The 50,095-nt window shown below is 42.1% G+C and carries 82 protein-coding genes, 2 tRNA genes and 1 pseudogene; 40 read left to right on the top strand and 45 right to left on the bottom strand.

Going from position 1 to position 50,095, the window contains the following annotated elements:
* From VZ94_RS01080 to VZ94_RS00925, 33 genes are all read right to left on the bottom strand, one after another.
* A partial coding sequence (locus VZ94_RS01080) for a hypothetical protein (protein ID WP_204368984.1) occupies positions 1 to 748 on the bottom strand: 748 nt, incomplete at its 3' end.
* A gap of 107 nt (positions 749 to 855) precedes the next feature.
* Positions 856 to 1,365, bottom strand: coding sequence for a hypothetical protein (locus VZ94_RS01075; RefSeq protein ID WP_045777800.1), 510 nt, complete (start codon positions 1,363 to 1,365; stop codon positions 856 to 858).
* Between the two features lie 195 nt (positions 1,366 to 1,560).
* Positions 1,561 to 2,499, bottom strand: coding sequence for a hypothetical protein (locus VZ94_RS01070; RefSeq protein ID WP_052700091.1), 939 nt, complete (start codon positions 2,497 to 2,499; stop codon positions 1,561 to 1,563).
* Entirely contained in the window at positions 2,499 to 2,717 is a 219-nt protein-coding gene (locus VZ94_RS01065; RefSeq protein WP_045777799.1) for a hypothetical protein, read from the bottom strand. Before VZ94_RS01065 ends, VZ94_RS01070 begins: the two co-directional genes overlap by 1 nt.
* Complete coding sequence (locus VZ94_RS30020; protein ID WP_275575091.1) at positions 2,705 to 2,833, bottom strand: hypothetical protein; 129 nt, start codon at positions 2,831 to 2,833, stop codon at positions 2,705 to 2,707. Before VZ94_RS30020 ends, VZ94_RS01065 begins: the two co-directional genes overlap by 13 nt.
* Positions 2,830 to 3,135: a DUF3310 domain-containing protein gene (locus VZ94_RS24070; protein WP_082081274.1), complete on the bottom strand. Its 306-nt coding sequence runs from the start codon at positions 3,133 to 3,135 to the stop codon at positions 2,830 to 2,832. Before VZ94_RS24070 ends, VZ94_RS30020 begins: the two co-directional genes overlap by 4 nt.
* Positions 3,136 to 3,987, bottom strand: a complete 852-nt coding sequence (locus VZ94_RS27605) for a Gp49 family protein (RefSeq protein WP_239649530.1) — start codon at positions 3,985 to 3,987, stop codon at positions 3,136 to 3,138. It abuts the gene before it with no gap.
* A gap of 53 nt (positions 3,988 to 4,040) precedes the next feature.
* Positions 4,041 to 4,772 (bottom strand): hypothetical protein, encoded by a 732-nt coding sequence (locus tag VZ94_RS01050; protein ID WP_045777798.1) that lies wholly within the window; start codon positions 4,770 to 4,772, stop codon positions 4,041 to 4,043.
* Complete coding sequence (locus VZ94_RS21950; RefSeq protein ID WP_052700090.1) at positions 4,772 to 5,623, bottom strand: hypothetical protein; 852 nt, start codon at positions 5,621 to 5,623, stop codon at positions 4,772 to 4,774. Before VZ94_RS21950 ends, VZ94_RS01050 begins: the two co-directional genes overlap by 1 nt.
* Before the next feature lie 70 nt (positions 5,624 to 5,693).
* Positions 5,694 to 7,214 (bottom strand): hypothetical protein, encoded by a 1,521-nt coding sequence (locus VZ94_RS01040; protein ID WP_045777797.1) that lies wholly within the window; start codon positions 7,212 to 7,214, stop codon positions 5,694 to 5,696.
* A gap of 206 nt (positions 7,215 to 7,420) precedes the next feature.
* On the bottom strand, positions 7,421 to 7,642 hold the full coding sequence (locus VZ94_RS01035) for a hypothetical protein (RefSeq protein ID WP_045777796.1): 222 nt from the start codon (positions 7,640 to 7,642) through the stop codon (positions 7,421 to 7,423).
* On the bottom strand, positions 7,635 to 8,105 hold the full coding sequence (locus tag VZ94_RS01030) for a hypothetical protein (protein ID WP_052700089.1): 471 nt from the start codon (positions 8,103 to 8,105) through the stop codon (positions 7,635 to 7,637). The genes VZ94_RS01035 and VZ94_RS01030 overlap by 8 nt, the downstream gene beginning before the upstream one ends.
* Before the next feature lie 214 nt (positions 8,106 to 8,319).
* Positions 8,320 to 8,589, bottom strand: a complete 270-nt coding sequence (locus tag VZ94_RS01025; protein WP_045777795.1) for a hypothetical protein — start codon at positions 8,587 to 8,589, stop codon at positions 8,320 to 8,322.
* A complete protein-coding gene (locus tag VZ94_RS01020) occupies positions 8,582 to 9,205 on the bottom strand; it encodes a helix-turn-helix domain-containing protein (protein WP_045777794.1) in 624 nt (207 codons plus the stop codon). The genes VZ94_RS01025 and VZ94_RS01020 overlap by 8 nt, the downstream gene beginning before the upstream one ends.
* Positions 9,206 to 9,624: 419 nt before the next feature.
* The gene (gene ssb, locus VZ94_RS01015; RefSeq protein ID WP_045777793.1) at positions 9,625 to 10,068 is read right to left on the bottom strand and encodes a single-stranded DNA-binding protein; all 444 of its coding nucleotides are present in this window, start codon (positions 10,066 to 10,068) and stop codon (positions 9,625 to 9,627) included.
* A 3-nt stretch (positions 10,069 to 10,071) separates the two neighbouring features.
* Positions 10,072 to 10,461, bottom strand: coding sequence for a hypothetical protein (locus VZ94_RS01010; protein ID WP_045777792.1), 390 nt, complete (start codon positions 10,459 to 10,461; stop codon positions 10,072 to 10,074).
* A 136-nt stretch (positions 10,462 to 10,597) separates the two neighbouring features.
* Positions 10,598 to 11,413: a DNA N-6-adenine-methyltransferase gene (locus VZ94_RS21945; RefSeq protein ID WP_052700088.1), complete on the bottom strand. Its 816-nt coding sequence runs from the start codon at positions 11,411 to 11,413 to the stop codon at positions 10,598 to 10,600.
* Positions 11,413 to 11,697, bottom strand: a complete 285-nt coding sequence (locus VZ94_RS00995) for a DUF1364 domain-containing protein (protein ID WP_082081271.1) — start codon at positions 11,695 to 11,697, stop codon at positions 11,413 to 11,415. Before VZ94_RS00995 ends, VZ94_RS21945 begins: the two co-directional genes overlap by 1 nt.
* A gap of 33 nt (positions 11,698 to 11,730) precedes the next feature.
* Entirely contained in the window at positions 11,731 to 12,543 is an 813-nt protein-coding gene (locus VZ94_RS24970) for a phage antirepressor (RefSeq protein WP_052700087.1), read from the bottom strand.
* Positions 12,540 to 12,758 (bottom strand): hypothetical protein, encoded by a 219-nt coding sequence (locus tag VZ94_RS00985; protein WP_045777791.1) that lies wholly within the window; start codon positions 12,756 to 12,758, stop codon positions 12,540 to 12,542. The genes VZ94_RS24970 and VZ94_RS00985 overlap by 4 nt, the downstream gene beginning before the upstream one ends.
* Positions 12,758 to 13,456 (bottom strand): DNA cytosine methyltransferase, encoded by a 699-nt coding sequence (locus VZ94_RS00980; protein ID WP_045777790.1) that lies wholly within the window; start codon positions 13,454 to 13,456, stop codon positions 12,758 to 12,760. The genes VZ94_RS00985 and VZ94_RS00980 overlap by 1 nt, the downstream gene beginning before the upstream one ends.
* Positions 13,441 to 13,818: a DNA cytosine methyltransferase gene (locus tag VZ94_RS00975; RefSeq protein ID WP_239649529.1), complete on the bottom strand. Its 378-nt coding sequence runs from the start codon at positions 13,816 to 13,818 to the stop codon at positions 13,441 to 13,443. The genes VZ94_RS00980 and VZ94_RS00975 overlap by 16 nt, the downstream gene beginning before the upstream one ends.
* A gap of 38 nt (positions 13,819 to 13,856) precedes the next feature.
* The gene (locus tag VZ94_RS00970; protein WP_045777789.1) at positions 13,857 to 14,321 is read right to left on the bottom strand and encodes a DUF1367 family protein; all 465 of its coding nucleotides are present in this window, start codon (positions 14,319 to 14,321) and stop codon (positions 13,857 to 13,859) included.
* Positions 14,299 to 14,517 carry a hypothetical protein gene (locus VZ94_RS00965; RefSeq protein ID WP_045777788.1) on the bottom strand — a complete coding sequence of 73 codons (219 nt, stop codon included), beginning with the start codon at positions 14,515 to 14,517 and terminating at the stop codon, positions 14,299 to 14,301. The genes VZ94_RS00970 and VZ94_RS00965 overlap by 23 nt, the downstream gene beginning before the upstream one ends.
* Entirely contained in the window at positions 14,501 to 14,671 is a 171-nt protein-coding gene (locus tag VZ94_RS25710; RefSeq protein WP_157844824.1) for a hypothetical protein, read from the bottom strand. Before VZ94_RS25710 ends, VZ94_RS00965 begins: the two co-directional genes overlap by 17 nt.
* A 64-nt stretch (positions 14,672 to 14,735) precedes the next feature.
* Positions 14,736 to 15,002: a hypothetical protein gene (locus VZ94_RS00960; RefSeq protein ID WP_045777787.1), complete on the bottom strand. Its 267-nt coding sequence runs from the start codon at positions 15,000 to 15,002 to the stop codon at positions 14,736 to 14,738.
* A 52-nt stretch (positions 15,003 to 15,054) separates the two neighbouring features.
* Positions 15,055 to 15,594: a hypothetical protein gene (locus VZ94_RS00955; protein ID WP_131655437.1), complete on the bottom strand. Its 540-nt coding sequence runs from the start codon at positions 15,592 to 15,594 to the stop codon at positions 15,055 to 15,057.
* The gene (locus VZ94_RS21935) at positions 15,581 to 16,672 is read right to left on the bottom strand and encodes a DUF1376 domain-containing protein (RefSeq protein ID WP_052700085.1); all 1,092 of its coding nucleotides are present in this window, start codon (positions 16,670 to 16,672) and stop codon (positions 15,581 to 15,583) included. The genes VZ94_RS00955 and VZ94_RS21935 overlap by 14 nt, the downstream gene beginning before the upstream one ends.
* Positions 16,665 to 16,847, bottom strand: coding sequence for a hypothetical protein (locus VZ94_RS00945; RefSeq protein ID WP_045777785.1), 183 nt, complete (start codon positions 16,845 to 16,847; stop codon positions 16,665 to 16,667). The genes VZ94_RS21935 and VZ94_RS00945 overlap by 8 nt, the downstream gene beginning before the upstream one ends.
* 331 nt (positions 16,848 to 17,178) lie before the next feature.
* Entirely contained in the window at positions 17,179 to 17,427 is a 249-nt protein-coding gene (locus VZ94_RS00940; protein WP_045777784.1) for a hypothetical protein, read from the bottom strand.
* A 529-nt stretch (positions 17,428 to 17,956) separates the two neighbouring features.
* Positions 17,957 to 18,535, bottom strand: coding sequence for a hypothetical protein (locus VZ94_RS00935; RefSeq protein WP_045777783.1), 579 nt, complete (start codon positions 18,533 to 18,535; stop codon positions 17,957 to 17,959).
* A 269-nt stretch (positions 18,536 to 18,804) separates the two neighbouring features.
* A tRNA-Met gene (locus VZ94_RS00930) sits at positions 18,805 to 18,880 on the bottom strand.
* Positions 18,881 to 18,933: 53 nt separating this feature from the next.
* Positions 18,934 to 19,239, bottom strand: coding sequence for a hypothetical protein (locus tag VZ94_RS00925; protein ID WP_045777782.1), 306 nt, complete (start codon positions 19,237 to 19,239; stop codon positions 18,934 to 18,936).
* A 6-nt stretch (positions 19,240 to 19,245) separates the two neighbouring features.
* Between VZ94_RS00925 and VZ94_RS21930 the strand changes: the two genes are divergently transcribed.
* The 32 genes from VZ94_RS21930 to VZ94_RS25690 all read left to right on the top strand — a co-directional run bounded on the left by VZ94_RS21930 (position 19,246) and on the right by VZ94_RS25690 (position 33,876).
* On the top strand, positions 19,246 to 19,707 hold the full coding sequence (locus VZ94_RS21930) for a helix-turn-helix domain-containing protein (RefSeq protein WP_082081261.1): 462 nt from the start codon (positions 19,246 to 19,248) through the stop codon (positions 19,705 to 19,707).
* Positions 19,682 to 20,431 carry a HipA family kinase gene (locus tag VZ94_RS00915; RefSeq protein WP_045777781.1) on the top strand — a complete coding sequence of 250 codons (750 nt, stop codon included), beginning with the start codon at positions 19,682 to 19,684 and terminating at the stop codon, positions 20,429 to 20,431. The genes VZ94_RS21930 and VZ94_RS00915 overlap by 26 nt, the downstream gene beginning before the upstream one ends.
* On the top strand, positions 20,428 to 21,306 hold the full coding sequence (locus VZ94_RS00910) for a hypothetical protein (RefSeq protein WP_045777780.1): 879 nt from the start codon (positions 20,428 to 20,430) through the stop codon (positions 21,304 to 21,306). The genes VZ94_RS00915 and VZ94_RS00910 overlap by 4 nt, the downstream gene beginning before the upstream one ends.
* 7 nt (positions 21,307 to 21,313) lie before the next feature.
* Complete coding sequence (locus VZ94_RS00905) at positions 21,314 to 22,288, top strand: hypothetical protein (protein ID WP_045777779.1); 975 nt, start codon at positions 21,314 to 21,316, stop codon at positions 22,286 to 22,288.
* Positions 22,281 to 22,655 carry an STAS-like domain-containing protein gene (locus tag VZ94_RS00900; RefSeq protein WP_052700082.1) on the top strand — a complete coding sequence of 125 codons (375 nt, stop codon included), beginning with the start codon at positions 22,281 to 22,283 and terminating at the stop codon, positions 22,653 to 22,655. Before VZ94_RS00905 ends, VZ94_RS00900 begins: the two co-directional genes overlap by 8 nt.
* A 333-nt stretch (positions 22,656 to 22,988) precedes the next feature.
* Positions 22,989 to 23,168, top strand: coding sequence for a hypothetical protein (locus VZ94_RS00895; RefSeq protein ID WP_045777778.1), 180 nt, complete (start codon positions 22,989 to 22,991; stop codon positions 23,166 to 23,168).
* Between the two features lie 2 nt (positions 23,169 to 23,170).
* Positions 23,171 to 23,329: a hypothetical protein gene (locus VZ94_RS25705; protein WP_157844822.1), complete on the top strand. Its 159-nt coding sequence runs from the start codon at positions 23,171 to 23,173 to the stop codon at positions 23,327 to 23,329.
* A 7-nt stretch (positions 23,330 to 23,336) separates the two neighbouring features.
* The gene (locus VZ94_RS00890) at positions 23,337 to 24,209 is read left to right on the top strand and encodes a hypothetical protein (RefSeq protein ID WP_045777777.1); all 873 of its coding nucleotides are present in this window, start codon (positions 23,337 to 23,339) and stop codon (positions 24,207 to 24,209) included.
* 115 nt (positions 24,210 to 24,324) lie between these two features.
* Complete coding sequence (locus VZ94_RS25700) at positions 24,325 to 24,501, top strand: hypothetical protein (RefSeq protein WP_157844821.1); 177 nt, start codon at positions 24,325 to 24,327, stop codon at positions 24,499 to 24,501.
* Between the two features lie 14 nt (positions 24,502 to 24,515).
* On the top strand, positions 24,516 to 25,421 hold the full coding sequence (locus tag VZ94_RS00885) for a PD-(D/E)XK nuclease-like domain-containing protein (protein WP_045777776.1): 906 nt from the start codon (positions 24,516 to 24,518) through the stop codon (positions 25,419 to 25,421).
* Positions 25,414 to 26,295: a recombinase RecT gene (locus VZ94_RS21925; RefSeq protein ID WP_052700081.1), complete on the top strand. Its 882-nt coding sequence runs from the start codon at positions 25,414 to 25,416 to the stop codon at positions 26,293 to 26,295. The genes VZ94_RS00885 and VZ94_RS21925 overlap by 8 nt, the downstream gene beginning before the upstream one ends.
* The gene (locus VZ94_RS00875; protein WP_045777775.1) at positions 26,246 to 26,578 is read left to right on the top strand and encodes a hypothetical protein; all 333 of its coding nucleotides are present in this window, start codon (positions 26,246 to 26,248) and stop codon (positions 26,576 to 26,578) included. The genes VZ94_RS21925 and VZ94_RS00875 overlap by 50 nt, the downstream gene beginning before the upstream one ends.
* Position 26,579: 1 nt before the next feature.
* Positions 26,580 to 26,861 (top strand): hypothetical protein, encoded by a 282-nt coding sequence (locus VZ94_RS00870; RefSeq protein ID WP_045777774.1) that lies wholly within the window; start codon positions 26,580 to 26,582, stop codon positions 26,859 to 26,861.
* Positions 26,861 to 27,127, top strand: a complete 267-nt coding sequence (gene rdgC, locus VZ94_RS00865; protein ID WP_045777773.1) for a recombination-associated protein RdgC — start codon at positions 26,861 to 26,863, stop codon at positions 27,125 to 27,127. The genes VZ94_RS00870 and rdgC (VZ94_RS00865) overlap by 1 nt, the downstream gene beginning before the upstream one ends.
* Positions 27,024 to 27,749: a recombination-associated protein RdgC gene (gene rdgC / locus VZ94_RS00860; protein ID WP_082081259.1), complete on the top strand. Its 726-nt coding sequence runs from the start codon at positions 27,024 to 27,026 to the stop codon at positions 27,747 to 27,749. Before rdgC (VZ94_RS00865) ends, rdgC (VZ94_RS00860) begins: the two co-directional genes overlap by 104 nt.
* Positions 27,742 to 28,002, top strand: coding sequence for a helix-turn-helix domain-containing protein (locus tag VZ94_RS00855; protein ID WP_045777771.1), 261 nt, complete (start codon positions 27,742 to 27,744; stop codon positions 28,000 to 28,002). The genes rdgC (VZ94_RS00860) and VZ94_RS00855 overlap by 8 nt, the downstream gene beginning before the upstream one ends.
* Before the next feature lie 24 nt (positions 28,003 to 28,026).
* Positions 28,027 to 28,236, top strand: coding sequence for a hypothetical protein (locus VZ94_RS00850; RefSeq protein WP_045777770.1), 210 nt, complete (start codon positions 28,027 to 28,029; stop codon positions 28,234 to 28,236).
* Positions 28,233 to 28,532 carry a hypothetical protein gene (locus VZ94_RS00845; protein ID WP_045777769.1) on the top strand — a complete coding sequence of 100 codons (300 nt, stop codon included), beginning with the start codon at positions 28,233 to 28,235 and terminating at the stop codon, positions 28,530 to 28,532. The genes VZ94_RS00850 and VZ94_RS00845 overlap by 4 nt, the downstream gene beginning before the upstream one ends.
* A complete protein-coding gene (locus tag VZ94_RS00840) occupies positions 28,519 to 28,788 on the top strand; it encodes a hypothetical protein (RefSeq protein WP_131655435.1) in 270 nt (89 codons plus the stop codon). The genes VZ94_RS00845 and VZ94_RS00840 overlap by 14 nt, the downstream gene beginning before the upstream one ends.
* Positions 28,775 to 29,050, top strand: a complete 276-nt coding sequence (locus tag VZ94_RS00835) for a hypothetical protein (protein ID WP_045777767.1) — start codon at positions 28,775 to 28,777, stop codon at positions 29,048 to 29,050. The genes VZ94_RS00840 and VZ94_RS00835 overlap by 14 nt, the downstream gene beginning before the upstream one ends.
* Before the next feature lie 80 nt (positions 29,051 to 29,130).
* The gene (locus VZ94_RS00830; RefSeq protein ID WP_131655434.1) at positions 29,131 to 29,394 is read left to right on the top strand and encodes a hypothetical protein; all 264 of its coding nucleotides are present in this window, start codon (positions 29,131 to 29,133) and stop codon (positions 29,392 to 29,394) included.
* A complete protein-coding gene (locus VZ94_RS00825) occupies positions 29,395 to 29,721 on the top strand; it encodes a hypothetical protein (RefSeq protein WP_045777765.1) in 327 nt (108 codons plus the stop codon).
* Complete coding sequence (locus VZ94_RS00820; RefSeq protein WP_045777764.1) at positions 29,718 to 30,614, top strand: phage Gp37/Gp68 family protein; 897 nt, start codon at positions 29,718 to 29,720, stop codon at positions 30,612 to 30,614. Before VZ94_RS00825 ends, VZ94_RS00820 begins: the two co-directional genes overlap by 4 nt.
* Before the next feature lie 8 nt (positions 30,615 to 30,622).
* Positions 30,623 to 30,871, top strand: a complete 249-nt coding sequence (locus VZ94_RS00815) for a hypothetical protein (RefSeq protein WP_131655433.1) — start codon at positions 30,623 to 30,625, stop codon at positions 30,869 to 30,871.
* 7 nt (positions 30,872 to 30,878) lie between these two features.
* Positions 30,879 to 31,325, top strand: coding sequence for a hypothetical protein (locus VZ94_RS00810; protein WP_045777762.1), 447 nt, complete (start codon positions 30,879 to 30,881; stop codon positions 31,323 to 31,325).
* On the top strand, positions 31,303 to 31,692 hold the full coding sequence (locus VZ94_RS00805) for a hypothetical protein (protein WP_045777761.1): 390 nt from the start codon (positions 31,303 to 31,305) through the stop codon (positions 31,690 to 31,692). The genes VZ94_RS00810 and VZ94_RS00805 overlap by 23 nt, the downstream gene beginning before the upstream one ends.
* A 2-nt stretch (positions 31,693 to 31,694) precedes the next feature.
* Positions 31,695 to 31,976, top strand: coding sequence for a hypothetical protein (locus tag VZ94_RS21920; protein WP_052700080.1), 282 nt, complete (start codon positions 31,695 to 31,697; stop codon positions 31,974 to 31,976).
* A gap of 184 nt (positions 31,977 to 32,160) precedes the next feature.
* On the top strand, positions 32,161 to 32,409 hold the full coding sequence (locus VZ94_RS00790; protein ID WP_131655431.1) for a hypothetical protein: 249 nt from the start codon (positions 32,161 to 32,163) through the stop codon (positions 32,407 to 32,409).
* Complete coding sequence (locus tag VZ94_RS00785; RefSeq protein WP_045777758.1) at positions 32,402 to 32,743, top strand: beta barrel domain-containing protein; 342 nt, start codon at positions 32,402 to 32,404, stop codon at positions 32,741 to 32,743. Before VZ94_RS00790 ends, VZ94_RS00785 begins: the two co-directional genes overlap by 8 nt.
* Before the next feature lie 2 nt (positions 32,744 to 32,745).
* Complete coding sequence (locus tag VZ94_RS00780; protein WP_131655430.1) at positions 32,746 to 33,162, top strand: hypothetical protein; 417 nt, start codon at positions 32,746 to 32,748, stop codon at positions 33,160 to 33,162.
* Positions 33,159 to 33,557, top strand: coding sequence for a hypothetical protein (locus VZ94_RS00775; RefSeq protein ID WP_045777756.1), 399 nt, complete (start codon positions 33,159 to 33,161; stop codon positions 33,555 to 33,557). The genes VZ94_RS00780 and VZ94_RS00775 overlap by 4 nt, the downstream gene beginning before the upstream one ends.
* Positions 33,558 to 33,711: 154 nt before the next feature.
* The gene (locus VZ94_RS25690; protein WP_157844820.1) at positions 33,712 to 33,876 is read left to right on the top strand and encodes a hypothetical protein; all 165 of its coding nucleotides are present in this window, start codon (positions 33,712 to 33,714) and stop codon (positions 33,874 to 33,876) included.
* Between the two features lie 203 nt (positions 33,877 to 34,079).
* Here the strand turns inward: VZ94_RS25690 and VZ94_RS26660 are convergent, their stop codons facing one another.
* Positions 34,080 to 34,244: a hypothetical protein gene (locus VZ94_RS26660; protein ID WP_204368981.1), complete on the bottom strand. Its 165-nt coding sequence runs from the start codon at positions 34,242 to 34,244 to the stop codon at positions 34,080 to 34,082.
* Between the two features lie 197 nt (positions 34,245 to 34,441).
* Positions 34,442 to 34,846 (bottom strand): class I SAM-dependent methyltransferase, encoded by a 405-nt coding sequence (locus VZ94_RS26655; RefSeq protein ID WP_204368980.1) that lies wholly within the window; start codon positions 34,844 to 34,846, stop codon positions 34,442 to 34,444.
* A gap of 90 nt (positions 34,847 to 34,936) precedes the next feature.
* On the opposite strand from VZ94_RS26655, the gene VZ94_RS00765 reads away from it, so the two are divergent.
* Positions 34,937 to 35,704 carry a helix-turn-helix transcriptional regulator gene (locus tag VZ94_RS00765; protein WP_045777755.1) on the top strand — a complete coding sequence of 256 codons (768 nt, stop codon included), beginning with the start codon at positions 34,937 to 34,939 and terminating at the stop codon, positions 35,702 to 35,704.
* 74 nt (positions 35,705 to 35,778) lie between these two features.
* Here the strand turns inward: VZ94_RS00765 and VZ94_RS00760 are convergent, their stop codons facing one another.
* The 7 genes from VZ94_RS00760 to VZ94_RS00730 all read right to left on the bottom strand — a co-directional run bounded on the left by VZ94_RS00760 (position 35,779) and on the right by VZ94_RS00730 (position 40,023).
* Positions 35,779 to 36,030: a Rieske (2Fe-2S) protein gene (locus VZ94_RS00760; RefSeq protein WP_338040177.1), complete on the bottom strand. Its 252-nt coding sequence runs from the start codon at positions 36,028 to 36,030 to the stop codon at positions 35,779 to 35,781.
* A gap of 4 nt (positions 36,031 to 36,034) precedes the next feature.
* Positions 36,035 to 36,802 carry a class I SAM-dependent methyltransferase gene (locus VZ94_RS00755; protein WP_045777754.1) on the bottom strand — a complete coding sequence of 256 codons (768 nt, stop codon included), beginning with the start codon at positions 36,800 to 36,802 and terminating at the stop codon, positions 36,035 to 36,037.
* Entirely contained in the window at positions 36,802 to 37,254 is a 453-nt protein-coding gene (sufU, locus tag VZ94_RS00750) for a Fe-S cluster assembly sulfur transfer protein SufU (protein ID WP_045777753.1), read from the bottom strand. The genes VZ94_RS00755 and sufU overlap by 1 nt, the downstream gene beginning before the upstream one ends.
* Positions 37,255 to 37,271: 17 nt before the next feature.
* A complete protein-coding gene (locus VZ94_RS00745; protein ID WP_045777752.1) occupies positions 37,272 to 37,514 on the bottom strand; it encodes a type II toxin-antitoxin system HicA family toxin in 243 nt (80 codons plus the stop codon).
* Positions 37,502 to 37,762 (bottom strand): type II toxin-antitoxin system HicB family antitoxin, encoded by a 261-nt coding sequence (locus VZ94_RS00740; RefSeq protein ID WP_204368979.1) that lies wholly within the window; start codon positions 37,760 to 37,762, stop codon positions 37,502 to 37,504. The genes VZ94_RS00745 and VZ94_RS00740 overlap by 13 nt, the downstream gene beginning before the upstream one ends.
* Complete coding sequence (locus tag VZ94_RS00735) at positions 37,759 to 38,982, bottom strand: cysteine desulfurase (protein ID WP_192828582.1); 1,224 nt, start codon at positions 38,980 to 38,982, stop codon at positions 37,759 to 37,761. Before VZ94_RS00735 ends, VZ94_RS00740 begins: the two co-directional genes overlap by 4 nt.
* 102 nt (positions 38,983 to 39,084) lie before the next feature.
* Positions 39,085 to 40,023, bottom strand: coding sequence for a J domain-containing protein (locus tag VZ94_RS00730; RefSeq protein WP_052700078.1), 939 nt, complete (start codon positions 40,021 to 40,023; stop codon positions 39,085 to 39,087).
* Between the two features lie 535 nt (positions 40,024 to 40,558).
* On the opposite strand from VZ94_RS00730, the pseudogene mutS reads away from it, so the two are divergent.
* From mutS to lpxB, 4 genes and pseudogenes are all read left to right on the top strand, one after another.
* Positions 40,559 to 43,089: pseudogene (gene mutS, locus VZ94_RS00725) on the top strand (DNA mismatch repair protein MutS).
* Between the two features lie 99 nt (positions 43,090 to 43,188).
* A tRNA-Leu gene (locus VZ94_RS00720) sits at positions 43,189 to 43,275 on the top strand.
* 372 nt (positions 43,276 to 43,647) lie between these two features.
* A complete protein-coding gene (locus VZ94_RS00715) occupies positions 43,648 to 44,748 on the top strand; it encodes a DegT/DnrJ/EryC1/StrS family aminotransferase (RefSeq protein WP_045777750.1) in 1,101 nt (366 codons plus the stop codon).
* The gene (gene lpxB / locus VZ94_RS00710; protein ID WP_045777749.1) at positions 44,741 to 45,886 is read left to right on the top strand and encodes a lipid-A-disaccharide synthase; all 1,146 of its coding nucleotides are present in this window, start codon (positions 44,741 to 44,743) and stop codon (positions 45,884 to 45,886) included. The genes VZ94_RS00715 and lpxB overlap by 8 nt, the downstream gene beginning before the upstream one ends.
* 533 nt (positions 45,887 to 46,419) lie before the next feature.
* On the opposite strand, the gene VZ94_RS00705 is transcribed toward lpxB, so the two are convergent.
* From VZ94_RS00705 to VZ94_RS25685, 3 genes are all read right to left on the bottom strand, one after another.
* A complete protein-coding gene (locus VZ94_RS00705; RefSeq protein WP_275575090.1) occupies positions 46,420 to 46,854 on the bottom strand; it encodes a cysteine hydrolase family protein in 435 nt (144 codons plus the stop codon).
* Positions 46,827 to 47,093, bottom strand: coding sequence for a cysteine hydrolase family protein (locus tag VZ94_RS30015; protein WP_275575089.1), 267 nt, complete (start codon positions 47,091 to 47,093; stop codon positions 46,827 to 46,829). The genes VZ94_RS00705 and VZ94_RS30015 overlap by 28 nt, the downstream gene beginning before the upstream one ends.
* A gap of 569 nt (positions 47,094 to 47,662) precedes the next feature.
* Positions 47,663 to 47,836 carry a hypothetical protein gene (locus VZ94_RS25685; RefSeq protein ID WP_157844819.1) on the bottom strand — a complete coding sequence of 58 codons (174 nt, stop codon included), beginning with the start codon at positions 47,834 to 47,836 and terminating at the stop codon, positions 47,663 to 47,665.
* Between the two features lie 70 nt (positions 47,837 to 47,906).
* Here VZ94_RS25685 and VZ94_RS27600 point away from each other — a divergent pair, with 70 nt between their 5' ends.
* From VZ94_RS27600 to VZ94_RS00695, 3 genes are read left to right on the top strand one after another with little or no spacing between them, the layout of a single operon-like run.
* Positions 47,907 to 48,098 carry a hypothetical protein gene (locus VZ94_RS27600; RefSeq protein ID WP_239649528.1) on the top strand — a complete coding sequence of 64 codons (192 nt, stop codon included), beginning with the start codon at positions 47,907 to 47,909 and terminating at the stop codon, positions 48,096 to 48,098.
* Complete coding sequence (locus VZ94_RS00700) at positions 48,095 to 49,033, top strand: BMP family ABC transporter substrate-binding protein (protein WP_338040178.1); 939 nt, start codon at positions 48,095 to 48,097, stop codon at positions 49,031 to 49,033. Before VZ94_RS27600 ends, VZ94_RS00700 begins: the two co-directional genes overlap by 4 nt.
* Before the next feature lie 2 nt (positions 49,034 to 49,035).
* Positions 49,036 to 50,073 carry an ABC transporter permease gene (locus tag VZ94_RS00695; protein WP_045777748.1) on the top strand — a complete coding sequence of 346 codons (1,038 nt, stop codon included), beginning with the start codon at positions 49,036 to 49,038 and terminating at the stop codon, positions 50,071 to 50,073.
* The last annotated feature ends 22 nt before the right edge of the window (positions 50,074 to 50,095 follow it).

The raw sequence follows: 50,095 nt of genomic DNA, 5'->3' as shown, positions 1-50,095 counted from the left end.
AAGTTTCATCGTCGGTCATCACTTTAGTGATTTTACCGGTATATGGCACTGCTGAACCGGATACAATACCGCGCGTGGCTTTATGTGTTCTGACAGCGCTTAAATAAGCGCTTCCAGAATTAACGCCGTCAATATTTTCATTTAACGCATACCGGCCATTTTTTACTCCGGCTTGGTGAGAGACAATAGCCAATTTACCTTCGTTGCTACCTAAATCAAAAGGAATGTAATTAGCGAACGGGATTGCAGCCATAATAGTAGACATAATAGAGACAACCGCTCTATTAGTTTGTAGCGCTATTGGGTCGCTCGCTAAGCTTGACGCAGAATCAAATCCCCATGACGCAAGACCGAATTGCTGATTAGCACGTTGAGTAGTTGAGTACGCTTTTTTCATTGCGCACAATAACAAGTCATCGGGGAGAGCTTGCCCGTGATTGCTTTCATATTTTGATGCGCTATCAAATATGGCTTTGATAACTGATGTAAAGTGTTTAGACCCTATCTCGTCATGAAGAACTACCATTTCTTCAGGAACTGGCAACGCTGAGCTACGGCTTTGCATTTCCGCCATAAACGCGCCCACGCTTGCTGAGTCAAGCATAAATTTCTGTGAATGGGTTTCGTCATTCGCAGAATCTAACTGCATCCGCGAACCGTTCTTAAAGTTATCACGAGCGGCTTCTAAAAAAGCCCCTGCGCCCTGGTTTTCTTTACCAATTGCGCTTTTTTTTGCAAGTGCAGTCATATTTTCTTGCCTACTCTAGTTAAGTTTTTGAGAGACCGGCTAAAAACCGGAGTAGGCAGTATTATTTGACCGCAAAAACGGCTATTTTTGGCGTTTTTCCTAATTTGTTAATCAAAATCTAGGAATAAATCAGGGCGTTTATTGCAAACGTAGCGGATGTTAAAAGGCGCGATGTTGGTTAAGGTTTCTACCGTGACAATCTCAAACGCGATAAGTACGACTTCGCTAATAATTAGATAAATAACATCGTTTTTTTTAAGTTCTATGTCGGCGTCTTCGGGTTCGATTAAAAAGCGGAATTCTTCTAGTGATGGATTGTTAGCGTCTTGCCTGTCCATCATTTGTGACGGTGCGCCAAACGGTTCAGCAGGTAAGGCATAGCCATTATCAATAAAGTCCCAATCAACATCTTGCTCATCATCGGCACTAATCATGCCTAAACCGCCCAGTGTGGGCAATCCGCCAACTTCAGGCTCATCGGCCCGGTTAATGATTTTTCTTACGATGTGACAGTTATAGGTGTTCGGATGATTGATAACGACATTGCGTTTTATCCGATTGATAGCGTCTGGAACATTATTTAACATGGCTGCCGATGCATGAATTAAGCACGGCAACTACTTTATGTTTCAAAATGGGGTGGTTTTTGTCGCTTTCCTAAGCGCGAGAGCTGCGATAATTTTTTAACGCGTCGTTGATTTGCTTTTGTGTTGGCGTAATGCCAAAATTGTGCCATTGAGTTTCTTAGATTATTGATAATAGCTTGCTCATCACCCGTGTATTGCTTTGATTTTGCTTTCGCCTTTTTAGGCTTAGGCGCGGCCTTTACCTTTTCTTTGATTTTTTGCTTTTGTCGTTCGGCGCGTTCTTGTTGGCGTTGTGTCTTGGCGTCGGCTTCGTCGCGCTTTTTTTTGGTCAGATGTTTTAATCGTTGAATCGGCTCTTTTCGCTTGGCCTTTCGCCAGGTTTTCAGCGTCTTTTTGATTAAACCGTGCGGCTGCATTGGCTTCATCACTAGCCTTGGCTTTTTCCATCGCTTTAGTTAAAAACGATAAAATCATAGGCCCGTTGTCTATTTCAGCCATTACCCGCAAAACGTGTTTGCAGGCAATACCGCCTAGTTTCGGGTTTCTTATTTTCGGGTAGCCGGTTTCTTTTCTACCAGCGTTATAACCACCAATCGTAGCGATATAACGAAACCAATACCGATGACGCCCGCAATCGCAATCAAACTTAAGCCGACCATTCTTAAGCCTATTGGCCGATTGTTTTGCGGTGGTATTACCACTTGCCGCTTCCACGCTATAACCCAAAAACTCAACAACCACATGGTGACGCGTAACACCTGGGGTTGTACCCCCCGCATTGGTTATAAATTTAACAATCCCGTTGGAAAAGCTAAGTGGTACTGCTTGCTTAATTTCTTCCGATGCGCGTTTTCTATCATCGTGCCATGACAAGTCAATCACTTGTTTAGCAGTTATGCCTTTTTTAAATTGGCTTTTAACAACGCCTATGTTGTATTTGAAGGTTCTTAAATCTTCTAGCGTTATTGGCCTTAAAACACCGCCAATTGTCGTAAATAAAACCTTACTCGCATCCCAGTTACCGGTTAGAACATCCTTTTGATTAAGGATGATGCTACGCGGCTCTTTTGCGGCTTGTCTGCGTTGCTCTGCATCGCTTTTAAAGCGCTGTTTAGCTTCATCCGCTGCACCAGTTAATCGACCTAACCAGTCGGTATCCGCCATTATTCCGCCCAAACCGGCTTAAAGTTTTCGCGTAGCTCAGCAACCGATTCAAAGCCTGATTGCCGCTTTAGTTGGTAAAGCGTGGTGCTATTCGGCAAAACCATGCGACCTTGCTTTAACTCTTGGTCGATGTGATTTAACCCAGCCGACGCCATTACCGCTAACGATTCATCACGATTGCCGTACACACGCTTAGATACCAGTGTTAAATCGCGCACTTCATCGGGTTTAACGTCGTAATAAATTGCGCGGGTATCCCAAGCTGAATCGTGGCAACAAACTCACGAATTAAGCCATAGAATTTAGCGGCGGCAATAGTGTTGGTATCAATCATTTGTTTAATAACGATAACAACGCTTCAGCCATTTTTGACGAGACAGCATTAAATGCATCGCTCCAATTAAGCTTATGTTCGGCGTCTTTAAATTCTTCTTTCAAAATACTTGCGTACATAGCTGCTTTTTCCGCATCGCGCACCGGGTTATCGGGCGTTTTGTGCATCATCCGGCACGAATACTTAAGAGAATTACCTAATAAATAACCTTTAAATTGCTCTGGCGTTAGTTTGGCCTTAATAATATCGATGGTTTCAATGCCACCGGCGTCGTAATAAGTGCTTTTCGGGTCTAATGACATTTAACTTTCCTTATGCAATTTTTCATGCAAGGCGTATTCCATTAACGGCCATATTTTATTTACAGCATTTTGTCTGGCTATTTTTCTACCTAATTCTGCATCAAAATTTTCTGAACTAACAAACGCCGACTCCCCTGTCACTGTATAGCCATTTTTAAGAAGAATGACGCAAAACGTAAGAAGCTCAAAAGGGCTTTTGTCTTTTGGATTTAATGAGCGACAAACTGTCGCTCCACAAGGGTCACAAGCTTCTCTGCCCAACATGCCCTCAAAAGCCGTGAAATATTCTTCACGCGCAATATTTGCTTCAATATCACTAATAGTAACTCTTGGTGCTGTTAGTCCTTTGTCTTGTATTTCCTGCTCAATTTCCTGTTTATTCATTTTTTTACCTTTAAGTCTTAAAACGTAAAAAATAGCGCCCTGACTAGCTCGCCACAGGTCGTTAAATTCTTGTGCTTCAGCGACCACTTGATTGATTAATTCGGCTTTAGAATGACAATACCAACACGTCGCAATCGCCGCCACCTGAAGGTTACTAATCCCTTGGTTGACAATGTACTTTTGCCCTGTTTCGTTTATATCGCCCTTCTCTAACACTGAATTAGGTCTTGCCCTTGCGGTTTTTTCTGAGAAATTTAAACGCTTACTCACGCCGTCGCTTGCAATACCGGCTTCCATATCAAAGTACAACCGGATCGCCTCTTGAAAATTAGCCTCAGCAAATAAAACATCTCGTTCTAATGCTTTATCGCTAGTGATGACGACACAACCCTCTTTACGAGCGGCTGAAAACTCTGTTTCAGCATGAATTTGTAAGATTCTTTTCTCCAAATCGTAACCGGAAAACAAACTACATGGTTTCCCGCTATACCCGGCTATCGTTGTTTGAATCTTAATGATACTCACGGCTTAGCCTCACCTGGGTGTTCTACAGAATAATCAACAGCTAAATAGCCTGACGGGTCTGTTGTGCCTGGTACGCCTTGGTTGTCATTATTTTCATCTTCGACTTTCGGCGCAAAATACAACGGCGCGGTAAATTTAAATGTTAAGTCCGACAATAGGACACAGTTATTTTTTGATTGCCCACGCGCGGCAAAAAATGAAACCTCTGGTGTGCTAAGGACAACCGGCCAATTTTCATCGTTACCGAGTAAGTTTTTAAACCTTGCGGGCATTCGTCGATTGTTAACACCGTCAACAAATAACGTAAATTGCGCCGCGAGTGATTTCGCGCTGGGTTCTTCTTGCGATAGGATGACAACTTGCACCCTGACATCGCCCGAAACTGTTTTAACTTTGAAAATTCGCTCTTTCTCATCATCTGGATAAATAAAATCTTCGGCGTTTGCGACTTGTCGGGTAAAGTCTCTGCCGGTTGGTGTGTAATCTCGCGCCATTGCGACCAGGATAACCGGCGACTTATACGGCTGTGTTGGGGCTGAATCGGTATCGTTTCGTTGCCAGGCTTCAATCATTTCTTCAGTCGAGTCAATCATGCGTGATGGACACCACTGAATACTTTTAGGCAATCCACGCCCGACATATTCAATTAACACTTTGGTATTAGGCGTTATTTCAGCGTAAAACCGGCCCATATACTCGCCAACAGCGACTTTGATAGGGTCTAGCACTACCGGCCTCCCCATACTTTTACGATTGATTGATACTCTTCTTCGACTTGTTGCTGCTCTTTGTCCAATGGCGTTCTAATAACGGGTAATTCTTGCAGCCTAAACGAGTCAATCATCTCTAGCACTCGCTGCGTAGAATCTAATGCAACCGATATGGGTTGCTGATTGCCGCCACCATCGTCAAAATGATACGAATTTTGTTGCATACCTCGCGTAGCCAGGATGGATAACAGCTCTTCGTTCTCCGCTATCGCGTTATTTAACGCGGCATTCGCTTGGTCTAATAAAAAATCGCGTTGATTAATGACTTGCATCAATCCTTGAGCAATTTCGTTGCTAATCTCAAAATCTAATTCGTCTTCGGTCATTGATGAAGCAGAATCTAACATCATCACTCCACGGTAGGAATTTTTGATGAAATTAGGGTCTGGAACATAATCAAACCCATAAAACCGATTGGCTTTAAAGTCGATTGCTGACGAAAACCCGCCGACTTTGCTGTCCCACATTTTCTGAGCAGCAATGCCTGGGTCGGTATCTAACAGCTCAGATTGATGTTCGACTGTGCCATCTGGAAAGGCTTTTAAATACGTTGTTACTAACGCTGGTTGTAAATAATGCACTTTGCCATCGGCTAAACCACCGGTAATCGGCAACAACGAGTTAAACCGAACGCGCGGCCAATGGCCTAAATAGCCATGCATATCTCGGCTAGCGACCTTTTCTTGACACGTTTGACTATTCATATCATCGACAATTGCCTTGATATTAATTTTGTCTCTCGGAACACCGGTCACAGTACGCCCACGGTCGGCAAGTGAGTAGGTAATTTTTGGTAACAGTTTTGGCATATCCAATACCTGTAAAAACTAAATTGGATACGATTATGTGGGTAATTTTTAGGGTGTTTGTAGGCTTTTCCTATAAGTCTGCAAACAGCTCGGCAACCTCATCGGCTACGGTTTCAGCGCTGTTTTTAATTTCTTTTGAAGAGCTTTTTTCGGCGGGGATATACTGAAAATTCTCAAGGAAAAAAAAGCAAATGGCGTCCCATAGGTCGGGTGAGCCTAAACCTTGCCATTCTTTTGCGCCTTTTGGGGGGACTACAATACGACGGTTTCCTGTCCACGCTTTAGGGATTCTTGAGGCTTGACTGGTTAACGCGCGTTTATGGTCTAGCGTTAATATCGATAATCGACCTTCTTTAGCCGCCCGTGCCGCTTGATGCATAGCTTGCGCACGTAAATTTAGATAACGCTCTTTGTTTCCTTTCTGCCAGCATGGGCTACCCCAATTAACCCGCAACACGATTTTGTCCATATCCTCTAACGACTGGCAAACATTGATACCTAAGCCACCACTATCAGTAATGCAAGTAGCATTACTTAACTCTGCACTTTCGTCCGCGATGTTATTCGCAAAAACATTTGACCTTATTTTGTTGGTGAAATACGGGATATGCACAATTTCAACTCGCCTCGCTTCTGGCCCGTGGTCACCATAACCAATCACACGACCAATGACAGTTGCCGATTTATCCCGTAGACCTTCGCCAGATGCAATATCGCTTGATACGCCCCAACCCCAAGCCTCATCGTCTTTAATAATTCGCCCACGACGATACATAGCATTAGCAACCTTAAGGTTCATCATGTGACCGCTAGAGTCTTCGGGGAATAGTCCTAATAACCTTACGCGTCGCTCATCGTCGTCGTATGTGTCCCATAACTCCTTAAAAGAATCGTCGGACATAAATGGTGAATCAAGCGAGTTAAACGTTAGCGCGTTCCATTCTCCGCCTTGCAGCGTTGATATTTCGTTATGGGTGCGCCAAAAGAAACCAGCATTTTTAATAGGCTGAGAGGTTAATAAAAACCGGTTATGTTGCTCAGATAACGCGCCGTTTAGCGTGCTGATAACTGAATCAGGAATAGTCGCCGCTTCATCCCCAACAATGAACAACCATTCCGCGTGACGCCCGGCCATTTTATTCGCAGTTTGCTCATTAGCGGTTTTAGATTCAACAAACCACATTTTTTCAAAGCCAATAACACGCATTGTGCCATCTGCAAGAATTTCAACGTGTTCAGCTATCCAACCATGCGGCCCGCGTTTGATTCGTTCGTGAGCAATGGCTATTTCTTTCCATAGTGTTGCTTTAAGTTGGTCCATATCGTTGGCAGTTAAAAACGTAACCGAATTAACATGACATATCATGTGCCAATACACAAGGTTGCCTATCGACGTGGTTTTACCCGTCGAATGACCCGATGCTACTGACGTGCGAGAGCGCGATTGCGCTACACTGGTCATTAGGATTTCTTGCTGGTCGGATATGAATATCCCTTGAACCTCAAGCGCAAACCTTACCGGGTCTGCTGAAAACTTTTCAACAAACGGTAAATAACGTGGGTCTTCGATGATTAGCTTGTTTTTTGCCATCCGTGTTTATGCAAGCAGTTGAACTTGCATTATTAAACACGGGGCTAGTGGGTGTTGGGGGGCTAGTTTCCTAGTGGTTTTAACCGAAATAGACTATCAAGCTAGCTATGTTTATGGCCTAGTTTATTGTGTGCAGTCTTATTCCGACTCACCCAATAATCCGCGTAACTCGCAAAGCCTAATTTTTGTATCAACGTCATATATTTTTATGGGACAAATAAATACGACTCTTGGCAATAAACCAAGTCTTTAGCGTCTGGCACATAACTATCGTCAATTCTAAAACCATGTGTATCAGGGATTATTTCATAGCCTTTTTTGGTTTTGTTCCAAACCATTGCTCGCTCTACGTCGTCGCCATTTCTATCTTGACACGTAAATCTAGGCGCAATTACTGCAACAATATCGCCATTATTAAATTTAATCATCTATCTCCACCGCCGTACTATCCACATAATTCGCAATACCAAGCCTAGCCGCCCTGCCCATAACCTTGGCCATTGCCTCTTTCTGCTTCTCAAGGTTACGCGCGTAAATCGCATCCAATTCCTCTTGTGGGATAACAGGGCATTCTTGTTTTTTCTCGACTTCGACTTTGTTTTTCCATCGCTCTGCCTGCCGGTTTGTTAGCCAGAACTGCAATGCTTTGTAATCAGGCGGGTAATGCTTCATCACCTCGTGTTCAACAACATTCCCGTCAATCACAAACACTTTAATTTCCGGCGCAAAATAGCCCATCGCCCGGTCATACAGCGCTGAACCGATATTAGCATCAGCATGTATGCGGCCTTCTTTAATTGCGGTGTGAAAATCTGGGTAATCCCTAAACCATTCGCCGGTCAGGGTAGCAACATTTAACCCAAGCGCCCCTGCAATCTCTTCATTGTCCATGCCTACCAACGCCAGCCGGTACGCAAGGATGTTTAAATCAGGATGATAACTCGCCGGTCTGCCAGGAACAGAAATTGCATTTATCGCCGCTGCGGAAATTCTTATTCGCCTACCTCTGTCATCGAAACCAATGCCGTAATCACTTCCATTATGCCCTTGATATTTTGGTGGCGGTTTAGGTTGCGCAACTTCGTCAATCTTGGTTGCGCAACTTTCAATAATTGGTTGCGCAACTTTTTTTATGCTTTTGTTTTTTAACTGAATTGGCTTGTTGTTTTGGCATTACTTCTGGTTGCGCAACCGGCTGTTGGGCAACTTTTGGTTGCTCGCTTTTTTTGCACCAACCATGCTGTCTTGCGTACTTACTTATCGCTTGTCTTGATATTCCGCCTGCATCTTGGACTAACCAATCAAAACCCGACTTATCGCTTTCTTCCCACTTTTTTTGCAAGGCAAGCCAATCGTCTTTTGTTAACCTAGCCATCTAACACCTGAAAAATAGTTACTTGATTAATATTTTTGGGTTTTGCTTTTTTGATTTTTAACCTATCCAATCGATTGGATAAATCCGTCATGACTTGTCTTGCGTCAGTTATGCACCTAACTAACTTTGCACCGCCCTTCATGTCTTGAAACTTGGTATTAAGCTCAATAAACCGTTCAAGAGCTACGACTGCCTCATTGTTAATTTCAACACTTTCGCGCAAATGCTCACCGAAACCTTCAAGCATGGTTTCTACATTCGATGTATGCCCGGCATATTGCTCAATTATGTCGCGTAACTCATCCTTACAAGCAACAGTGACGCCACGCCGATTAACCTCTTTCTCATCAATATCCCAGTCATCAGTTTGCCCAAGAACAAAATCAATCGACACCTCATACAGCGTAGCCATTTCGATTAACTTCTCAATAGGCGGCAACCGGCTATCTACCGCCTTTTCAATTTTAGATAGTTGGCTAGAGTTACGATACCCCAGGGTTGCGGCGGCTTTTTCCTGACTGATACCGTTTTTTTCACGCGAAAACTTAAGGCGGTCACCAACAATTACCGCTAATTCGCGTCTTACATACTTAGCGTTTTTTCGCTGTCTTCTCATTCTTCACTTACCTTTGTCAGAAAACATACTGGCAATTGCTGCACAAACAATTGATAGTCACAACTAGGTATACCCGCGTACCTAAATCGTGGTTTTCCTGCAATGAGATAGTCGTTATCCGTAACTCGATTTATATTTTTAGTTAACTTTTTTCAAAGGTTTAAATTTTACCTTATCCAACAAGAGCATAGGCATTATTACAAAAATAATCCCCACAATAACAACAGGCCACATAATTAATTTGCATAACCAATCATGCATAATAAGTTCCTAACGTTATTTCTTAATAAATTACTGCATTGCAGCTTGCACCCTAAGAATTCGCCCGCCTAGGTAGGGATTTAAACATTTAACTGCTTCGCGTATCGAGTTCTCAACACCGCCCTGAATCTTCCCCCATTCAGGTAGGGAAGTAGCCTCTAAAACGGTATATCGTCATCAAAACCTTCATAATCGTTATGCATTGGCGGCATTGACGAATTATTTTCAGGTTTATTATCGGTTGCTGGGTGTGGCGGCGTATTACTTCCACCTTCTTTACGACCAAGCATGTGCATTACATTAGCAATAATCTCCGTTGTATAACGGTCTTGTCCGTCTGAGCCTTGCCACTTACGCGTTCTAAGGCTGCCTTCAATGTATATTTGCTGACCTTTTTTGACGTAATCGCTAACAATCTTGGCTAGCTCGCGGAAAATAACTACACGATGCCATTCGGTCGATTCTTTTCTTTCTCCGGTACTTTTATCTTTCCATCGGCGTGATGTGGCAATGGACAGTGTTGCGACTGCGCTACCATCCGGCATATAACGCACATCAGGGTCTTGTCCTACGTTGCCTATTAATGTGACTTTATTAAGCATTATTTACTTACCAAAAAGTGAATTATTATTAGGCGGCAACGGTATTTCTATTGGCTGCCAGGCTTTAATATCATAGTCATCATCAAATTCAGCATCACCCCATACATTACCGTAAGCGTTCGCCCAATGTCCGCCATCTTCGTCAATGAAATATGCGACAACCATAATATTATGACCATCCCAACCCCATACATTATCTGAGTGATTTACAGAATTTAAAATTTTAGGTGTTTCTTTTTTTGCATCTATCCAACTCATTGATAATAAATCCCTAAACTCAGTATTGGCTTTTAGTTTTGGTTTATACAAACAATGTTCTGCTAGCAAATCACCTTTATGATTGTACGGTCTAGTCCAATTGTTTGGATTTTCAAAATCTTCTAATTTATTCATTATTTACTCGAAAATTTAATGTACGTTTCATACGCGTCAACCGGTGTTCTACCGTACTGAAAATAATAATTACAAGCGCATACCCAACTATCCTTATATTTAAAAATATGCGGCTTACCTGGTCTTAAATATCTAGTCATTTCAAATACTCAACAACACACGCCCTAGCTTCATCAAATCCAAAACAAACTTTAACCTGATAACCCATTTTATTTAGCCATTCAATCATCGATTTTTGATGCTCAGACACTTGGCCTTTTTTAGCTTTCATTTCGATAAATAACCCAGGATTACCATCGGCTACAAAAATATCAGGAACGCCGGCAAGGACACCTTCCGCCTTCAATTTTTTTGCAGTAATCACATGGCGATGCCCACCATTTGGGATAGCAAACACGGGTATCGATGGATACTGCAATCGAACCCAGGTAAAAAATAGCTTTTGTTCGTCATGCTCTGATTGCTTTGGCATTAATCGACTTTTCTCCGCATATAAACACCTTTTTTCTTTTAACTTTTCTAGCGCATCGGCACAATCATTCCCAAAAGCAAATATTACGGTACCAGCACCCGCCCGACTACGCTTATGCTTGTTTTCAGCACCCGCAATAAACTCCATCCTACCTGCTACAAACAGCATCGCCGTCGCTGTTTTCATCGCTTGTTGACACCAAGATGCGTCAGTGCGACTAAATACCAAGGCAATACCGTGACCATGACTAATCATTTTATGCAGCCACAATTTTGTATCAGGCCCAAAAGGCGGATTTAACCAAACACGCCCGAACCATTGTTGATTTAATCCATCATCATTAACGGTATATTTTTTTCTGGCCGGTACCGGTGTTTCAAAATCGACAGGACTAGCTGGGTCTAAATCAAACTCAAGGCTTAATTGCTCAAAAATCCAAGCCGGCGTATACCATTCAACACTTTTCTGTTTTTTCGCCATTAATCAACCTTAATAAATCCACTATTAAGCCAAAATAACTGCGTCCGCTCAACGCCCTGACGATGCAATAATTCTGCTGTTTCAACATCGATAACACGAGTTCGCCTATCTATCTCGTCGTGACAAGCGCTACAAGCAAACGCCGCAAACAAATCATGTTTTTTAGCGCCAACACCACCGCCGTTCAAATGTGCTAAAACCGTGGTTTCATTGTTTCGATTGCACACGCCTGGAATTCTAATCATGCAGGGCTGGCCTTTGGCCGATTGGCGTAATTTACTCACCCTAATTCCCCACTATTCGATGGAATTAAAAAATTAAGCAACAAGAGAAAATAGCTCTGCTGAAAGCCTAGTATCTATGTACGCCATATACTTTGCAGCTAACCAAACCTTACCGCGTGGCGTTACTCGTAACGTATATCTGTATTCCCCGCCATGTTTAATTTCAGTTGGCTTCCAGGTGAAATAACCGGCTTTAACGTATTCGCTATAAGGCTCGCGGCTTTCCATGATGATGTTCTGCTCACGCATCCATTGATAAAACTGCTTTTCGCCTAGATTTATAATGTCTACCGATTTAACAAACTCGCGAATCAGTATTTCACCAGCTTTGATGCTGGCCTCGTTGCTAGCGCGAATCAGGTCGTCTTTAACAGAAATAGTTTTTTGTTGTTTTTCAACAATTGCTTGTGCCGCTTCAAGTTTTTCCTGCGCATCGGCGGCTAGGCGTAAGGCTTCAGCAAAAGTTTTAGGGACATTGAAGCCAGTCATTGAATAGCTCCCAGTTTTGCGGATACTAGGCAGCACTTGTTCAACCAACCAATCTTGGAATGCCTCTGCCGATTCTAGTTTTGACCTAATGACTAGGCGATATACATCTGATTCCGGTATTAGCTTAGTTTGCATATCTAATGTAAGTTGTTGATTTTGTTCGGGGTCGCGAAACACGACCCCTATATCTTTCAATGACTTAGCTTTTTTGCAATGGTCTATAACGGCTTGTTTGGTATTACCATATCCCAACACTTCCGCCGCATCTTTTGCAATAAACCAAACCTCACCCGTAGTATCGGTAATCACCCGCACATCATGCGAATTGAAATTAAATATTTGTAATGCGTTATTCATAGTTTCATAGCCTCATCAATAGCCATTCTCAAATCTGTTAAATTATTTGCAACGCAAGTGGTGGGCAACGTTACATTACCAATGTTGTTATCTCTATCAGCCAGCCAATCCAGACGCGCCTTATCTTTTTTTAACTCTTCAACCAATTTATTGTCGATAGCTATCCCAGCTTGAAGGCACTCAATTTCGTAAGGCGTGAATGTTATGTTCGCCATTAAATAATCTCCTTGATTCTTTCCCCGACATACTTCATAACAGGAACTGCCATGCTATTTCCTAGCGCCATATATTGCTGACGTTTTGATGGCTGCTTACCATTAAATTCAACCGTCAAATAATCATCTGAAAAACCCATTAACCTGGCGCATTCGGTTACAGTTAAGTATCGAACGACTGAGTTATGCATAACAGCCGGAACACCAGCACCGCCGCCGTCAGATGCTAAAATTGGTGGTGATATATAACTTGGAGTAAATCCGTCTTGCCCACATGCTCTAAAAGCAACGGCGTGTTTAATATGAGTGGTTAATGTGGGATAAACATCATCGCGTATGCCTAACCCATCGCCACCGTTTTTTGGGTTATGCCTAATAATATGTCCCTGAACTGCATATAATTTTTCAAAATCTGTTGAAACTCGCTTGGTAATACTTGGCGTCTTTTCGACGCTCGATTTAAAATTCCCTCGCAAGCTTCTACGCTCAAGTAGTATTGGTGGTCTACTTGCCCAGTTTCCAAAATCGACGACAGCAAAGACACGCTTGCGCCGCTGCGGAACTCCGAACCATTGCGCGTCCAATACAGCCCATTCGAGCATTCCATTGTCGCCAACCGCACAGCCTTCAGTTCCCCAGCCGTTTTTGGGTTGGCTAAGGTTTCTGAGTCCTGCCATTTTTTTCAACCACTGCTGCAAAATCTCGGCCTTTGTTTGAGGAAAATGCGCCTGGCACGTTTTTCCCATAAAGCGAACCTGGTGCCACAATGCTTTCTAGCCCATCCGATGATATTAATGGCATGGTCAAATAATCCACTTCGAGTAACTTTTCCGTTTTCATCAATAAAGCCTTTACGTTTGCCTGCTACTGATAAATCAGTGCATGGGCTGCCAAATACAACTAAATCAATAGCGCCTAATTTCTTAATATCGGATTCGGTAATTTTTGTTACATCGCCAAAATTAGGAACGCTAGGGTAATGATGTTGCAACACAGCGCACGGGTAAGGCGCTATTTCTGAGAAAGCAACAGGTGTAAAACCTAAATTTTTCCAAGCCACAGTAGCCGCTTCAATTCCGCTAAATAGACTTAGATACCTCATACAAAACTCAAAACCCTATTAACTTGCTCATCTAAATCACTACGCGAGTAATGCATCAAAACCTTAGCTAACACCACATCAACCACGCGCGAGTACAGCTCTTCAAATTCCAACTCATCCATACTGCCAAAGCTAATCGATTTCGCCTCATACCGCACCTCACCGCGCAAATTAACCACTGGATGACCATAACCCGCTAAGATGATTAAATCCTTCCTAAACCGGTCACGGTTCTTATTTACCTGCATCCCTTTGTACTCGACGCCCGGCATATCCCAGGCTTCAAAAGCAACATTAACCAAAGCAAAGAATTTTTTATGAAACTTCCAATTTCTCGGCTGCGTAATCTCCGCTTTCACAACGCTACCGGCTTTAATTTTTTCAATTACCTCAATCGAGGATTCATCATCCGGCATTAAATAGCCGCTACCGTGCGCTTTAACGAGGAATGCTGTTGCCATTGGTTTTTTTAATCAACTCACTATCCATCACTTTCTTAGCCTCTACTTGCGCATCAAATTCGTTAAGACCATCATGCGTAAATCTGGACACCACATCACTAAACTGCTCTAAATTACCCAAATGTTTGCGTCCGCCGTTTTGGCACAAAAACAATTTGTCGCGCTCTAGTGCTGTTGTATTATTTTGTTTCTGCACGGTCTAGCGAGCGTTCTTTTTGCCATTTAATCGTTTCTGGCATTGGCCTTTTTAAGAAATCAATAACTTGAAAATTATCTACCCCAGTTTTTTTAATATCTCTAACCCGGCACAGCCTGTCTAAATCAACTCGGTTGTAATAATTAATTGCCACATTCTTTCCGCCAACTTGTTTTGTTTCAGTTTTTTGTGGCTTGGGGAAAGAATAGTTATCCGGGTCAATCTCGTGGCTTTTTTGATACGAATACAGTAATTGTTCCGATATGCCTTTTTGTTGAGCATATTTTGGTAATCGTTACCAACTCTTCATCATCACTCTTATTCGGCAAAAGCTTTTCTAACGCCGCCTCATCGTATAAGGCGACATTGCGTACACAACGCTTTTCCATTTTATCAGGTATTGGTTTTTCGCCTTTAAAATGAAAAAACCAATACCTGCTTAATTTGTGTTTTTTTTGGAATTGGGCGATTGTGATTAATTTCATGGCTCACCTGTAGTCTTTACGGCTGCTTTAATTTCGCTTAAAAACCGCTTTGCTATGTTTTTATCAGCCAACCTAGCAATTGCCTTACCTCATCCCTAAAAAAGTCAATATCACTAAAATCCTGCCATCCTGACATAAGTAATTGCTGGTAAATTGGTTTGACCATCTTCACAGCGTCTACTTGTTTTGCTGTACGCAGTGCAAACATATCGATTTGCTTAGAAACCGCTAACACCAATGGGTGTTTAAACCTGTCCGCAATACTAAGCCCGGTCGATGGTTGAGTTAATGTCGTTAAAATCCTGATAACTTGCTCAACACTGGGTATGCCTTCGTTTTCACCTGCCAAACATAATTCTTTGAACTTAAAAACCGTAGGCGGCCAATCAGGATAATAATTACCAAGACGACTAATCCCGGTTACGATTTGTTGATAATTAACTCCAACCAATTCCGTCACCCATATTTTTGCCGTATCGGTTAACGCCCCTTTTTCATCACTCACATCGCCATAAACTGACTGCCATTTGTGTCCATACAGCGCCGTCATTCTGCGCCATAATCTTGCTATAGCTGTGTCAGATAGTTTCAATTGCGGTTGTGCTTTCTGCTTGCTCTCGTGCAACTCGCTCCTCGACGCGTCTAACTGCATCGTCTGCCCGTTCGCACAAAGATTTTTTACCAACTCCGCTACTGGCGTTAACCCGTGTTTTTGTGTCATAATTTCCCCGATTTTTTTCGATTAAGCCTTGGTTTTGACTTGTCCGGTCGCCAAGGCTTTTTTGTGCCTGTTGGGTTTGAGCAATAATTTCCGTTACAAAATTTTTGTAATACATCGGGCTTGAAGGCCGAGACTGGCCTTTTGACGTCAAGCTAGCGGCTACTGCTTGTGATGCCAGCTCTATCATGCCCAAAGTCACCCCGCTATCAACCCATGACTTGAACATGGGTATTGTCTTGACCGTTTGCGCTTCATGAAACGAAAATCCTAGTGTGTTGTGAAAATATTCAACAAACTGCATTGGGCTTTCCGGCGTGTCAGGTATGCGAGACGATACCACGCTGACAAGTTCGGGTTTTTCCTCGCGCGCGTTACAACACAACATAATAGATTCTCCCTGTCCCTGTCCCTCTCCCTGTCCCTTAAGAGCATTTTCCGCAAGAAATCCGGAGTCTTCATTTATTGATTCCGGTGGAATATGTTTTTTTTCCGTTGGAAAAAATGGCTTTTCCGGCAAGCTAAGCAACTCAAGCCCTTTTTCTTTTCTATTCCTATTTTCCTTACGCAATCGGTCGCATTCTTTTGACCACCTATGCATTTGTTTCTCACGCCATGAGTTAATGGCTTGGGTAGCAATATAAGGATGGTAAATACGCCCGTCAGAACATTTAATAAAGCCGTGCATTGCCTCTTCTTTAAATCGCAACCACTCTGAAACAACACGACCAAATCCAGCTAAATGCGCTAATTCAACATCATCATCCGGCAAGCTTGCTGCTGGTATCTGATGCCAACACGCGCACCACAGTAAAACTGCCGAACGAAAACCTTCACCCGATGCAGCATAAGCAATTCTGCTATCCCTTAACCGGCACACATCCAAAGGCATAAAATAAAAGTCGCGCAAATCAACTTCATAAGGCACTAAAGGCGCTGGTAATTCAGCCATTTTTAACCGCCTTTATTCGTAGTCTTTCCGCATAAACCTTTTCTTTTAAACATTCAACACGATTGCTAGTATTCGTATAACGCAAAGATAAATGCCCTCTTTTACAAGGTATTCCAGTGTAATAATGCGTTTTACCTGTTTTTATTGCGGTTTTTCTATCCAAAATTTCATTCATTTTTGCTTTCCAGTGAACAAAATAACTTTCCAGAAAAAACAAAGCGGAAACACTCTGGAAAAATGCTTGTCGGTAGCGAACCTATCCGCAATATTTCCTATGGAAAAATTTATTTTTTCCGTAGGAATGGTTTTTTGCCAGTTACTGAATTTGGCGGCTCCTTGTCGTAGTGCCAGCTTCCAACGCCTTTAACAACGCAGTTAGTTCTGCATAAAGCGGCTTTTTTACACCCGACCACCAACCGGTTAAGGAATCGAACCCTGTGTCAGCCACAAAAATAAGCACTGTAACCAATGCTTATTTTTGTTGCCGCTCACTTCACCTGAGCGGCTTAGGTATAAAAATAAAAACTTAAACTACCAATTAGCTGATATTCAGATACTTCATCAATCGAGCTGAATGACTCGTAATAGCCGTGACCTGAACGCACCTTACGCGCGACCACCTTCGCGATTGGATACTTTATATTGTTGACATGCGGCTTAGGTGGTGCGGGTAAAGCCTGCGCCAACTGACTAAACAAAAACGGGAACATCGCGAAAAGTGCAATAATGATAAATTTAGTATTTGAAATTGCCATATTGATGACCTCTTTAATTAGCGTTAATTGATAATATTGCTAGCACTTACCCGGCTGGCTTAGGAACAGCCTTTTTTCGGCCTGTATTTGTTGATAGTGGCTCCATCCAGTAATTTGCAACTTACAAGCAAGGACTATGCGTCGAGCATCCTTATCAAACCGTTATCATGCTGCTAGTCTTTCACTATCAAGGATGGTAACTGGTGAGGGTTTACAAGAGCTAGTTGCCATTGTTAAAAAACAAATAAACTAGATTTGCCAGTCAGTTACCATGCGTGATAGCACCGGTTTGTTCGATACCGGGAAACGATGATTGCCCTATAGTAGCTATCACGTGATGCTGTAGTACCCGCGCGGGCGTTGCTCAGTGTACATCTGAGAACTACAACATCCGTGATAGCGCTTGTCTTTCCAAGCTGTCATCGTGCCGGTACTAGCAACACGAACGGCGCTCACCTATTATTTGAATGACGTGGATTCAAGGCGCGTCTTTCTCCATGTTCTTGCTTTAATTATTTTCTAGTTTTAGTTAAGCCTTTTCCCCATAAACATTAACGTTTATGGTGTTTTTCATCGCCAAAAGCGCTGCAATAGCCTCATCAATTGTCGATAAAGCCTCCGGTGCTGTTGCCATATCGTTTTTATCGATGACGCCATCCTCATAAAGCTTGGCGACCACAATCATCGTCTGCCCGGTTTTCTTGGCGATGTTGCCGAATGATGCAAGTTCGTCCACGCTGGACGTGGGCATTTGAACAGGCACTAAGTCTAATCTTGCTATCAACTCAATTTGCAGTGAAAACTTACGTTCAGCCGGAAATGCAGCAACAATCGAATCATACAAATCAATCGGTAGTTGTTTGCTACCATCTTGCTCTAACCAACGTTTAAATTTTTCCGCGTCGCGCGTCATGCGAATAACTGGGTCGGCAACCTGACTCCATTCAATGGAACGAGAATGCAACAAATGCGTAGCTTCGTAATGCTCACGCACGTTTGAAACAAATACCGCTAATGACACTGATGTGTCATGCAATAGCGATAACAAATGTTTATCAATCACTTGCGTGATTGAATAACCTTGTTTTTGCGTTTTTTCTCGCAGCATTTTAATCAGCTCCGTTTTATCCTAGACTTAACTATCAAGATAGTGGGGACGGCAATCAACCCAGCGTTGCATTCAAATTTTCAACTCATGAGCTAAAACCGCCGCCGACGCGCTCAAGTCGACTTCTCACATTGGTTTTCGGTGTGTGAGGACACCGGCTGATTGCCATCTGCTAAGCACTCACAACAAGCGCTTAGCGCATGGATTTAAAAAATACCAGGCTTTTAGCCGTCCCAGACATTCACCCACTGGGATAGGGTTTAAAGTTTTGGTAGCGGGGACAGGACTTGAACCTGCGACCTTGAGCTTATGAGACTCACGAGCTGCCAACTGCTCCACCCCGCAATAATTTAAAAAAGCCCGCTGCAACGCGGGCAGGCTCAACACAGGAGTTAAACTTAATCATCAAATAAATCAGGTCTCAAAGAAGACCGCTTAATGGGAAAAGCCTTTGATAAATGAGTGGCGTTTTCGGCTGTTATTCGTCTAGTACCGTTAGCCAAAGATTTAATCGTCGGTTCTTTAAGCCCTATTTTTTCAGCAATAATTTTTCTAGCCGCCTTTTTAGACGGCGCATCGATTGAATTAATCAGCGCTTTGAGGGTTGTAATGTTTTTCATGGTTAAAAGATACATAGCGTATACAAGAAAGTCAAATTTTATTACAAAATGTGTCGTTGCATATAATGATACTTTTTGTATCATATCCTTATGAAATGGTACGAACATGCAAAACGCTTAATGGAAGAGCGTGGAATTACTCAGGAAGAATTAGCAAAACCTCTTGGTGTTACAACCAGGGGAGCTGTTGGACATTATTTGGCTGGTAGGCGTCAACCGGATGCTGAGCAATTGATAGCATTAGCTAGAAAATTAAATTGCTCGTTAGATGAATTGCTTTTAGGTGGAACAACGATTAGAGAATCAAATGCTGCCTATCTTAGTGATAGCGATGCTATTGATAGTGAGGTTACTCATAAAGAAATAAGCAACACAGTAAACCTTGTGGATATTCCTGGTTTATTACCTATGGCGTCGCCAAACACAGCAAAAACACTTTTAAAAATCTTAGAGCAAGGCTTAATTGACGAAGCATTAAGTCAAGACGATATTGAATTGTTAGAAACAATTACAAAAAGGCTGATTAATGATAAGAATCGGAAGAATAGTTAACACGATTAAGCCCGCTGAAAACGGTAAATACGGCGCTCAAATTGTAAAAGTAGCGCTAAATGATTACCGGTATGAATTAACCGCCTATGCCAAAAAACTTAATGAATTAGAATTTTGGGTTGAGGTAATGGCCTCATTGCTAGGTATAGAATTAGGCTTACCCATCCCTGAGCCAATTGCGGCGGTTGATGAAAACAATGATGTTTGGTTTGCCTCGGTTGACATGAAATACCCGGATTTAACCAGGCGGCTATCAACAGCTAACCCACAAGCCTATACCCAACTGATACATAAAATAGCTAATTGGTCTGAGATTCAAAAAGCAATTCAATTCGACGAATGGATTGCTAACGATGATAGAAACGCGGGTAATATCCTTTATGACGGGGGAAACCAGTTCTATTTAATCGACCATAATCGCGCTATGCGACTGCCTTTTGCCCCCGACGCCCCTATCCGTAATGTATTGCTAAATATCAGGCTTGCGACAATAAAAAAAGAAGACGACCTTGGTCGGCAGCGATTAAAGCAACAACTGCACATGACTTTGCAAAGTTTTGATAGCGAATTGCCTACGGCCATTGCTAAGCGAATTATCGATGTTAATAACAAAACCGAATCACAATTGCTAGCCGACATAGTAGAATTTTTAAGGAAAAGAGTGCATTATCTATTGCCTATCACTCAACAAAAAATATCTACCTCACAACAGTCGCTATTATGATTTTTGATGCCATAACGTCACTTGCTCCGCCGATGCCGGACTATTCGGCAAAATTAAGGCCTGTCTATTTTGAGCCAATTGTCGGCTCCGGCGAACGCTTAACGATTGCTATCTTAGCTCAAGAGTCATCTGGAACAAGCTGTGTCATAAAAACATTATCCGACGCCAAGCTTCAATGTATGTACAGCATTCACGCTGACCGCATTAACAACTTAATTATGACGCTAATCGATGATGCAAACAACTATTTAAATAATGGGCATAGTGTTGAGCAATGGCAGCCGCCGTTAAATGGCGTTTATTTGGGTGATGTGCAGTCAACCCGGTCAAATGCGGGTATGGAAGGGGTGTTATTCCAAGCGCTAACTCAATTTTCTAGTTTGTATAGCGGCGAACTGGTCGATAAGCCTTTGCAAGAAATCAATGGCATAACGGTTGATGAAGATGATGATAAACATACGATTAATCTGATTAAGCAAATCAAAGAACTGACTATAGCCATTAACCCAAAATTTAACGGGCGCTGGCAACAACAGGTTGCTGTAAACAAAGGTATTATCACTATCGATTACCTGGGTGAAAAATATAACGCCAATTTAGCCAATTTTAATGTGAAGCAAATTAAAGCGGCGTTTAAAGGCGCACAAGCTAAATTGCTTGAATTAGAAGTATTAAAAAAAACAAGAGAATCAGAGGTTATTAGTAGCGACCAGGAATTTGAATTGTTAGTTGCATTGGATAACGACACCACCAGTGAAGCCGAAAATCATTTTAATAACCTGACCGAAATCGCTCACACGATTAATTTAAGCGTAGTTAAACGACCATCAGCTAAAGAGCTGGCTGAGTTAATTATTCAAAAAGAAGCTGCTTAGTAATTCCATGACAATATCGAAGATTAAAGGATTAAACGAATTTTTATTTGATGAATTGATTATTAATCAACCTGTAAAACCAACAATTTCTGATGGCTTTATTGTCCCTGGATATTGGGCAACATTAGCAGCGTATGCAAAACATAAAAACATCACATTTGATAAATTAATCTTTGAAAACCCAAGTCATTGCTCATACTCACAAGCAATCTGTTTGGAAAAGGTATTAAGCAACTGTGATAACTATCCTTACCCTAGAATTAATTCTGGAGCAAATTATAGCCAGTTGGTTTTATTAAATAGCGTTGATGATACTGATAAAGCGACTAATACTATAAACAATTGTATTCGTCATATATTTACTAACTGCAATTTGCCTGAGTTTATGCATGACTTGTGCAATGTAGTTGGAGATTTACATGACAATGTGTGGTCGCACGGTAAAAGCACGGGCTTCTCTATGGCTCAAAAATGGCAAGATAAAAGTTCTTGCTCTTATTTTTTTGAATTTGCACTCGCCGACTGCGGATTAGGATTTCTTAAAGAGTTGCAAAGTAGTAGCATCGGAAAGCATATTAACACTGATAAAGAAGCTATTGAGTGGTGTATTATCGAAGGCAACTCAACCAAAAAATGTACTAATGATGATTGGAAACAATCTTTACCGCCAGATACTATTGGTAGTCCGATGCCTAATAAAATAGGTAAACCCAAAGTAAGTGAAAATCATCATTTGGGATTAGGTCTTGCAAAATTAGTAAAGCTAGTAAACAATTACAATGGCTTTCTTTGGCTTGCAAGTGGTAATTGCACTTTGCATATTAGAGATGGTCAACACTTTTATTCCGATAGTCCACATTGGAAAGGTGTAGCCTTAGCGTGCAGGTTTAATACGCAACAAGCTACACAATATAAAAATAACAACACCCCAGATGAAGCTATTTCATCTATTGAAGAGCTAATGAGGTATGATTATGAATAAGACGCACTTAATAATTAAACCAGACGGAACCGATTTAGCATCAAGATTTAGCGCTCGCAATCTTAGGTATCAAGTACAACAAGAAGCGGCTAATAACATTGTTAATATAGATTTAACTAATGTTATTTCTATTTCGGAATCTTATGCAGATGAATTGTTTGCTGTGCTTGTTGAGGAAAACGGTCTTGAGTGGTTCTCAAATAGGATAAAAATTAGCTTTAGCCAGAACTCTGGTCATATATCACGAGTTATTGCTACTGCAATTCGTCGTAGATTGAGCGAACAAACTAGTTCATCAATTAAAGCATCAGTTCAACAACTAATTAGCACAAAAAAATCGACGCCGAATCAAGTCAATTTTGTTTAACCTATAAATTAAACAACCTTTAAAAAACCGCCTCACGGCGGTTTTTTTTATGCCTAAAATTTTGATAAAAGTAATTTTTATCGATTTTAAAAAAATTTAAGCATTTGTTTTTATTTATAAAAAAGATAATACGGAAAATAAAGATAACGTTTTGTATTTATTTTGTTTGACATAGATACGTTATGTATCTATTATTCTTGCCAACAGAGCGCAAGTCTGTTTACCTCGCTTCACCCCGGTTCGCCGGGGTCTTTTTGGTAAGTTTTGTTTCAAAACCCGACCTTAACCGGGGAATGTTAAGGGTGAGATAAATAATGAAAGTAGGTGATTGTAATGACCGAATTAGGCGAATTACTCGCCAAAAAACTACCCAACGCCACGATTGCCATCAGGCAGCACGGCGTTGAAATATACCGCCGCGAATCTGATATGAAAATAGAACGGTTTTGCGGCCCAATACAACAAAAAACAGCCCAGCCATTTGATTGGGCGTATTGGACAAAGAGGACTTAATTATGAAACCACAAGCTAATTTAGCACCAGACATGTTATCTGAGCTTGATTTACTAGCATGGCAACATGCTTATAAACGAGCCGCTAAACCAACAATTCAAATTAAATGCTTTATCGTGGCAATAATTACCATGATTGCATTATCACTGACCTACCTGTGAGGTTGTCATGCAATTTCAAGTAACCATACCAACAGCAAAAGGCGATGACTTTATAACAGTTGTAAGCGCAGAAAGTGAAGCCAAAGCCAAACGCGTGGCTTTTGAATCAGAGGCGTTTAGAAACCTTGGTGTTGTCAAAAAAGGCAATATCATCGTTAAGTTAATTGAAGAACAGCCAAAACAGTTGGTTGTTATTGATGGTGTTTTTCCTGAGTCGTTACCCAGCGATTTTAGAACAAATCCGTCGTACTTAGCGAAAGTTGATGAATTTGTCGCAAAAGTGTCTGGCTTAGTGCCGGAAGAATCCGACGAAGGCGAAAAACAAATAATCGAGCTTGGGACAAAGATTAACAAATCCGAAAAAGCGCTGCTTGGCTTTGTTAAACAAGTTTTTGACGCAGAAACTGCTGAAGTATCGGCTTGGAAAAACGATGCTACCAAAAGAATAAAATTGCTTGGTGAAGCTAGAAAATCGATGTTGGCTATTTTTGATGAACGCAAAAAAGAGCGTTTAGCCACCGTTAGAACGCTTTTAATCGAAGAGCTAACCAAACTTTACGATGAAAGCAAAATAACGGCTGATTTAAGAAAAATGGATATTTCAGCTCTGGTGTTGCTAAGCAGCATAACTCCTAGCGGAAAGTTAACAAAGAGAGCGCAGGAAGCGCTTAACACTCGATTATATGACGCCGTGCGCATTCAATCGCTAATCGATAAGCGCGTTTTAATAATCAATAACGAGTGTTTCAAGGAGGGTATTAACCCTCCAATCACAAAAGAATACCTGGGCGATGCGTTTTTAGCTGATGAACAGGTGTTTATGGCTAAATTAATTGAGCTAGTCGAGGCGGAATTAAAAAAGGCGCGAGAAAGCCGATGAAATAGCCTCTAAAAAAGCGGCACAGCAAGCTAAAGTTGAACAACAACCTGTTGACCTGCCTGAAAACCGAACAGAGCTGGTTAAAACACAACCGGTAGCCGCACCGCAACAAAAGTTGCAAGTTGGCGAGGTGGCGTTAACAGCTACATTTAAAGCAAATCATCCGAATCATTTTACAGACCAACAACTTTTAGGTTTTTTTGAACGACGCCTAAAAGGTATTTTCGCAAAAGCCGAGCAATCCGGTTTGCTTGATGAAAACGAAAAAAAGTTTCTATCAAACGCTGGATAAGCTGGAGGTGTTCCGTGTGGATAGATAACACTGACCCTTTCGGATTCGGGGAATTAACTGAAGAGCCAGAAGAGTTAATCCCACCAGAATCGCTAATCACGCGTGGCCTTCTAAGCATTGAAGAATGCTTAGAGGCCGGTGCAAAAGGTGTTGATATACCAAATGAGGTGTACCACGCGTTGCCAGGCATTAGCGGCTCTAATTTGCCTTTATTGGCTGAGAGCAATAAGCATTTAGACAATAAACACCTATTTGCCATGTCATCGCCAAGCCTGCAACTTGGCTCTCTGGTACACACAATGGTGCTAGAACCGCATGATGTGTTTAATCGATATGTCGTTATGCCACGCTTTGAAGGCAAAGCAAAAACCGGCATGAGCGTTGCCAATGCTGAATCAATTTTTAAACAAGAACATCGGCAAAAAGCGATTATTGATGCTGAAGAATTCAAAAAAGCTGAACGCATGGCGACCAATGTTACCGCTATTTGCGGAGACATCATCAACCAAGGCATTAAAGAGCGGTCATTGTTTGCTAAGGTTGAAGGTTTAATTCTTAAATGTAGGTTGGATATTGATTTAGAAGATGTTGGTGACGACTACGACCTTAAAACCATAGCTTTAGGTCAAAAAGAGTTCAGCAACGCGACTATTCGTAGCCACATCATCAAGTACCGCTATCACTGGAGCGCTGCGCTACGCAATGCCGTAAGACGCGAACTTGGTAAAGATGTACGTGATAGCTATTTAATATTTGTCAGCTCTACGCCACCTAACATGGTGCGCGTAATCAAGATTGACCCAGCCTGGATTGAGCAGGCCGAATTAGAGGTACAAGACCTTTTAGACAATAGACGATTTTATTTGCAATCCGGTTCAGACAACACAGAAATAACAACTATAGGTAATAAATATGAGTAACGCATTAATTGCACGTCAAAATCAAATTAAACCGTTTTTATTAAATGCACAAAAACAAATAAATTCACTGCTTGGTGACGAACAAAAAGCTAAGCGGTTTTTAGCCGCATCGTTAGTGATAGCGTCAGACTCTTCGCTTAACCGATGCCGCCCGGATTCGATTGTGCAAGCATTGGTCGGTATTGCAATGGCAGACTTGAATGTCGATAAAAATATAGGTCACGCTTATTTAGTGGCTTATGGTGATAGCGCACAACTACAAATAGGTTACAAAGGTTTTATACAACTGCTTTATCGCGCAGGCTGGCAAGTAAAAGCTTTTCCGGTTTATCTATGCGATGAATTTAGTATGTCGTTTGATGGTTGGGACAATAAAGTCGCGCTTAATGCTAATTTTGATAGTCGTGACGAAGGTGATAGGGATTGGGTTTTTCATAACTTACGCGGGATTTATGTTGTATCGCGTAATGTAGTCACAAAAGACGAGTATTCGACTTTTGTTAGTAAAAAAGTAATTGAAAAACTTAGGTTATTTTCACCTAACCAAAAAGATAATCAATATACAAAACCCGATGATAAGGAGCGCTTGAGTAAAGGGTTGCCAATTGGAATATGGGCAAACTGGTATGTCGAAATGGCGCAAGCAAAAGCGATAAAAAAAATAGCTAAGGTGTTACCTATAGGTGATAGCAGAGTTGCAATGATATTAGCCGCTGACGATAAAACTGAAGATGGAATAAAAGTAGATTACATTAAAACCGCCGACGAAGGCATGGTCATCGATATTACTGTAAATGAAGAAAGCGATTTAATTTCCAGCATCGATGCAGCCGAAACAGTCGAAGACCTTACTGCATTATTACCCGAAACTTAATAAATTAACCGGTAAGGATAAAAAACACGCGTCAGCCGAGTGGACGCGGAAAAAGCTAGAACTAACGGAGCCAGGCGAGAGCAATCCACAAGCTACAGCGCCAATAACACAGCAAGAAAAAACTAATAACAAAATTAATTCAACCAACAACCCAATCATCGACGAAATCAACGCGGCAACGTCGATTGACAGTTTAAATGCTGTTTTAACACAGCTAGACATTGATGAGTATGATAAATATGTTGCCTATATTGATGATGCCCGCGCTAGATTAGGTGGCTAAGATGTTAACGATATTAAAATTGCTTTTTAATCTTTTTAATCCTAGAAAAAAAGAAAATCAGATATTAGTTAAAGTTCTGACAGAAGACGCTGAATCTGATTATCTTGATTTTTTAAATCAAGATTCCTCATGTAGTTGTCACATTAACCCGCCGTGCTATATATGCACTCACCCAGGAAATCCACTTGGATTGATTGAATCTGATTACGATTTTGAGCTAGTTAACGTGGAAGAATCTAATAATCGCATTAAATACGACGATTTAATTAGGAGTATTAAATAATGTTCAAAAACATTTCCCCTTTTGTCTTAATAGAACCCACGCAAGAAGACATTTGCTTAAGCGAATACGCAGCCAACCCCATTGGCCCACATCAATCAGAGCAAGTAGGTTGGGTAGAGCCGGTCGAAACAGCGACAGGCGATAATTTAACAGTGATGCTCAATGAAGGCCAAGAAATGCTTTGTATGCGCATCGAAAAGCGCGTATTGCCTGCATCGGCGGTTAACAAAAAAGTTAGCCGAAGAAATCAAAAAAATCAAAGCTAAAGGCAAATCAATTTCTAAAAAAGAACAGCGTGAACTTAAAGAAGATATTACGTTTGGTATGCTGGCAGATGCGCCTGTCGTCGAAGAACGCATTTTAGGCTATATCGATAATCTGAATGGTTTTGTTGTAATCAACACAGCGTCAGCTAAAAAAGCCGAAGCGTTTTTAACACTGTTGCGCAAAACGCTTGGAACGCTGTCTGTTGTGCCAATAAATACAAACCATAGACCTGATGCGGTCATGACAAATTGGCTTAAAACGTTTTCTTCCATTCCAGAATCATTTGAAGCAAATGATGAATGCCAGCTTGAAATTGATAATGACGAAAAGTCAGTAGTTAAATGCAAGCACCTCGATTTAACGAGCGATGAAATAGGCGCTCATATCGAAACCGGCATGTCGGTCACAAAACTAAGCTTAACCTGGAATGACCGTGTTTCTTTCGTTTTAAATGCAGATTTAACACTTAAACGCCTTGAGTTCTTTGAAACGCAAGATGATAACCAGGATGACGACGATTTAACCACCAAGTTTGAAGCCGATTTTATGATTATGCATGGTGAAATAACCGCGTTGTTGAAAGATTTGATAAGCGCGTTTGGAGGGTTGTCAGATGGATGAAATCATGACCACGGCGATAGCTGCTGATTTTTTGCATTTAAAACCGGCTGCATTGTTGAAATTAGCAAATGCCGGAGAAATTCCGGCAACTAAAATAGGTGACGATTGGCGTTTTGTTAAAAGCCAATTAATCACGTTTATGGCAACAAAAGCATCTGCGGAACAAAACATTAGAAAGTCGATGCAGCCAGAATTAACCCAACAACAGACTGAAAAAACGCGGCAGAGGCAGACCGCGCGGGGCAAGAATTGATATTGCTGCTTATGGAGCAACACAATGATGTCTGTTATTGGGTTTGCCGCAACAGTAATTATAGGGATTTGGTTTTTGCTTATTGCTGTTGGTGGTGCGATTTTTTGTTACGGTTTTAGTGGGCGGATAACTAAGTATGAAGCCTTTTTTGCAATAGGATTTGCAGTGCTTGGTTTGTTAACGCTTTATTGGGCGTTTAGCAATAGTCCAATCTCAATGGTTATTAATTTATGAAAATAATCGCACAAATACCAACTTCAAGGAGGGTGGGTCAAGGATGGTCGCAAGAAGTAACCGAATTACTTGAGGTTGAGGTTAAAGGTGTTTGCAGGCACAGGTGCGACGCTTATCGTAAGCGATATTACTATGATGCTGATGTTATACCGCCACCACAAATATTACCCGACACGGTGAGAATGAGCATGTATAGGCACAAAGAAGGATTGTTCAGGGTTCAGGTAAACAGAACGCTAAACAAAAAATGGAAGCCGCCAAAATTTGAGGACGGGGTTAATTATGTCGATGTTTAAAGAAAAGCATTTGATAGTAATACGGAACACTTACCCAGTAATGAAAAACTGCCCAAGTGCAAAACAAGGAGATATTTGTCATTGGGAAAAATCACACGGAAGAATGTCGCTTATAAGAAACAGAGACAGCAAAACAATTTTCAGCCGTGATTTGCTATCTCCAGGCCAGCATGATGGAAATAGGCCGGTTGTCGGCGTAATAGCTGAGGTTAAAAATAAGGGTTGGGTTTTGGAAATTAATCATGTTAACAGTTAAAGAACGACCCATACTTTTTAGTGCATCCATGGTTAACGCGTTGTTAAACGGCACAAAAACTCAAACAAGGCGGATTGTTAAACCGCCTAAAAATCATCCTGATTTAACTTATTGTAACTATAAAATCATGCCACCTGCTGTGTGGTGGAGTGATGGAATCTATCCTATAGGTGTTAGACAAGAATGCCCTTACGGAAAAATTAGGCGGACAGGCTTTGGGTTAAGGAAAACTTTGGGAAAAAATGGCTACGAGACGGATTAGGAGGAACAAGTATTAAAGCAGTATACAGAGTCGACAATGTAGAGTTACAGCCAGGAATGCAATGGAAACCATCGATTTTTATGCCCCGATGGGCAAGCAGGATATTGCTAGAAATTACCGATGTTCGAGTTGAACGATTGCATGATATTAGCGAACAAGATGCTGAAGCTGAGGGAGTTGAGTGCATTGAAGTTGAAACAGGGAGAATGGACGCTAATAGCTGTGTCGAAACCATTGGAAGTTATATCGCTAGTTATGCCGAACTATGGGATAAGCTCAACAAAGGAGAACACTCATGGACTGCAAATCCTCTTGTTTGGGTTATTGAATTTAAGGTGATTTAAATGGAAATCGAATTAGTCACAACAAAGAAAAAATTAACTAAGTCTATTTTTAGTCAAATTAAACCTTTGAGCTTAAATTATATTCATGACGCAACAGCAATTGGATTTGTATTTATTAATAAAGTAAATCAAGGATTAGTTAAAACATCCGAAGGTTATCGGACATTAACTTTAAGATGGGATAGTAACAAATGGGTTGAAGATGAGCTAAAAATTTATCAAGACGGTTATTTTCTGTCGTTTTCATCCGACGAATCCTTGCAATTATTTAAAAAATATTACCATGAGTTGCGGAGTAGATGCTTAGAAACGCAGATATTTTTATGAAAAACTCAAAAATACAATGGTGTGACCATACTTTTAATCCGTGGCTAGGATGCACAAAAGTAAGCCCAGCTTGTGATAACTGCTATGCAGAATCTTGGGCGAAGCGTACTGGGCAAAGCGGATTATGGCAAGGAGAGCGTAAAAAAACATCAGATAACTATTGGAGGCAGCCGTACAAATGGCATGACTTCTTAAATAGAAACAATAACGCATGGGAAATGTTTAAGTACGCGCATGATTTAACAGATGAAGAGCTGATTGCGCGTGGATTTATTCCGCCACATCGCGAGCGTGTTTTTTGCGCGAGCCTAGCGGATGTTTTTGATAACAAAGCTCAAGACGAATGGCGACAAGAATTATTTGCCGTTATTGAAGACTGCTACAGCTTAGATTGGTTATTACTGACTAAGCGGATAGGTAATGCTAAACGGATGCTGCCAGATAATTGGCGCGATGGTTATCACAATGCATGGCTTGGCATAACTATCTGCAACCAAAAAGAAGCTGATAGAGATATTCCGAAATTACTGAGTATTCCAGCAAAAATACGTTTTTTAAGCATCGAGCCGATGCTTGGCCCAATCAATTTAAATATGTTTGATGGCATTGATTGGGTAATTGTTGGTGGCGAAAGTGGAAATAACGCTAGGCCAATGCCTCTTAAATGGGTCAGGTCTATTAGAGACCAATGCATAGAAAAAGGTATTCCGTTTTTCTTCAAACAATGGGGTGAATGGATACCAATAAACCAAGAAGCTTGTCCTGATTGTACTATTGGCAAGCGCCATTACATCCCTCTTGGTGACTGTGTGATGTACAAAATAGGGAAAAAGAAAACCGGCAATATTCTTGATGGTGAAGAGTGGGCGCAGTTTCCAATAGTTAAATCATAGAAAATAAAATGGATAGATACGCAGCAATACGAGCAAGAAACAGGATTATGTCGTATTACATGCCTAGACCACATGAGGAAGCGCTAGGGAACGAACAAGACCCGTTTGAACGTGCCAAAACCGAATGGTTAAAACATGCTAGACAAGCAATTGAAGACGTCGAGCAGTTTACATTTGACGATTTTTTAAAAATAAAAGCTGAGCATAAAGCGAGAAAACCAGATGAATGCTTTGAATGCGGGCAAAAATATAGGTAGGTATTAGATGGAAATACAAGCAAAGCCAATTCAATGGCAAGATAATTCAAGCAATTATTTTTGGGATGTTATTTACGGATTCAATATTGAATATTTTTCCCATCGGGGTTATTACCGAATTTTTAAAAACAACAAGTTAATTAATAATGAGATATATGAAAGCATTGATGAAGCAAAATCTCAGTGCCAGCTCATTGCTAATGAGCATGTAAAAGCAATAGCCGAAGTAAAACAAGACTCGTTCATCAATGCTGAAAAATCAGAGCGTCGCGCAAGGATGTTTAGCGATATTTTAGAGCAATATGTGATAGCGATGCGAGCGGCTGTTGTTGCTGACAAATTAGAAGACGTTAATACAGGTATGCGGTGGATTAAAAATACGTTAGCCGGACCAGGACTTTTACCAGACATTGAAGAAGCAAAGGCAATTGGTGGCGCACAAGCGTTTTTTTGATGCTGAAATTAAAAAACATGAAGAGTTTGTTAAGCAAAGCCCCCCTATTAATGCCGAAAAATTCGATATAGAAAACATATTAGCTGTTGCTGAAGCAAATAAATCGGCAATAGCAAAAGCAATACCAACCGAACGAGACGCCTTAACAGTCATGTTCGCGGCATTTCAACGGTTAAAAGATTTAGGTTTTAGCGAAGCTTGTTATTGTCCCAAAGACGGCTCTATTTTTGACGCAATTGAAGCTGGTTCAACTGGGATACATTCTTGTCACTACGATGGTGAATGGCCTACTGGCTACTACATGATATACAGCGCGGGTGATTTGTATCCTTCAAATCCAATTTTGTGGCGTAAAAAACCGGTATAAATATGTGCTATTGCGATGATGATGCTATACAGCCCACCCTTTATCGTGAGGTTTGGCGCAAAGCCATTAAAGAACACAAATGCTGCGAATGCCAAGATGTTATTAAAATCGGCGAGCGCTACCAGTATGTGGCCGGCGTGTGGGAGGGTCAATTTTCAACGTTTAAGACGTGCGCATCATGCGTCGATGTGCGGCTTGAAGTTAACGATATGACCGGTTATTTCCCAGCGTTTGGTGATGCTGGGTGTTGCTATATTGAGGCGTTACATGAACTACCTAATTGAATTTGAAAAATCGGTACAAAAATGCTGGGTTGATTTGAGTATTGACGGCGACCCAGGACGCACAACTATCAAGGAAAACGCAACAGTATTTGAAACCCTAAATTTAGCTAACGAGTGCGCCAAGAATCTTGAAACTAAGTATAGAAGGAAATTAAATGTAGTGAGTGCGGACTAGAAAATAACTATGGATATATATTCAGCAATAAGGTCGAAAAATAGAGTTATGTCTTATTACTTACCTCGTCCGCATGAAGAAGCGCTAGGGAACGAACAAGACCCGTTTGACCGTGCTAAAGCCGAATGGCTGAAACATGCTAGACAGGCAATTGAAAATGTCGAGCAGTTTACATTTGATGATTTTTTAAAAATAAAAGCTGAGCATAAATCAAGAAAACCTAATCAATGCTTTGAGTGCGGGAAAGAAAATGACTAATTTTACAGTAGGTCAAAAGCTCTTTTATGTCGGCGCAATGAGTCGCACCGGAAAATATGTGATTATCAGCAAAGTAGCACGTAAATGGCTTGAAATTCAAGGACAAGCATTTAGGGTTGAGATAAATACCCTGGATGCTGTTGATAAACAAAAAGGCTTTTGCGGCGCGTGTTATTTAAGTGAATATCATTATCTTGATATTCAGGCAAAAAAAGATATTGCAAAGCAATTGCGTGATGATTTTTCTAATTTGGCAAAAGATGAGCGTCGGTTAGATAAAATAGATGTAGCTGAATTGGAAAGAATTAAGCAGTGGTTGTATGGTGTGAAATGAACATGATTACAAATATTAGTCAATTAATGCATCAATTATCAATTGACTGGGTATCCGACGGACACAGAAACAATCGTAAGTTAATAGCGTCAAACTATGGTCAGTTTGTTAGAAAAGGATTCGATTATATAACAACACCATACCATTTTTACAAACAGATACCAGAAGACCTACCAATCGTATCTAGCTACTCTATGAAAGCCTTTATCAAATATGACATAAAAGGGGATGGAGAGTTAAGAAAGATGTTTTTGTTAGAAGTTAATGAGCCTAGCAGTGATTTCTGCGTAGCACAGCTAACTGAATTTGGAATAGAGATAGCTCAAAAAAACATAGTGCCTGTTAATTTGTCTATCGAAACTTTCTTTAAATGTGAGTTTTTTAATTCATTTGATAATAAATACCGAGAAATAAAATGAATATACATGCAGATTTAATTCAACAATATGCTGATGATTGGAAAGAGACTTATAAGCCTTGGGAGCGTTGGCAATGGCTAGATTGTGGTCAGTGGGTTGATGCTACAAATCCTTTGTTGTTTAACCTAACATGCAAATACCGCCGCAAACCAAAAACCATCAATATTAACGGATTTGAAGTGCCAGAGCCGGTTAGGACGCCATTAAAAGACGGGGAAGAATATTTTTATCTTGAATTATTAGATTCAAGTTTATATAAGCGCGCGTTATGGCTCGGCTACAAAATGGATATAAACCGACTTAATCTTGGCCTTTGCCATTTAAATTCAGAATCAGCCGCTTTACACGCAAAAGCGTTGTTGTCGTTTACGCAAGTTAAAGATAATGGTGTTTAATTTTATGCTTTCAAAACTTGAATTATTAGTTCTTATAACGGTGTTTTTAGCTCCAATGTTAGGTACTTGTTTTTATAAATATTTAGAAAAAAATATTGAAGCTATCGACGCTAATAAAGTTTGTCATTGTCAAAAGTCAGGTTAAGGTGGGGTTATGACAGACATTGTTGATGAATTAAAAATAGAAACAATAGGATTCAATAGAGAGCGGTATAGTTGTGAACTGTTTTTATCTAATGGTAATGGCAATAAATTTAAATTGTTGATAGATAAAGATGATTTAACATCTTTTCAGCAATGGTTTTTTGCTGTTAAATAAAAATGCAATGCTGTTAACCAACGCTGTTGCTTGTCGAATGGTTAAATGAGTGGTTAAATTTTTAATATATTGATTTATAACCAATTACAACAGCCTGCAAAGCCGTCTATATCGGTTCGATTCCGATCGCAGCCTCCAAACTAGGCTAATATATTCAACCGCTTACGAGCGGTTTTTTATGCCTATCAATAACCGCCACACCGTCATTTACTTGCGACGATTAACACCGTATCGCTAGTAAAACTACCATCAGCCTCAAAAGCAAAATACTTCGCGACTTCAGTACTTGCACACTGCTGTAATGAACGAATCGCCATAACATAATGCTCTGGCGCCTGCATTCGCCCTACCCAAGATGCAAATTCCAAAACGTCGTCTAAAAGTGTTTACCCGAAACACTTTAAGCCCGGCCACCGCAATCAACGCATGCCACTCCGCCAACGACAAATTACGCACATGCGATGTATCACGCAATAACTCAATCGTTTGCAACCACGTATCAAGCAAAAACACACCAGGGCTTAATAAATCGATAATTACAGCAAAACCGTTTGGCTTTAACACCCTATTGATTTCTGACAAACCACCCGCGACGTTTTAACCAATGATGCGCACTAAGCCGCGTGACCACCCAATCGAACGATTCATCAGCATAAGGCAAACATTCCACTGCACCGATTTGAGTCTTAATATTCGGCAAATCACGGCGCTTAGCCTCTTGCGCTACCACGGCCAACATGTCTTCCGATAAATCGTAAGCTACGACCTCGCTCACTAAAGGCGCCAAATTAAATGCGACATGACCCGCACCACACCCCAAATCTAATACCCTTGCCTCATGACTCAAGCCAACAATCTCAACTAGCGCTGCTAAATCTTCACCTTGCGCATGGACAGAACTGGTTAAATAACCGTGAGCTTTAGAGCCAAATTGCTTTACTACTTTTTGAGCATGTTGCTCAGTATTCATCGTAACCTCCATTAATTAAGTAACGCGGCTATTGTTTATCTGAAACGTAACTGGTACAAGATGAAGAGTTATCCTAGTATAAAATTCACTATGACAAGCACAGAACGCCGACACCTTTTAGGTCAATTTATCAGGGCGCATCGCGAACGCTTGCCTGCACCTACACATAGCCTAGGCCGCAGACGTACACCCGGTTGGCGGCGCGAAGAATTAGCGCAAGCCGCAGCCGTTAGCGTGACGTGGTTAACATGGGTAGAACAAGGCCGCGATGTCGCTTTATCAGTCAATGCCTTATCGCGCTTAGCAGACAGCCTAAAACTTACACCTGCTGAACGCGCATCATTGTTTAATTTAGCAAACAAATGCGACCCTATTGACAGCTTAGAACCAGCAATAGAATTAACACAAGAAATGAGTCTACTACCAGGACAATTTTCCGGCCCAGCGTATTTACTCGATCAATATTGGACCGCCCAAGCTTGGAATAAACCCGCAGCGTTGCTGTTTGATGGCTGGCTAGACGCCGATAGCTACGAGCGTAATCTACTTAAATACGTTTTCCTAAACCCCAAAGCCAAAACCTTATTAGCCGATTGGCCTGAGCGCGCGCAACGATTAGTGGCAGAATTTCGCGCTGATTTTAGTCAAGCTCCGCAAGATACGCAGCTACAAGCGCTAATCAACGAGTTATCTGAACTCAGCTTAGCGTTTAATCAAGCTTGGCAGCAACAAAGCGTGCTACATCGCGAAGGCGGTGAACGCCTGTTTAATCATACTCAAGGCTTACTACGCTTTAGCCAAATGACGTTATTAATCGCAGTAAAACCCAGTTATAAAATTGGTATGTTTAATACCTAAACCCTAATCTCAAACGCGTATCTTTGATTTGCAGCTCACCATTGACAATTTGTACAGGAAACGTAGTAATGACTTCATAAGCAGGCGCTGATTTCACCGCGCCAGTTTTTAATGCAAAATCTAGCCCCATGACGCGGGCAAATAATGTCACAACCTTCTAACATACCACTCGCTATTTCAGCACCGTCATGAGTACACACGTCTTCTAAGGCATAAAAACTGCCGTGTAACTTAAAAACAACAACATCAGTGCCATCCAGCTCGACAACCATACGCTCGCCTTCAGCTAGCATCGTGTCCTTACCTATTGTTTGCCATTCAGACATGGTCTCACCCATTTTTTAAATAAACATCATAACGTAATAGCTTACCTTGCAAACGCTGGTTAGGCGTACCGCTTATTGGCTCGGCATAATCGGGTAATTTAACCACAACACGTTTACTTGCGGTTTGCCAGGCAACCTCAAACAACTCGTGTTTATCATCATCAGAACCTAATAGTTCGTGCAAAACACGCATGTTTTTTCGCGCTAATGCCGATTTTTTGCGTTTTGCTGGAAACATAGGGTCTAAATAAACACATTCAGGCGTAAAATTGAGTTCAGTTAAACCTAAAATCGCGCTTTTAGCGATTAGCATAGGCGCAGTTAAACCTAGACGAATAAACCAATCAAGCTCAGCCAAGCGCCGCCAACCGTCTGATAATAGCTCAGCCATTAGAGGTGAGCGCTCAAAACACCAGACATCTAAACCCATACGAAACATGTGCAAACTGTCCTGCCCCCACCCCGTCGTTGCATCAACCACAGTTTGGGTTTTTCGGCCTAACGCTTGAGCAAACAAGCCATCTTTAGGCGCTGGCCATGAGCGTTGCTCACCCGGCCTAGGCATAACATCGACGTATAAACCACCTTGCTTAACGAGTTCATGATCGATGAGTTTTAGACATCCGTCACGCCACGTTAAAAAATAAGGCTCTAATGCGGGCAGACTCGCTCTTAATGGTAAGTTTAAACGCTCGGCCAAGACCTGGTGAGCAGTTAACGACTCAGGGTTTAAGCATAAAACCGCAAGCTTTCCCGAATAGGCGTCTAACATTATTCAGTTGATACCGAATCACCTTGATTTTTTAGCGCGGCATCTAGCGTATGCCAAGCCAATGTCGCGCACTTAACCCTTGCAGGATAGTCGCGTACACCCGCTAACACCGCTAGTTTGCCAACGGCTTCTAGCTGAATGTCTTCGCTTTTGCCCGTCGTCATGTCATGAAAGGTTGTAAACAAGGCAGATGCTTCAGCTTCAGTTTTACCTTTGATAATTTCAGTCATTAATGACACCGATGCGGTGGAAATTGCACACCCCGAACCTTGAAAGCTGGCGTCGGTAATGGTATCGCCATTCAGCTTTAAATATAAAGTTAACCGGTCGCCACATAAGGGATTAAACCCCTCCACTTTGCGATCAGCAGATTCAATCACACGGAAATTACGTGGATTACGGTTATGATCGAATATGACCTCTTGATAAAGGTCGCGTAAGTCTTCAAACATGGGGAGACCTTAGACTATTATTCAGAATAAAAATATGGATACAGTTCTGCCACACTAATGTACCGACTTACTTGCCGCATCACTGCTTTACAGGTTCCTGTATCTAGTTCGTTGTGATTTGGAATAGTCAATATTTGCTTTTGATCTTGGACAATACGAACCATTTTAATATGACTACCTCGTTGAGAAGCCACCACAAAACCAAATCCAGTTAACATTGCAACGATTTGTTTAGCAGTTAGCCGCCTTAATTTTGGCATACTGCAGCCATCTCGTAATTGATGACAATAGGCGGATTGGGAGCAAAACCAAGTTTAGCTAAATCTTCGCCTTCCAAATGCAAGCTAATCGCTTCACGAAGATTCTCAGTAACTTCATCCAACGTTTGTCCTTGAGTTACTATAGGCAATTCAACACATTCAGCCACAAACCCAGTTTGTTCGCCTTGATGAATATGTGCTTTGATGGTGTAGAACATAAAAATCACTCCAACAGCTTTCGCCATCAACCAAATAACTTAATTAACTCACGTATGCCAGCCATTAATACGTCGATTTCTTGCTGAGTATTATACATGGCAAATGACGCTCTAGCGGTAGCAGGCACTTGGTAAAAATCCATCACCGGCATGGCGCAATGATGACCGGCTCGAATCGCAATACCTAAGCTATCTAACATCGTACCTATATCGTGTGGGTGAATTTTAGCGAGCGTAAACGATAAAATAGCGCCTTTTTCCTGAGCAGTACCGACCAAAGTCAAGCCATTGATTTGACTTGCTTGCTCAGTCGCATAAGCCAATAACTCGGCTTCATAGGCGGCGATAGCCTCCATGCCGATACCGGCTAAATAATCAATCGCCGCGCCTAAACCCACCACATCGGCAATATTAGGCGTACCGGCTTCAAATTTATGCGGTAAACCTGCATACGTGCTTTTATCAAATGTGACGGTACGAATCATATCGCCCCCACCTTGATAAGGCGGCATGGCGTCTAACCATTTTTGCTTGCCATACAAGACGCCTACACCAGAAGGTCCATACAGCTTATGCCCAGAAAACACATAAAAGTCACAATCTAACGCTTGCACATCAACAGCCATGTGCGGAATCGCTTGTGCACCGTCTAACAATACCGGAATATTACGCGCATGTGCTGCTTCGATAATCGCACTAACCGGATTAATCGTCCCTAACGCATTAGACATGTGAGCCACAGCCACTAACCGGGTTTTTTCAGTCAACAAACCAGGTAAATGCTCCATAATAAGCTCACCAGACACATTCATCGGTAAGACTTTCAATACTGCCCCAACGCTTTCACACAACATTTGCCACGGCACGATATTGGAATGATGCTCCATGGCGGTAATCACAATCTCATCGCCTGGCTTAACAAAGGCTTTACCATAACTATGCGCGACTAAATTAATGGCTTCGGTCGCTCCGCGCACGAAAATAATTTCTTTAGCCTGTGCCGCGTTAATAAAGGTTTTGACTTTCTCCCGCGCCGCTTCAAATTTATCGGTTGCGCGCACACTTAAGGTGTGGACGCCACGATGAATATTGGCGTAATCGTGGCGATAAAAATCACTAATGGCATTAATCACGGCATCAGGTTTTTGACAACTAGCCGCATTATCTAAATAAACCAATGGCTTATTGCGTATCTGTGTCGCTAAAATGGGAAAATCAGCGCGGATGTCCGCTATAGGAAACTCAATCATGGAACTCATAGGGATGAAAACAAAATATCCTAGTAAAACACTAGGATTTTAAAGTAGCGCTATTTTAGCGCAATGTCAATTAAGCGGTAGCCACAGTATTCGCTACAACCCCATTAATAAGTCATAAAAATCATCTTCCCCTGGTTTAGGAATGTCATAGGACTTAAGAAATCTTTTCAGTTCGGCAAAATCCTGAAGTTCTAACGTTTCATTAGTAATCTCTACTATTTCCCGCTTCAACGCTGCAATATCGGCTTTAAACGCTTGTAACATTTGTTTGCTTGATAATGTTTGCCACGGAGCTAAGTCTAGCTTCATTTTAAACGGCGCGCTCATTACTTGGATTTCATCCTCGATTTCCATTAACTGCTCTTCTAACACCTGGTTGATATAATTTAACCGGTCTTCCGCTAGATTGTTAATGTAGTGCGTGTCAATTTGCGCTAACTCTAATTGCAACTCTAATAACGCCAGCAAATCTTTTTTCGCATAAGCCGCGTTAATACGTTGCATTAGCTCAGTTTTACGCGCGCGCTCGGTTTCATCAGGCTCTCGGTCAGGATGACATTCAGAGGTTAATTTACGATAAACTTCACGTATCGATTTACTAATATTTTCTTCCGCTACACGCTCTTGCTCTTCTTTAGCTAATTGCTTCGCAGTCTTCTTTTTAGCAGGCTTTGCCTCATCTTCCTGCTGCTCGATTTTGTCTTGTTCAGCCCGAAGATTTAACATGGTTTCTTCGAGGATTTTTTTAGCTTCATCCGGGTTGCTTATGTCAAAGTCATCACCTAAATCAACGCCAAAATGACTTTCAAACATAGACTTAAACAAATCACCCGCCATCGCTTCAGAATCTTGTTTTATCGAGTTGAAATCAACATCGCTATATTGGTCATGTAAAGCCATTATTTCTGCATCTTCGTTTACCGCTAAAATATCAGCCGTGAGTTCAGTGATTAAATGGCTTAACTTCTTCTTATCTGTTTTGCTAAACCCTTTACTGTGATACGCCTTATCCAGTAAACGAGCAAACCCCATACGCGCTTCGCAATGTTGTTTTTGTAGCGGCTCGTATTCAGTGGTAAACGCGAGATTAAATTTAGGGATAGCCTCTTGCCATTCTTGCAGGTGTTTTTTTTGCGTTTCGACTTTTTTTGCTTAGTGTGTTGTATTTTTTCTGTGCTTTAGACAACACTGTTTTAGCATTAGCCGCTTTGCTTATAGCTAGCTTTTTTTTAGATGGTTTGCTCATAATAGTGATAACAAAAGAAGATTTAAAGGTAATGGATAGGTTTTCTCGTCATCTGGGCTGTGTTATTCAACCGCGCTAACTAAGTTACCTAGTCATGCGCCCAAGTAGTCACACCGTACTATATAAATGACGCATCGTCTAGTCAGGGCGAGCGTTGAATATTCACCCCCCCCCCAAAAAAAAACTGCCATCTGGATAGTTGTATTAAGATAGTGTAGGCTGACGGTCAACATTTGCCCAAGCGTCTGAACACAACATCCCTGCTACATGAATACCTCTGTCAAATCTGATAAAAAAACATCTCCCACCCAACACACCCCAATGATGCAACAATATCTTAGGATAAAAGCCGATTATCCTGAGACGCTGTTGTTTTACCGTATGGGTGACTTTTACGAGCTGTTTTATGACGACGCGGTAAAAGCCGCACAATTGCTGGATATTACCTTGACTGCGCGCGGGCAATCAGCAGGCGAACCTATCGCAATGGCGGGAATTCCTTATCATGCTGCCGAATCCTATTTAGCGCGTTTGCTTAAGTGCGGCATGTCAATTGCCATTTGCGAGCAAATCGGCGACCCCAATACCAGCAAAGGCCCCGTTGAGCGTAAAGTCGTGCGTATTGTCACGCCTGGGACAGTAACCGACGAAGCATTATTAGAAGAGCGTAAAGAGAATTTATTAGTCGCTGTTTGCTCAGAACGTCAGAAATACGGCATCGCCAGTTTGGATTTAGGTAGTGGTCGCTTTACAGTCATTGAAGTGTCGTCCGATGACCAATTACTCAGTGAGTTGAATCGGTTAAATCCGGCTGAATTGCTGTTTAACGAGGAGGTCACGTTATTACCTAGCTTAAAACAACGTAGCGGTTTATGCCGTAGGCCACCGTGGCATTTTGACGCGGATAGTGCGAGGCAACGGGTATTACAACAGTTTAATACCGTTGATTTAAAAGGCTTTGGTTGTGATACGCTAACCTTAGCAGTCACTGCGGCCGGGGTATTATTGCAATATGTTAAAGACACTCAGCAAAGCGCGTTGCCCCATATTCAAGGCTTACGCGTGGAATATAGCCATGATGCGTTAATTTTAGACGCCGCGAGTCGGCGTAATTTAGAGCTAGACTTTCATCCATCGGGGTTAATGCAGTACACCTTATTAGGCGTATTAGATAAGACCGCAACGGCGATGGGCAGTCGGTGTTTACGCCGGTGGTTGCACAGACCGTTACGCGATCAAGCCTTATTAAATCAACGCTATGCCGTGATAACCGCCTTATTAACCGATGCCTTATTCCAGTCAGTACAAACGCAGCTTAGGCATGTTGGCGATATTGAGCGAATTAGTTCGCGTATTGCGTTAAAGTCAGCTAGACCACGCGATTTAGTCGTGTTACGTCAGACTTTAGCCGTATTACCCGAATTACAAGCTTGTTTAGCAGTGCATGAGCTACCTGAGTTAGACCGTTTAGCGCAACAAATCGGGGAATATCCTGAGTTAGTAGCGTTATTACAACAAGCCATTATCGATAATCCACCCGTTTTAATTCGCGACGGCGGCGTTATTGCACCAGGTTATAGCGCTGAATTAGACGAATTACGTTATTTAAGCCAACATGCCGATCAGTTTTTAATCGATTTAGAGGCAAGAGAAAAAGCCGCTACCGGCATTAATACGCTGAAAGTCAATTATAACCGCGTACATGGCTACTATATCGAGATTAGCCATCAGCATAGCACTAAAATTCCCGCTCATTATCACCGCAAACAAACCTTAAAAGGTGCGGAGCGCTATATTACTGACGAGCTAAAAGCGTTTTGAAGACAAGGTATTAAGCGCACGCGAAAAAGCCTTAGCCTTTGAAAAAGCATTGTATGATGAACTACTAAACCGTTTAGGTCAGTCTTTATCCGAATTACAACACTGTGCGCTAGCGTTAGCTGAATTAGATGTGTTGACTAATTTTGCTGAGCGTAGCGAGCGTTTGCAACTCGTTAAGCCTGAGCTAACAGCTAATCCCGGAATTGACATTCAAGCCGGCAGACATTTAGTCGTCGAGCAGGTATCAGAGCAACCGTTTGTCGCTAACGATTTAGAACTGTCACCCAAACGACGTATGTTAATCATTACCGGGCCGAATATGGGCGGTAAATCCACGTATATGCGGCAAACAGCACTCATCGTGCTAATTGCGCATATAGGCTGTTTTGTGCCTGCTAAATCATTAACCTTAGGCCCTGTGGATAAGATTTTTACCCGCATCGGTGCGTCAGATGATTTAACCAGCGGCCGTTCCACGTTTATGGTGGAAAATGTCTGAAACCGCTAATATTTTGCATAACGCTACCGAAAATAGCTTAGTATTAATGGATGAAGTAGGACGCGGTACTAGCACGTTTGATGGCTTGTCATTAGCGTGGTCATGCGCCGATTATTTAGCGAAAGTCTGTAAGGCGTATACGCTATTCGCCACGCATTATTTTGAGCTAACCGCACTAGCCGACGACTATAAGGCGATACGCAATGTGCATTTAGATGCGATGGAACATAGGGAGAAGATTATTTTTATGCATGCCGTTAAAGAAGGCCCCGCCAGCCAAAGTTATGGCTTACAAGTCGCCGCTTTAGCGGGCGTCCCCAAAGTTGTGATAGAAAAAGCCAAACTTAAGCTACAACAGTTAGAGACCCAAGCCTACATAGACCAGCAAAAAGAAACCGGCGTTAATCAATTAGACTTGTTTGCCTCTAATGATTGTCATCCGGCAGTCTTGCTGTTATCCGATGCGAATCCAGATGAATTAAGCCCTAAGCAAGCCTTAGAATTTCTCTATAAACTCAAAGGCCTGCTGTAAACAGTAGCGGCTTTGTAAACAAAATATCAATATTTTTAAAAATAAAACTGGCATAATTTTTTTATTTCCCTATAATGCTTAGATTCTTGAAGCACAGATGCCTTGGTGGCGAAATTGGTAGACGCAAGGGACTTAAAATCCCTCGGAGTAACATCCGTGCCGGTTCGACTCCGGCCCAAGGCACCATTCTTTAGCTTCTTAAGCCACACCCTCCTCTTAGCGTTATTTTTTGGTAACGCGGCTATTAGCAAAACGCTCTTAAAAACCATTAACTCATGATAAGTTAATGCGTTTAAGTAAACTACTAAACTCCATAAACCAACCTTCTGTTAAAACAGCTTAGCGTAACGGATTGGCGTCGCTATGCTATGTTTTTCCAGTAATTAGGCTACACGCTTAAGACTGGACAGGGCATTTAGAACGCAGGTGTCGGCAGCATGGGTGCTGCCGCCAAGCCTACAAGGACGTATATACAGCGTCCTGCGTTCTGAATGAGCTGTCCAGTCTTAAGTTAGTAACCCGTATTTAACTTAACTATCTTTTTAGACCGCGACGCTTATGATTCCAATGGTTAACCTTAAAGCCCAATATGCCGAAATCAAAGATGAAATCGAGCAAGGCTTAGCTGAAACACTTGCCAATTGTTCATTTATATTAGGCCCGAATGGGCAAGCGTTTGAGCGCGAATGCGAACAGTATTTGTCCGTTAAACATGCAATTGGCGTGGCATCAGGCACAGATGCCTTACATTTAGCGTTATTAGCGTTAGGCGTAGGCCCAGGCGATGAAGTCATTACCACAGCGTTTACGTTTATTGCCACCGCAGAAGCCATTAAATATGTAGGAGCAACGCCGGTATTTGTCGATATTGACCCTAAGACGTTTAATATTTCACCTGAAGCTATCGTCAGTGCTATCACTCCTAAAACAAAAGCCGTAATGCCTGTGCATTTATTCGGTCAACCTGCCGACATGCCTGCAATTACAAAGATTTGTGAGCAACATGGCTTGCTATTAATTGAAGATGCGTGTCAGTCGTTTGGCGCCAGCATTCAAGGTAAACAAACTGGCACATTCGGCCAAGCGGGCGCATTTAGTTTTTTTCCCAGCAAAAATTTAGGCGCATTCGGCGATGGCGGCATGGTCGTCACCGATTCGGATACCGTCGCGGCAAAAATCAAACAATTGCGTAATCACGGCTCTGATATTCGCTACTATCACGACGTCATTGGCTACAACAGCCGCTTAGATGATATGCAAGCCGTTGTGCTAAGAGTTAAATTAAAACGCATTCAGCACTATAACCAAGCGCGTCGCCAAGTCGCACAACGCTATAATGAATTGCTCGCCGATTTACCGTTAACAACGCCTTATGCTGACAACATTGGCGAGCATGTTTACCATCAATACACCTTGTTATCTGAACAACGCGATGACATTATGAAAGCGTTACAAGCCGAGCAAATCGGTTGCGCCGTATATTATCCCGTACCACTACACCAACAAAAAGCGTTCGCGCAAGAATGCCAAGGCGTACAACTAGCCCATACAGAAGCCGTCGCGGCACAATGCTTCTCGTTACCGATATGCCCTTTCTTAAGTGACGCCGACATAACACAAATCGCGAGCGTGATTCGTAACGCCTTAAGCCATGGCTAATCAAGCCAAGCCACCCGTTATCATGTTTAGCGCTGGCGAAGCGTCCGGCGATAAACATGCGGCTAACATGTTTTTAGAAATGCGCGCGCTCAATCCTGAAATCAACGCATTTGGTATGGGCGCAGCAGCAATGCGCACAGCAGGTATCGATGTTGTCTATGATTCCACATCTATAGCCGTCATTGGCGTTATTGAAGTCATTAAACATTACCCAGAAATTCGGCGTGCGTTGCAGTTAATGCATAACCTGTTACAAACACGTAAACCTGATTTACTGGTATGTGTCGATTACAAAGATTTTAATTTTAAACTCGCAAGCTATGCTAAACGCTTAGGCATTAAAGTCTTGTTTTATGTCAGCCCGCAAGTGTGGGCTTGGCGACCCGGCCGTGTTAAGCAATACGCAAAAGTTATAACCGCTATGGCCGTCATTTTCCCGTTTGAAACTTGTTACTATGAAGCTGAAAACGTGCCTGTGCGCTATGTCGGTCATCCGTCGGTCGATAAAGTCAAACCGATGTACAGTAAACAACACGCCATGCAACGCTATGGCTTAGACCCAAACAAACCTGTGCTAGGCTTATTGCCTGGTAGTCGAGCCAACGAAATAAAACGCTTATTACCCGTGATGCTCGCTGCCGCTGAGCTCATCATCAAACAACATCCTGATGTGCAATTGGTTTTACCCCAAGCACACTCCATTAGCGATGAATTGTTAAGCCATTATTTAGACCCTAACCTCACACTTAAGATAGTCAAAAATGAAATGTACGACGTCGTGCAATGCTGCGACGCCGTTATGACCTCCTCAGGCACCGCAACGCTTGAAGTAGCTTTATTAGGCATACCCATGCTTATCGCTTATCGCCTTTCCCCTATAACCTATGGACTAGGACGCTTATTGGTCAAAACACCTTTTATTGGCCTGCCGAATATCGTAGCCAACAAAGCCATTATCCGTGAATTCATCCAACATGAAGCCAACGCGCTAGCACTCGCACAAGAAGCCATAAAATTATTAAGCGACACCGTTTATGCTGACAACATGCGCAAAGAGCTAAGTGGTGTTAAACAGCGCTTAGGACAAGGCGGCGCGTCGCACAACATGGCACAATGGGCGCTGGAATTGTTAGCCTAACACATTGAGCAACACACTTAACCCAACTACCCTCAACTCGGATTGGTATTCTATTAATCGGTTTATCCCCACGGGCGTGGGGAACGCAGCACGTAATGTGCGCAGGCTCTATATGGGGTTTGGCGTCTATCCACCAAAATAGCAAGTAATGAAGACAGCAAACTTTTTGCCGCGTTTTCTAACGTTAAGGACAAACTCAAAAATGCCCAGATAACAAAGGTAATTTGTCCTGTGAGATACCACGATACGGTCGTAACCAAGAGCGTAGCAACGACCAGAAGCTTTCGATGGTATTTGGCTACCAACTTAAAACGGGACAATACCAAGCCGGGACAGGTTGTTTAGAGTGGCAGAAAACTGCTCCCTGCGTTTTCTGCATTCGCCACGTCCTTGTGGCTTGAGGTGTCGGCAGCAGGGATGCTGCCGCCAAGCCTACAGGGACGTATTTACGGCGYCCTGCGGTCTGAATGACCTGTTCCGTCTTAAGTTGGTGCCGAAAAAAAAAAAAAAAAAGTGATTTAAAACAAGAAACTCTAATTACTCATAGCCTTTAAGATATGTTGTGAATGCGTCACCCAGCCAAAAATGCCGCTTTGTGCTTTAATCATGCGTAACCCTACATCATGAAATTCGGGTATATAAGAGCCACAACAATCACCCGGCACAATGCAGCGATAACCACGGTCGTTGGCCTCTCGAACCGTAGTATGAACACAGACTTCGGTGGTGACGCCGCATACGATTAAATTTTCAATATCATGCTGTTGTAATATCGACTGCAATTCGGTGGCATAAAACGCGCCTTTACCGGGTTTGTCGATAATAGGTTCATTGGGCTTGGGATATAAGGCGGGGATGATGTCGTGTCCTGGCTCGCCACGTATCAGGATGCGACCCATAGGACCTGCTTGCCCTATTCTGACACTAGGCTCGCCTCGTTCTACTTTGGCTTTATGCGCATCAGACATATCGGGCAAGTGCTCACTTCACGGGTATGAATAATCAGCATATCTGCTTGTCTAGCGGCTTCTAGTAAAGATTGGCAAGGTTGAATAGCGGCTGATAACAGTGATACGTCATTACCAAGTGATTCTCCAAACCCCCCAGGTTCAAGAAAATCACGTTGCATATCAATTATCACGACAGCCGTTTTGGATAGCTGAACGGCAATACCTTCTGGTTCAGCTTCAATTTCAAGTATTTGCATAAAGAGCCTAGCATCATTTAGGTGAGAGAATATGTTGTAAATGCAACTATGTATACAACGTAAGCAAGTAATATGCCATTGATTTTTATTTCATCTTTGTTGATAAGCTGCTGTTATTAAAGATATTATTTTGGTTTTTCGGCAATATTTAAGAAAGATACATTCACTTATTTGGTGCGTTTAAGCGCTTTTAAGGTGATTACTATCGCTTGCTCGCGAATGAGTGTGGTTATGCTCGCGTAGATTCAAATCACGCGAGTGTTGTTCGTTCTGGATTGAGTTCACGATGCGGCTATGCACTTTAGACGGGCAATGCCAAGCAGGGACAGGACGTGTAGAGCGCAGGTGTTGGCAGCAGGGATGCTGCCAACAAGCCTACAGGGATGTATTTACGGCGTCCTCGGCAACTGCTCCTGCGTTGCTAAGCCACATCCCTGGCGTTATGCGCTCTAAACGTCCTGTCCCTACTTAAGTTGGTAGCCCGCCACTATGTCAATAATACATTTTGTAGAAACACCCCTAAATGGGTCAAAAAAACACCAAAATGCACCAAAAAGCAGCAAAATTGGCTAATAAAACCCATTAATAACGCTAACATTGAGAATAGACTCTCGATACGATAAGGCTATCAGCGCATGATGAGTATTGGCATTATTGATGCATGTTTTATTGTATACAACGATGAGTTTATTAGCGCAGTTGATTATCATCGGTGTAGCTTCATCAATCGCTTTAACACGCATCTAAGATAAATCCTATCTTTGCTGGTTAAATGTCGGTCATTATTATCATGAATTTACTGAGAGGCATACGATGCTCACACCAGCCAATCCTTTTATGAATGTTATTGGCTTATTTGCCAGGACGTTAGTCGCCCTATTGATTACGCTCATGTCACCTGTCTGGGCTTATGCCGAAGACGAGCTAGTGGTTGGTTTTATTTATGTAGCTCTAAAGCCGATTATGGTTATAACCAAGCGCACGCTCTTGGTGCGGCGGCGATAAAGTCAATACCTGGGGTTAAAGTACTCGAAGAAGAAAATGTGCCAGAAACGATTGCTGTGCAAAATACTATGGAAAGCATGGTTAACTTGGATGGCGCTAAAGCGATTTTTCCTACCTCCTTTGGTTATTTTGACCCGCATATTTTGGCTGTCGCCCCAAAATACCCTGATGTTAAGTTTTTACATGCCGGCGGCTTATACCAAGAAGGCAAACATCCTAGCAATGTCGGCAGCTATTTTGGTTATATCGATGAAGCGCAATACATCGCTGGCATCGTTGCAGGCGGTACATCTAAAACAGGAAAATTAGGTTTTATCGCCGCAAAACCCATTCCGCAGGTGTTGCGAAACATCAATTCTTTTACCCTTGGTGCCCAAAGCGTAAATCCTAACATTACTACGCAAGTTATTTTTACCGGCGATTGGTCTATGCCTGTTAAAGAAGCCGAAGCCACTAATAGTTTGATTGACCAAGGCATTGATGTGATTACCATGCATGTAGACAGTCCTAAAGTGATTATCGAAATTTGTGAACGTCGAGGAATTTTTTCCAGCGGCTATCATGCTAATCAAGCTGAATTGGCGCCTAAAGGCTATTTAACTGGTGCAGAATGGAATTGGGCTAAAGTTTATACCGATTATGTGAATCTAATAAAAGCTGGCGCTCCGTTACCGCATTTACTCAGAGGTGGCATAAAAGAAGGCTTGGTTAAAGTTTCAAACTATGGCCCGGCCGTGAGTGCGAAAACCATTGAACTGGCAGATGCAGCGAAAGCAAAGTTTATGGCTGGAACCATGGTGATTTATAAAGGTGAGCTAAAAGATAATAAAGGTAAGGTCGTGATTCCTGCTGGGACGCAATTATTGCAAACCGATATTAAATTAGAAGCGATGGATTATTTAGTTGCGGGTGTTATTGGCAGTACGGGTTCATAAACATGAAAGCCGTGGCGTTATTGTCTGCTACCGAATCGGTGTGGATTCCGATGGTTGCCCTGGTGTTATCGCTCGCAGTCTTTGGCGTAGTGATGGCGTTCTTAGGACATGACCCTTGGAGTGTGTTTTATTCCATGTATCGAGGTGGTTTTGGCAGTGCTTTTTCATGGCAAAACACATTGGAGCGAGCTTCACCGCTGTTATTGACTGCTTTATGCACAGCTTTACCTGCGCGCTTAGGGCTTATCATGATTGGTGGTGAAGGGGCATTCGTGGTGGGTGGTATCGCGGCGGCTATAACTGGTTTAAGTTTAAGCGGATGGTCTAGTCATTGGGTCATTGCGGCTATGGCGGTGTTAGCGATGGTTTCTGGCGGCGTGTGGATAGCCATTACCGGTTGGTTAAAACATGCGCGTGGCGTCAATGAAACCATTACGAGCTTGCTTTTTAACTACATTGCTATTGCGGTATTAAACCATTTGGTGACCGGGCCATTACGCGACCCTCAAAGCCTTAACAAGCCCTCTACGATGCCGATAGGCAGCGCAAACATGCTAGGCGATATTCCGGGTAGTCATATTCATTGGGGCTTAGTGTTTGGGTTAGCATTATGTCTTATCTACTATGTCATTTATCAATTTTCTACGATGGGGTTTGCAGTTAGGGTTATTGGCGGCAACTTACGCGCTGCCAAATTGGTAGGGTTACCGGTAGGGCGCTTAACCATTCTGACTTGTTTTTTAGCCGGGGCGGCGGCGGGGCTTGCCGGTGCTATTGAAATCGCCGCCATTCACGGCGCAGCTAACGCTTCATTAGTAGCGGGTTATGGTTATGCGGGCATCTTAGTCGCCTTTTTAGCTAGGCAAAATCCGTTAACTATCATACCTGTCGCTATTTTTTTAGGTGGTATTTTAGCAAGTTCGGGGTTGTTACAGCGCAGTCATCATTTACCTGATGCAACCGTCTTTATCTTACAAGGTATTATTTTTACCTTTATCTTATTTAGTGAAACCTGGTATGGACGTTTGAAAGCGTCATAAAGAGAGAGCAACAATGAATAGC

Origin of the sequence: Methylocucumis oryzae (assembly GCF_000963695.1) — a bacterium.
Classification (GTDB): Bacteria; Pseudomonadota; Gammaproteobacteria; order Methylococcales; family Methylomonadaceae; genus Methylovulum; species Methylovulum oryzae.
This window is presented reverse-complemented; position numbering and strand designations above follow the sequence as displayed.

Excerpts from the sequence above, each read along its gene's own strand:
- rdgC (WP_082081259.1), top strand. The coding sequence starts at position 27,024 with ATGAAGGCCAAGAAATGCTTTGTATGCGCATCGAAAAGCGCGTATTGC.
- VZ94_RS00810 (WP_045777762.1), top strand. The coding sequence starts at position 30,879 with ATGGAAATACAAGCAAAGCCAATTCAATGGCAAGATAATTCAAGCAAT.
- VZ94_RS01010 (WP_045777792.1), bottom strand. The coding sequence starts at position 10,461 with ATGAATAAATTAGAAGATTTTGAAAATCCAAACAATTGGACTAGACCG.
- sufU (WP_045777753.1), bottom strand. The coding sequence starts at position 37,254 with ATGTTTGAAGACTTACGCGACCTTTATCAAGAGGTCATATTCGATCAT.
- VZ94_RS25690 (WP_157844820.1), top strand. The coding sequence starts at position 33,712 with ATGACAGACATTGTTGATGAATTAAAAATAGAAACAATAGGATTCAAT.
- VZ94_RS00945 (WP_045777785.1), bottom strand. The coding sequence starts at position 16,847 with ATGAATGAAATTTTGGATAGAAAAACCGCAATAAAAACAGGTAAAACG.
- VZ94_RS21945 (WP_052700088.1), bottom strand. The coding sequence starts at position 11,413 with ATGGCGAAAAAACAGAAAAGTGTTGAATGGTATACGCCGGCTTGGATT.
- VZ94_RS00820 (WP_045777764.1), top strand. The coding sequence starts at position 29,718 with ATGAAAAACTCAAAAATACAATGGTGTGACCATACTTTTAATCCGTGG.
- VZ94_RS21950 (WP_052700090.1), bottom strand. The coding sequence starts at position 5,623 with ATGCCAAAACTGTTACCAAAAATTACCTACTCACTTGCCGACCGTGGG.
- VZ94_RS24970 (WP_052700087.1), bottom strand. The coding sequence starts at position 12,543 with ATGAATAACGCATTACAAATATTTAATTTCAATTCGCATGATGTGCGG.
- VZ94_RS30020 (WP_275575091.1), bottom strand. The coding sequence starts at position 2,833 with ATGATTGATACCAACACTATTGCCGCCGCTAAATTCTATGGCTTAATT.
- VZ94_RS00925 (WP_045777782.1), bottom strand. The coding sequence starts at position 19,239 with ATGATACAAAAAGTATCATTATATGCAACGACACATTTTGTAATAAAA.
- VZ94_RS00960 (WP_045777787.1), bottom strand. The coding sequence starts at position 15,002 with ATGAAATTAATCACAATCGCCCAATTCCAAAAAAAACACAAATTAAGC.
- VZ94_RS01030 (WP_052700089.1), bottom strand. The coding sequence starts at position 8,105 with ATGGACAATGAAGAGATTGCAGGGGCGCTTGGGTTAAATGTTGCTACC.
- VZ94_RS00895 (WP_045777778.1), top strand. The coding sequence starts at position 22,989 with ATGACCGAATTAGGCGAATTACTCGCCAAAAAACTACCCAACGCCACG.
- VZ94_RS00780 (WP_131655430.1), top strand. The coding sequence starts at position 32,746 with ATGATTACAAATATTAGTCAATTAATGCATCAATTATCAATTGACTGG.
- VZ94_RS00775 (WP_045777756.1), top strand. The coding sequence starts at position 33,159 with ATGAATATACATGCAGATTTAATTCAACAATATGCTGATGATTGGAAA.
- lpxB (WP_045777749.1), top strand. The coding sequence starts at position 44,741 with ATGGCTAATCAAGCCAAGCCACCCGTTATCATGTTTAGCGCTGGCGAA.
- VZ94_RS00935 (WP_045777783.1), bottom strand. The coding sequence starts at position 18,535 with ATGCTGCGAGAAAAAACGCAAAAACAAGGTTATTCAATCACGCAAGTG.
- VZ94_RS00715 (WP_045777750.1), top strand. The coding sequence starts at position 43,648 with ATGATTCCAATGGTTAACCTTAAAGCCCAATATGCCGAAATCAAAGAT.
- VZ94_RS01020 (WP_045777794.1), bottom strand. The coding sequence starts at position 9,205 with ATGAGAAGACAGCGAAAAAACGCTAAGTATGTAAGACGCGAATTAGCG.
- VZ94_RS25705 (WP_157844822.1), top strand. The coding sequence starts at position 23,171 with ATGAAACCACAAGCTAATTTAGCACCAGACATGTTATCTGAGCTTGAT.
- VZ94_RS00940 (WP_045777784.1), bottom strand. The coding sequence starts at position 17,427 with ATGGCAATTTCAAATACTAAATTTATCATTATTGCACTTTTCGCGATG.
- VZ94_RS00765 (WP_045777755.1), top strand. The coding sequence starts at position 34,937 with ATGACAAGCACAGAACGCCGACACCTTTTAGGTCAATTTATCAGGGCG.
- VZ94_RS00970 (WP_045777789.1), bottom strand. The coding sequence starts at position 14,321 with ATGGCAACAGCATTCCTCGTTAAAGCGCACGGTAGCGGCTATTTAATG.
- VZ94_RS00730 (WP_052700078.1), bottom strand. The coding sequence starts at position 40,023 with ATGGGGTTTGCTCGTTTACTGGATAAGGCGTATCACAGTAAAGGGTTT.
- VZ94_RS27600 (WP_239649528.1), top strand. The coding sequence starts at position 47,907 with ATGCTCACACCAGCCAATCCTTTTATGAATGTTATTGGCTTATTTGCC.
- VZ94_RS30015 (WP_275575089.1), bottom strand. The coding sequence starts at position 47,093 with ATGCAAATACTTGAAATTGAAGCTGAACCAGAAGGTATTGCCGTTCAG.
- VZ94_RS01025 (WP_045777795.1), bottom strand. The coding sequence starts at position 8,589 with ATGGCTAGGTTAACAAAAGACGATTGGCTTGCCTTGCAAAAAAAGTGG.
- VZ94_RS00890 (WP_045777777.1), top strand. The coding sequence starts at position 23,337 with ATGCAATTTCAAGTAACCATACCAACAGCAAAAGGCGATGACTTTATA.
- VZ94_RS00695 (WP_045777748.1), top strand. The coding sequence starts at position 49,036 with ATGAAAGCCGTGGCGTTATTGTCTGCTACCGAATCGGTGTGGATTCCG.
- VZ94_RS24070 (WP_082081274.1), bottom strand. The coding sequence starts at position 3,135 with ATGTCATTAGACCCGAAAAGCACTTATTACGACGCCGGTGGCATTGAA.
- VZ94_RS00870 (WP_045777774.1), top strand. The coding sequence starts at position 26,580 with ATGTTAACGATATTAAAATTGCTTTTTAATCTTTTTAATCCTAGAAAA.
- VZ94_RS00900 (WP_052700082.1), top strand. The coding sequence starts at position 22,281 with ATGAATAAGACGCACTTAATAATTAAACCAGACGGAACCGATTTAGCA.
- rdgC (WP_045777773.1), top strand. The coding sequence starts at position 26,861 with ATGTTCAAAAACATTTCCCCTTTTGTCTTAATAGAACCCACGCAAGAA.
- VZ94_RS00910 (WP_045777780.1), top strand. The coding sequence starts at position 20,428 with ATGATTTTTGATGCCATAACGTCACTTGCTCCGCCGATGCCGGACTAT.
- VZ94_RS00835 (WP_045777767.1), top strand. The coding sequence starts at position 28,775 with ATGTTAACAGTTAAAGAACGACCCATACTTTTTAGTGCATCCATGGTT.
- VZ94_RS00875 (WP_045777775.1), top strand. The coding sequence starts at position 26,246 with ATGCAGCCGAAACAGTCGAAGACCTTACTGCATTATTACCCGAAACTT.
- VZ94_RS26655 (WP_204368980.1), bottom strand. The coding sequence starts at position 34,846 with ATGAATACTGAGCAACATGCTCAAAAAGTAGTAAAGCAATTTGGCTCT.
- VZ94_RS00845 (WP_045777769.1), top strand. The coding sequence starts at position 28,233 with ATGAAAATAATCGCACAAATACCAACTTCAAGGAGGGTGGGTCAAGGA.
- VZ94_RS00760 (WP_338040177.1), bottom strand. The coding sequence starts at position 36,030 with ATGTCTGAATGGCAAACAATAGGTAAGGACACGATGCTAGCTGAAGGC.
- VZ94_RS00840 (WP_131655435.1), top strand. The coding sequence starts at position 28,519 with ATGTCGATGTTTAAAGAAAAGCATTTGATAGTAATACGGAACACTTAC.
- VZ94_RS00735 (WP_192828582.1), bottom strand. The coding sequence starts at position 38,982 with ATGATTGAGTTTCCTATAGCGGACATCCGCGCTGATTTTCCCATTTTA.
- VZ94_RS01040 (WP_045777797.1), bottom strand. The coding sequence starts at position 7,214 with ATGGCAAAAAACAAGCTAATCATCGAAGACCCACGTTATTTACCGTTT.
- ssb (WP_045777793.1), bottom strand. The coding sequence starts at position 10,068 with ATGCTTAATAAAGTCACATTAATAGGCAACGTAGGACAAGACCCTGAT.
- VZ94_RS00815 (WP_131655433.1), top strand. The coding sequence starts at position 30,623 with ATGGATAGATACGCAGCAATACGAGCAAGAAACAGGATTATGTCGTAT.
- VZ94_RS21925 (WP_052700081.1), top strand. The coding sequence starts at position 25,414 with ATGAGTAACGCATTAATTGCACGTCAAAATCAAATTAAACCGTTTTTA.
- VZ94_RS21920 (WP_052700080.1), top strand. The coding sequence starts at position 31,695 with ATGTGCTATTGCGATGATGATGCTATACAGCCCACCCTTTATCGTGAG.
- VZ94_RS00830 (WP_131655434.1), top strand. The coding sequence starts at position 29,131 with ATGCCCCGATGGGCAAGCAGGATATTGCTAGAAATTACCGATGTTCGA.
- VZ94_RS01035 (WP_045777796.1), bottom strand. The coding sequence starts at position 7,642 with ATGATTAAATTTAATAATGGCGATATTGTTGCAGTAATTGCGCCTAGA.
- VZ94_RS00755 (WP_045777754.1), bottom strand. The coding sequence starts at position 36,802 with ATGTTAGACGCCTATTCGGGAAAGCTTGCGGTTTTATGCTTAAACCCT.
- VZ94_RS00985 (WP_045777791.1), bottom strand. The coding sequence starts at position 12,758 with ATGGCGAACATAACATTCACGCCTTACGAAATTGAGTGCCTTCAAGCT.
- VZ94_RS00855 (WP_045777771.1), top strand. The coding sequence starts at position 27,742 with ATGGATGAAATCATGACCACGGCGATAGCTGCTGATTTTTTGCATTTA.
- VZ94_RS00905 (WP_045777779.1), top strand. The coding sequence starts at position 21,314 with ATGACAATATCGAAGATTAAAGGATTAAACGAATTTTTATTTGATGAA.
- VZ94_RS25685 (WP_157844819.1), bottom strand. The coding sequence starts at position 47,836 with ATGCGTGTTAAAGCGATTGATGAAGCTACACCGATGATAATCAACTGC.
- VZ94_RS00825 (WP_045777765.1), top strand. The coding sequence starts at position 29,395 with ATGGAAATCGAATTAGTCACAACAAAGAAAAAATTAACTAAGTCTATT.
- VZ94_RS00790 (WP_131655431.1), top strand. The coding sequence starts at position 32,161 with ATGGATATATATTCAGCAATAAGGTCGAAAAATAGAGTTATGTCTTAT.
- VZ94_RS00785 (WP_045777758.1), top strand. The coding sequence starts at position 32,402 with ATGACTAATTTTACAGTAGGTCAAAAGCTCTTTTATGTCGGCGCAATG.
- VZ94_RS00915 (WP_045777781.1), top strand. The coding sequence starts at position 19,682 with ATGATAAGAATCGGAAGAATAGTTAACACGATTAAGCCCGCTGAAAAC.
- VZ94_RS00850 (WP_045777770.1), top strand. The coding sequence starts at position 28,027 with ATGATGTCTGTTATTGGGTTTGCCGCAACAGTAATTATAGGGATTTGG.
- VZ94_RS01070 (WP_052700091.1), bottom strand. The coding sequence starts at position 2,499 with ATGGCGGATACCGACTGGTTAGGTCGATTAACTGGTGCAGCGGATGAA.
- VZ94_RS21935 (WP_052700085.1), bottom strand. The coding sequence starts at position 16,672 with ATGGCTGAATTACCAGCGCCTTTAGTGCCTTATGAAGTTGATTTGCGC.
- VZ94_RS21930 (WP_082081261.1), top strand. The coding sequence starts at position 19,246 with ATGAAATGGTACGAACATGCAAAACGCTTAATGGAAGAGCGTGGAATT.
- VZ94_RS00745 (WP_045777752.1), bottom strand. The coding sequence starts at position 37,514 with ATGCCAAAATTAAGGCGGCTAACTGCTAAACAAATCGTTGCAATGTTA.
- VZ94_RS00705 (WP_275575090.1), bottom strand. The coding sequence starts at position 46,854 with ATGTCTGATGCGCATAAAGCCAAAGTAGAACGAGGCGAGCCTAGTGTC.